This is a genomic window from Azospirillum sp. HJ39, from assembly GCF_041507355.1.
Taxonomy (GTDB): Bacteria; Pseudomonadota; Alphaproteobacteria; order Azospirillales; family Azospirillaceae; genus Azospirillum; species Azospirillum thiophilum.
The window spans coordinates 1-57,450 of the sequence record NZ_CP167902.1 but is presented as its reverse complement, the minus strand read 5'-3'; the positions used below and the strand labels follow the sequence as shown (position 1 = coordinate 57,450).

Annotated in this window: 47 protein-coding genes and 5 pseudogenes (1 of these 52 only partly in view); 24 read left to right on the top strand and 28 right to left on the bottom strand. The window is 63.3% G+C overall.

All coding sequences use genetic code 11. From position 1 onward, the window contains the following. The 10 genes from ABMY26_RS00260 to ABMY26_RS00215 form a co-directional block, all read right to left on the bottom strand. Positions 1-311: the 5' portion of a MucR family transcriptional regulator gene (locus ABMY26_RS00260; RefSeq protein WP_372393990.1), read on the bottom strand. Its footprint begins 124 nt before the window's first position; 311 of the gene's 435 nt are visible here — the first part of the coding sequence; its start codon is at positions 309-311; its stop codon lies beyond the left edge, outside the window. A 508-nt stretch (positions 312-819) separates the two neighbouring features. Then, positions 820-1,410, bottom strand: a complete 591-nt coding sequence (locus ABMY26_RS00255) for a hypothetical protein (protein ID WP_372393964.1) — start codon at positions 1,408-1,410, stop codon at positions 820-822. A gap of 265 nt (positions 1,411-1,675) precedes the next feature. After that, positions 1,676-2,176, bottom strand: a complete 501-nt coding sequence (locus ABMY26_RS00250) for a hypothetical protein (protein WP_372393962.1) — start codon at positions 2,174-2,176, stop codon at positions 1,676-1,678. A gap of 93 nt (positions 2,177-2,269) precedes the next feature. Next, complete coding sequence (locus tag ABMY26_RS00245) at positions 2,270-2,782, bottom strand: hypothetical protein (protein ID WP_372393960.1); 513 nt, start codon at positions 2,780-2,782, stop codon at positions 2,270-2,272. Positions 2,783-2,788: 6 nt separating this feature from the next. After that, positions 2,789-3,775 (bottom strand): hypothetical protein, encoded by a 987-nt coding sequence (locus tag ABMY26_RS00240; protein ID WP_372393958.1) that lies wholly within the window; start codon positions 3,773-3,775, stop codon positions 2,789-2,791. An 88-nt stretch (positions 3,776-3,863) separates the two neighbouring features. Next, on the bottom strand, positions 3,864-4,238 hold the full coding sequence (locus ABMY26_RS00235; RefSeq protein WP_372393956.1) for a capsid cement protein: 375 nt from the start codon (positions 4,236-4,238) through the stop codon (positions 3,864-3,866). 1 nt (position 4,239) lies between these two features. Further along, the gene (locus ABMY26_RS00230; RefSeq protein ID WP_372393954.1) at positions 4,240-5,676 is read right to left on the bottom strand and encodes a hypothetical protein; all 1,437 of its coding nucleotides are present in this window, start codon (positions 5,674-5,676) and stop codon (positions 4,240-4,242) included. A 459-nt stretch (positions 5,677-6,135) separates the two neighbouring features. Then, on the bottom strand, positions 6,136-7,908 hold the full coding sequence (locus ABMY26_RS00225) for an XkdF-like putative serine protease domain-containing protein (RefSeq protein ID WP_372393952.1): 1,773 nt from the start codon (positions 7,906-7,908) through the stop codon (positions 6,136-6,138). A gap of 18 nt (positions 7,909-7,926) precedes the next feature. Next, complete coding sequence (locus ABMY26_RS00220; RefSeq protein ID WP_372393950.1) at positions 7,927-8,454, bottom strand: DnaT-like ssDNA-binding protein; 528 nt, start codon at positions 8,452-8,454, stop codon at positions 7,927-7,929. Between the two features lie 14 nt (positions 8,455-8,468). After that, positions 8,469-9,584, bottom strand: a complete 1,116-nt coding sequence (locus tag ABMY26_RS00215) for a hypothetical protein (RefSeq protein WP_372393948.1) — start codon at positions 9,582-9,584, stop codon at positions 8,469-8,471. A gap of 91 nt (positions 9,585-9,675) precedes the next feature. Between ABMY26_RS00215 and ABMY26_RS00210 the strand changes: the two genes are divergently transcribed. Continuing rightward, entirely contained in the window at positions 9,676-9,870 is a 195-nt protein-coding gene (locus ABMY26_RS00210; RefSeq protein ID WP_372393946.1) for a hypothetical protein, read from the top strand. Positions 9,871-9,879: 9 nt separating this feature from the next. Here ABMY26_RS00210 and ABMY26_RS00205 read toward each other — a convergent pair whose 3' ends face one another. The 5 genes from ABMY26_RS00205 to ABMY26_RS00185 all read right to left on the bottom strand — a co-directional run bounded on the left by ABMY26_RS00205 (position 9,880) and on the right by ABMY26_RS00185 (position 16,977). After that, entirely contained in the window at positions 9,880-10,983 is a 1,104-nt protein-coding gene (locus ABMY26_RS00205; protein WP_372393944.1) for a hypothetical protein, read from the bottom strand. Positions 10,984-11,501: 518 nt separating this feature from the next. Then, positions 11,502-13,607: a hypothetical protein gene (locus tag ABMY26_RS00200; protein WP_372393942.1), complete on the bottom strand. Its 2,106-nt coding sequence runs from the start codon at positions 13,605-13,607 to the stop codon at positions 11,502-11,504. Positions 13,608-13,650: 43 nt separating this feature from the next. Next, positions 13,651-15,252: a hypothetical protein gene (locus ABMY26_RS00195; RefSeq protein ID WP_372393940.1), complete on the bottom strand. Its 1,602-nt coding sequence runs from the start codon at positions 15,250-15,252 to the stop codon at positions 13,651-13,653. Continuing rightward, entirely contained in the window at positions 15,134-15,943 is an 810-nt protein-coding gene (locus tag ABMY26_RS00190) for a hypothetical protein (RefSeq protein WP_372393938.1), read from the bottom strand. Before ABMY26_RS00190 ends, ABMY26_RS00195 begins: the two co-directional genes overlap by 119 nt. Positions 15,944-16,107: 164 nt before the next feature. Next, positions 16,108-16,977: a methyltransferase domain-containing protein gene (locus ABMY26_RS00185; protein ID WP_372393936.1), complete on the bottom strand. Its 870-nt coding sequence runs from the start codon at positions 16,975-16,977 to the stop codon at positions 16,108-16,110. A 46-nt stretch (positions 16,978-17,023) separates the two neighbouring features. On the opposite strand from ABMY26_RS00185, the gene ABMY26_RS00180 reads away from it, so the two are divergent. After that, on the top strand, positions 17,024-17,662 hold the full coding sequence (locus ABMY26_RS00180; RefSeq protein WP_372393934.1) for a hypothetical protein: 639 nt from the start codon (positions 17,024-17,026) through the stop codon (positions 17,660-17,662). Positions 17,663-17,687: 25 nt separating this feature from the next. On the opposite strand, the gene ABMY26_RS00175 is transcribed toward ABMY26_RS00180, so the two are convergent. The 5 genes from ABMY26_RS00175 to ABMY26_RS00155 form a co-directional block, all read right to left on the bottom strand. Then, on the bottom strand, positions 17,688-18,854 hold the full coding sequence (locus tag ABMY26_RS00175) for a DNA cytosine methyltransferase (protein WP_372393932.1): 1,167 nt from the start codon (positions 18,852-18,854) through the stop codon (positions 17,688-17,690). After that, the gene (locus ABMY26_RS00170) at positions 18,838-19,539 is read right to left on the bottom strand and encodes a hypothetical protein (RefSeq protein WP_372393930.1); all 702 of its coding nucleotides are present in this window, start codon (positions 19,537-19,539) and stop codon (positions 18,838-18,840) included. The genes ABMY26_RS00175 and ABMY26_RS00170 overlap by 17 nt, the downstream gene beginning before the upstream one ends. A 489-nt stretch (positions 19,540-20,028) precedes the next feature. Beyond that, positions 20,029-20,226 carry a hypothetical protein gene (locus ABMY26_RS00165; protein WP_372393928.1) on the bottom strand — a complete coding sequence of 66 codons (198 nt, stop codon included), beginning with the start codon at positions 20,224-20,226 and terminating at the stop codon, positions 20,029-20,031. A 159-nt stretch (positions 20,227-20,385) separates the two neighbouring features. Further along, on the bottom strand, positions 20,386-22,161 hold the full coding sequence (locus ABMY26_RS00160; protein ID WP_372393926.1) for a hypothetical protein: 1,776 nt from the start codon (positions 22,159-22,161) through the stop codon (positions 20,386-20,388). Between the two features lie 365 nt (positions 22,162-22,526). Then, complete coding sequence (locus ABMY26_RS00155) at positions 22,527-22,880, bottom strand: hypothetical protein (protein WP_372393924.1); 354 nt, start codon at positions 22,878-22,880, stop codon at positions 22,527-22,529. A gap of 384 nt (positions 22,881-23,264) precedes the next feature. On the opposite strand from ABMY26_RS00155, the gene ABMY26_RS00150 reads away from it, so the two are divergent. From ABMY26_RS00150 to ABMY26_RS00110, 9 genes are all read left to right on the top strand, one after another. Then, positions 23,265-23,549 carry a hypothetical protein gene (locus tag ABMY26_RS00150; protein ID WP_372393922.1) on the top strand — a complete coding sequence of 95 codons (285 nt, stop codon included), beginning with the start codon at positions 23,265-23,267 and terminating at the stop codon, positions 23,547-23,549. A gap of 2 nt (positions 23,550-23,551) precedes the next feature. Next, complete coding sequence (locus tag ABMY26_RS00145) at positions 23,552-23,944, top strand: hypothetical protein (RefSeq protein WP_372393920.1); 393 nt, start codon at positions 23,552-23,554, stop codon at positions 23,942-23,944. Positions 23,945-24,073: 129 nt separating this feature from the next. Further along, positions 24,074-24,388 carry a hypothetical protein gene (locus ABMY26_RS00140; protein ID WP_372393918.1) on the top strand — a complete coding sequence of 105 codons (315 nt, stop codon included), beginning with the start codon at positions 24,074-24,076 and terminating at the stop codon, positions 24,386-24,388. 83 nt (positions 24,389-24,471) lie between these two features. Continuing rightward, a complete protein-coding gene (locus tag ABMY26_RS00135) occupies positions 24,472-24,900 on the top strand; it encodes a hypothetical protein (RefSeq protein ID WP_372393916.1) in 429 nt (142 codons plus the stop codon). Between the two features lie 2 nt (positions 24,901-24,902). After that, positions 24,903-25,367 carry a hypothetical protein gene (locus ABMY26_RS00130; RefSeq protein WP_372393914.1) on the top strand — a complete coding sequence of 155 codons (465 nt, stop codon included), beginning with the start codon at positions 24,903-24,905 and terminating at the stop codon, positions 25,365-25,367. Beyond that, positions 25,367-25,600 carry a hypothetical protein gene (locus tag ABMY26_RS00125; RefSeq protein ID WP_372393912.1) on the top strand — a complete coding sequence of 78 codons (234 nt, stop codon included), beginning with the start codon at positions 25,367-25,369 and terminating at the stop codon, positions 25,598-25,600. The genes ABMY26_RS00130 and ABMY26_RS00125 overlap by 1 nt, the downstream gene beginning before the upstream one ends. Next, positions 25,597-25,908, top strand: coding sequence for a hypothetical protein (locus ABMY26_RS00120; protein WP_372393910.1), 312 nt, complete (start codon positions 25,597-25,599; stop codon positions 25,906-25,908). The genes ABMY26_RS00125 and ABMY26_RS00120 overlap by 4 nt, the downstream gene beginning before the upstream one ends. After that, entirely contained in the window at positions 25,905-26,342 is a 438-nt protein-coding gene (locus ABMY26_RS00115; protein ID WP_372393908.1) for a DUF6283 family protein, read from the top strand. Before ABMY26_RS00120 ends, ABMY26_RS00115 begins: the two co-directional genes overlap by 4 nt. A gap of 10 nt (positions 26,343-26,352) precedes the next feature. Further along, on the top strand, positions 26,353-27,573 hold the full coding sequence (locus ABMY26_RS00110) for a hypothetical protein (RefSeq protein ID WP_372393906.1): 1,221 nt from the start codon (positions 26,353-26,355) through the stop codon (positions 27,571-27,573). On the opposite strand, the gene ABMY26_RS00105 is transcribed toward ABMY26_RS00110, so the two are convergent. Further along, positions 27,521-28,309, bottom strand: a complete 789-nt coding sequence (locus ABMY26_RS00105; protein ID WP_372393904.1) for a hypothetical protein — start codon at positions 28,307-28,309, stop codon at positions 27,521-27,523. The two genes, ABMY26_RS00110 and ABMY26_RS00105, sit on opposite strands and share 53 nt — an antisense overlap. A 219-nt stretch (positions 28,310-28,528) precedes the next feature. Between ABMY26_RS00105 and ABMY26_RS00100 the strand changes: the two genes are divergently transcribed. From ABMY26_RS00100 to ABMY26_RS00065, 8 genes and pseudogenes are all read left to right on the top strand, one after another. Beyond that, on the top strand, positions 28,529-29,608 hold the full coding sequence (locus ABMY26_RS00100; RefSeq protein WP_372393902.1) for a DUF5131 family protein: 1,080 nt from the start codon (positions 28,529-28,531) through the stop codon (positions 29,606-29,608). Between the two features lie 42 nt (positions 29,609-29,650). After that, entirely contained in the window at positions 29,651-29,932 is a 282-nt protein-coding gene (locus tag ABMY26_RS00095) for a hypothetical protein (protein WP_372393901.1), read from the top strand. 29 nt (positions 29,933-29,961) lie between these two features. Further along, positions 29,962-30,813 carry a hypothetical protein gene (locus tag ABMY26_RS00090; protein WP_372393899.1) on the top strand — a complete coding sequence of 284 codons (852 nt, stop codon included), beginning with the start codon at positions 29,962-29,964 and terminating at the stop codon, positions 30,811-30,813. Further along, the gene (locus ABMY26_RS00085; protein ID WP_372393897.1) at positions 30,803-31,123 is read left to right on the top strand and encodes a hypothetical protein; all 321 of its coding nucleotides are present in this window, start codon (positions 30,803-30,805) and stop codon (positions 31,121-31,123) included. The genes ABMY26_RS00090 and ABMY26_RS00085 overlap by 11 nt, the downstream gene beginning before the upstream one ends. Continuing rightward, entirely contained in the window at positions 31,120-32,328 is a 1,209-nt protein-coding gene (locus ABMY26_RS00080) for a phosphoadenosine phosphosulfate reductase family protein (protein ID WP_372393895.1), read from the top strand. Before ABMY26_RS00085 ends, ABMY26_RS00080 begins: the two co-directional genes overlap by 4 nt. A 3-nt stretch (positions 32,329-32,331) precedes the next feature. Beyond that, on the top strand, positions 32,332-32,577 hold the full coding sequence (locus ABMY26_RS00075) for a hypothetical protein (protein WP_372393893.1): 246 nt from the start codon (positions 32,332-32,334) through the stop codon (positions 32,575-32,577). A gap of 79 nt (positions 32,578-32,656) precedes the next feature. Beyond that, the gene (locus ABMY26_RS00070; RefSeq protein ID WP_372393891.1) at positions 32,657-32,869 is read left to right on the top strand and encodes a hypothetical protein; all 213 of its coding nucleotides are present in this window, start codon (positions 32,657-32,659) and stop codon (positions 32,867-32,869) included. A gap of 123 nt (positions 32,870-32,992) precedes the next feature. After that, positions 32,993-34,084, top strand: a pseudogene (locus ABMY26_RS00065) (IS1595 family transposase). A gap of 210 nt (positions 34,085-34,294) precedes the next feature. Here ABMY26_RS00065 and ABMY26_RS00060 read toward each other — a convergent pair. From ABMY26_RS00060 to gmd, 3 genes and pseudogenes are all read right to left on the bottom strand, one after another. Next, entirely contained in the window at positions 34,295-37,783 is a 3,489-nt protein-coding gene (locus ABMY26_RS00060) for a DUF4214 domain-containing protein (RefSeq protein ID WP_372393890.1), read from the bottom strand. A gap of 11 nt (positions 37,784-37,794) precedes the next feature. Next, complete coding sequence (locus ABMY26_RS00055; protein WP_372393889.1) at positions 37,795-39,963, bottom strand: hypothetical protein; 2,169 nt, start codon at positions 39,961-39,963, stop codon at positions 37,795-37,797. Between the two features lie 317 nt (positions 39,964-40,280). After that, positions 40,281-41,394, bottom strand: a pseudogene (gmd, locus tag ABMY26_RS00050) (GDP-mannose 4,6-dehydratase). Between the two features lie 372 nt (positions 41,395-41,766). On the opposite strand from gmd, the gene ABMY26_RS00045 reads away from it, so the two are divergent. Further along, positions 41,767-42,120 (top strand): hypothetical protein, encoded by a 354-nt coding sequence (locus ABMY26_RS00045; RefSeq protein WP_372393888.1) that lies wholly within the window; start codon positions 41,767-41,769, stop codon positions 42,118-42,120. 260 nt (positions 42,121-42,380) lie between these two features. Here ABMY26_RS00045 and ABMY26_RS00040 read toward each other — a convergent pair. From ABMY26_RS00040 to ABMY26_RS00025, 4 genes and pseudogenes are all read right to left on the bottom strand, one after another. Further along, a pseudogene (locus tag ABMY26_RS00040) lies at positions 42,381-44,054 on the bottom strand (IS1182 family transposase). A gap of 347 nt (positions 44,055-44,401) precedes the next feature. Then, positions 44,402-50,137 (bottom strand): DUF4214 domain-containing protein, encoded by a 5,736-nt coding sequence (locus ABMY26_RS00035; RefSeq protein WP_372393886.1) that lies wholly within the window; start codon positions 50,135-50,137, stop codon positions 44,402-44,404. 419 nt (positions 50,138-50,556) lie between these two features. Continuing rightward, a complete protein-coding gene (locus tag ABMY26_RS00030; protein ID WP_372393885.1) occupies positions 50,557-51,594 on the bottom strand; it encodes an IS110 family transposase in 1,038 nt (345 codons plus the stop codon). 113 nt (positions 51,595-51,707) lie between these two features. Continuing rightward, a pseudogene (locus ABMY26_RS00025) lies at positions 51,708-52,514 on the bottom strand (IS5 family transposase). Positions 52,515-52,862: 348 nt separating this feature from the next. Here ABMY26_RS00025 and ABMY26_RS00020 point away from each other — a divergent pair. The 4 genes and pseudogenes from ABMY26_RS00020 to ABMY26_RS00005 all read left to right on the top strand — a co-directional run. After that, a complete protein-coding gene (locus ABMY26_RS00020) occupies positions 52,863-55,334 on the top strand; it encodes a glycosyltransferase family 4 protein (RefSeq protein ID WP_372393883.1) in 2,472 nt (823 codons plus the stop codon). Positions 55,335-55,657: 323 nt separating this feature from the next. After that, positions 55,658-55,816 (top strand): hypothetical protein, encoded by a 159-nt coding sequence (locus ABMY26_RS00015; RefSeq protein ID WP_372393881.1) that lies wholly within the window; start codon positions 55,658-55,660, stop codon positions 55,814-55,816. Positions 55,817-56,020: 204 nt separating this feature from the next. After that, positions 56,021-57,241, top strand: coding sequence for an IS256 family transposase (locus ABMY26_RS00010; protein WP_372393879.1), 1,221 nt, complete (start codon positions 56,021-56,023; stop codon positions 57,239-57,241). A gap of 38 nt (positions 57,242-57,279) precedes the next feature. Further along, a pseudogene (locus ABMY26_RS00005) lies at positions 57,280-57,448 on the top strand (ISL3 family transposase); the annotation flags it as partial. Between the last annotated feature and the right edge of the window lie 2 nt (positions 57,449-57,450).

Sequence of the window (57,450 nt, the reverse complement as noted above, 5' to 3'; positions counted from 1 at the left end):
CCCCACTTCGCGCGGTATTCCTCAGGCGACAGGTTGTAAACGGTCCTCAGATGCCGTTTCAGCATCTTCATTTTCTTGCCGTCCTCCAGGCAGACCAGATAGTCGGGCATGACTGACTTGCGGATCGGAACGGCGGGCACTAACGTATCTGGAATGGCCTCCCGCTTCTTGCCGGCATCGCGCAGTGCCTTGTGGACCGTGTCGATGAGATTGGGAAGCTGGTCGATCGGGACCTGGTTTCTGCCGACATAGGCTGCGACGACCTTCGCGGTCATGTCCGTCAGCACAACAATGCTGATCGGCGTTTGCATCTCCACTTCGGGACTCCTATAGAATTGCTTACCTCCATTCACCGTAAGCGCAGTGAATTTCTACATGCAAGAGCGTCGCTAACTATCAGGTCGGAAATTCCCAAGTTTTTGGCGGATTTCATGAGCGTGATTCCAAATATTGCGTCATCACGCCGATAAATGGTCTATCGCGTCCGGGCAGGAATATGGCGGCGACTACCGAGACGTGACGGCAGCTTTCTTGGCTTGCTGGATGTCGTCTCGGCGACCACGGCCAGCGCAGGCTGCCGTGCCGGAGCTTCCATGGTGCCATAGACGCGACGGGTCACTTCAGCAACGGACAGGCCGGCTCCATGGACGTAGGGGGCGGCGGTGGGGTGACGGAAACGGCTGGCCGAGACGGTCGGGCCGGGAGATGGCGCCGGAACCGGAGCGGCGGGAGTCATAGCTTGCCGCTGCCGTGTAGAAGAAGGATGTGAGGTCGATCATATCCAGAAACTCGAAACGGAAGGGGAGGACGCCACCGGCCTCAGGCGCAGCGGCATTCGTGGGTAGCGTCAGCGGGGTCAGTGGTTACCGCCGGCCGACCGGGCGTACTGGTCGGGACGACGGTGACCGTGCGCTTCGGCGTCGTGATGCGATCGCCGGATTTGGGCGTGACGCCCGCCGGCAAGGTGCCGGCCAGGATCAGCACCTTGACGTCGGTGGCGCGGACGTCGCTCTGAGCCACGGAGTAGGTGGCGTAGCCGGTCTCCAGCCCTTTGCAGAGGTGCGAAGCCGATCGGGAAAGGTCGACGGCGCCACCATCGTTTGCTTGGAAGGAGAGGACAGGGGACAGTGCCACCCCTCCTGCCCTCCCGGCGGTCACCGGCGCCGGCGCGATGACGGTGTACGGGGTCGGGTCGGCCCCGATCCGCAAGGTGTCCCCGATCAGCAGCGACGCGCCGAAAGCGTCTGGGATGCCGGTCAGGTCGATGCTGGTGGCGCCTGAGGCGAAGGCGTCATCGACGGTCGCTGTGCCGCTGACCTCCTGCTGCAGGAGGAGGTCGTAGGCGGCTCCGGCGGCTGGGACCGCCCTGGCGACGGTCCGGGCGATGGTCCGGAAGAGGCGCGTCGTCATCGCCCCACCCGAGTCACCAGCCCATTCGCGGCAGTCAGGGCGCCGTCGGCAATCTGCCAGAGGCGCCGGCCAATCTCGTGGCGGGATGTCCGCTCTGGAGGCTTCATGCGCCGTCGCATACGGCCGACACGCCGCTCCGACCACCAAGTGTCGGTCTGCTCGGCGCGGGTTACGCCGCGCCCGGTGGGGGTGATGATAGTGCCAACGACACCCGCAGCGATGACGCCGGCTGCCAGGATGCCGAAGAGTTTGTGGCGGCCCCTCATCATGCCCCCTGCGGCACCAGGGCCGCCCTCTTGAAGATGTTCTGAAGGACGGCCGGGTCGAACTTCTTCGGATCGACATACGGGATTAGAGCCTTCAGGATCTGATCCTGCTCTTCGAGCTGGTGCTGCATTTGCCCAATGAGGCCCTCCATCGTGCTGAGCTTTTTCTCGGCGGCGGTCAGCTTCTTTTCCAGTTCCTGCTCCCGCTCGGTCGTGCCCTGCCGGAACATCAGGATGACGGAGCCGACCGGCTTGACCAGGAAACGGAGCGAGTAGATCAGCCAAGCGGTGGTGGCGAAGAAGCTCAGAACGGTCACGATCATGACGACCGGGCCGCCGCTGTACAGGACCTGGAGCAGAGCGGCGGCGGCGGTGGAGAAGCTGTCGATGTTCGGAGGGATCGGGTTGGGGGAAAGAGGCTGCTGTGCGTCGGCGGCGACGGCGATGAGGGCTATCGCGCCGACCAGCAACCCCATTGTCAGGCGTGCGGCATTGCGCATGGCCGGGTCTCCTTCTGGTTTGCACGGACTGGCCATGCCGGCCGGGCAGAGCCGCAGCCGCCGGACTGGACCGGACGGCTGCGACTGCGACGGTCAGGCCGTTCGCATGGCCGGTTCGGCGGGCGTCATCACCGGTGCGCTGGTGGTGACTTGCGACAGCCGCTGCTCGGGCTGCTGCTGGGGTTCGCGGTCCTGCTCGATGGATTGAGAGCCCCCATCCTGCTCGCCCTGGTCGGACGCGGTGCTGGAGACATGCCCAGCCAGGATCTCGGCGACGCGGGCGCGAAGTGTCTCCTCCTTGCTTGCCGGCCCCGGCTCCTTGCCGGTGACCGTGCCGATCCAAGCCATTAGCTCCCGCTTGGTGGCCGTCTCCAAGTTGATCGCCGGCAGGGACGACATGCCGGCCAGCTCGTCCGGAGGCGCTGGTTCCTGCTGCGTGACAAGAGCCACCGCCGTTTCGCCAACTGGTGTGGCGGGGGCTCCGGTGATTTCGCCGTATCGAACCATCAGGTCGTAACGGCGGCCCGGCTCGTTGTCGGGGACGGAATCACCGATCTCGATGAACCCATCCCCCCAACGTAGCCGCTTCGCTGCGGTATAAGGCATACTGGATCAGTCGCCGACCACATCGGAGAAGAAGACGCCGACATCCGGGCAGACCAGCTTGATGTCGTAGGCGGCGCGGGCCTCGATGTAGTCGGAGTGGTTGCGGCCCTCACGGCCGCGCTCGATCACCCCACCCCAGTCGGCCGTGGCGCCGGGGAGCAGGCCGGTCCAGGCGAAAGTGTAGCCGCCGGACGGCTCCTCCATCGCCGGCTCACTGGCTGCGTAGGACAGCAGCATGCACTTGCTGTCCACGATGAAGGTCAGGTTGTCGGTGCCGCCTTCCTTCGCCGTGTTGTAGATGGCCGACGGGGTCAGGATGCGCTCCACCTCGAACAGCTCGGCCAGCAGCGCGTCGGTGATGATGCCCTTCTGGGTGTACTGGATCTTGCCGACGATCTGCGGGTGTTCCTTCAGGATGCGCTTGGTCGCGCGGCCCAGCGTCAGCACATTCGGCTCGTAACCGGTCTGCTCCGCAACCCGGTCCTTGTATTTCGAGATCACGCCGATCGGGTCGGAGCCGGACTGGTCGAACCGCAGAAACTGGCCGGCGCTTGGGGCGGAAGCGACGCCGGCCAAGTCGGTGCCCCAGACGCCGGTCTTGAGATATGTGGTCGCGGCGATGCGGTCCCGCTTGATGAGGTGCTGGCCGACCAGCAGCCGCATACTGGCCTTGTCAGGGTTGAAGGGCTTGTCGGCGTTGGCGCGGGTGCGGTCGTCGATCATGGTGCCGAGGCCGTACTCGGTGCAGATGTAGCTCGCCGTCCCGACGTCGAAGCCGACGATGGGAACGGCGCCGCCCAGCGGGCGGGCCTTGACCTGATCGCGGAAGAAGGCACCCTTCGGCCAGACCGGATAGAGGTCGGTCTGCTTCATCACCGGGACGGTGGGGAACAGCTTGTTGGCGAAGAATTTATCCTGGGACTGGACGTAGCCGACCGACATGTTGGTCAGCAGCGTATCGACGTGCATGTCGCGCGGAGTGGGATTCGGCATGTTTGCCCGCTCTCCTTATGGCGGTGGCAAAAAAGAAGCCCGCCGGGAAGGGCGGGCTGCTGGGTCTGGGAAGCAGCTGGCTCGGCGGTTACGGAGACGGGACGAGCGCGCCGGCGTCGATGATCTTGACCTGGATGATCTCGCCGCTGGCACCGGCCTCCATCGCCTTGGCGACGATGCGCTTGCCGGCGGCGGCAACGATGAGCTGGGCATTGGCATTGACCGCGAGCCGGTCTCCGGCGGCGACGTTGCCGCCGAGCTTGGCCTTCGGACGACCGGCCAGAGCCACGGTGCACTGCTCGCCCTGCTTCGGCTTGTCCTCCAGGATGCCGACGATGTCGTCACCGTCACCGGCCGCGACGATGGTGCCGGACCCGTTGAACTTGACGGCGTGGAACTGCTTGCCGGACAGGTCGGCGCCGGCCGGGAATGCTTCGAGATCGCTGATCTGGGTGGCGGCCATTTTACTTCATCTCCTCCAGGTAGGCCTTCTGAAGCTGGACGTCGGAGTCGAGAACCTTCTCGATCGCGTCGGCCTTGGTGAGTGAGGCGTCCACCTTCATCAGGTCGGCGGCCTTGGAGTCGATCGTTGCCAACGTGGTGTACGCCCCGGCCTTGCTGACCATGCTGGTGCCGATCTCGCCACCCAGCACTTTCTTGCCGATGGCCTCGTTGCCGGCCTTCAGGACTTCCTCCAGCGTCTTGCGCACGGGCTCGTCCAGGCCTTCCATGGCCTTCAGGACGCCGGCCATGTTCTCGGGCGACGTCGGCAGGTGCGGGAAATCGGTGCCGGCCTTGGCGACGCGGGCGGTGTGCTCGCGGGCTTCCTTCTCGGCCTTGGCGATGGCGGTGGCCTCGTCCACCGTCTTCTGCATGGCCTCGAACTGCGCCTTCAGGAGGGGGCTTTCCGCCAGCGCCTTGGCGATGGGATCCTCCTGGGTGGCAGCGCCACCCTTGGCGATGGCGTCGGTCACCAGCTTGGCGGCGCCATCCGGCAGGGCCTTGAGGATGTCGTCGACGGTGGCGGCCTTGGCGAGCGTGTCGGAGAGGGGCGGGGTGTTGTTGCCGCTCACGGCGGAATCTCCCTTGTTGACGGGGGTGGTGGGGGGCGTCTGTGCGCCGGCGCTGCTGGCCGGGCCGGACTTGATCAGCGCGTCGGTTCCGGCATTGGCCGCGGCAATGAGCGCGGCCATGCGCCGGCCGACGATGGTCCGGAATTCGTCGAGCGACGCCTCGATCATCTGGATCTTCGAGGCGTCGTCTTGGGTGGACCGCAGGATGGACGTGAAGGAGGCCGTCAGGGCGTCGTTCATCCGCCACATCTCGTTCCAGGCCAGCTCCGCGGGCAGAACCTGGCTGAACGTCTTGGCATCGTCGTCGTCCGCCTTCGCCAGGGCGGCGTTGCCGGCTTCGATCGCGTCGGTGGCCTTCTTGACCTCGGCGCCGCCGATGTCCTTGGCGTCGGCGACCGCCTTCATCACGCCCGCGACGAGGCCGGGTGCCGGATTGGCGATGCCCTTGAACAGGTCATCCATGATCTCCTTCGCCGACTTGGCGAGGGGATCGGTGGCGGGCGCCGCCGTCGGGATGGCCAGCGGTGCGGCCTTGGTCACCGTGTTCTTGGTCTTGTCGGCTTCGATCGAGCAGGCGCCGGCCTTGGTGCAGGCGGCCGGATCCTTGCAGGCGGTGCAGGGTGTGAAGTCGTTCTTGGCGACGGTGCCAGGCGGCGCCGTGCCGGAGGCGGTGGACATCGAGGGAACCTCGCTGCTGGTGGAAGAGGATGGCGTGCCGTCAGCCGACTTGAAGAGCGCCACCTTGGCGCCCTGGTTCATTCCTTGCCGGCAGACGGCGACTTCCGTGATCTGCATGTTGGAGAGGTCGGCGACGGATTTGTCCGACATCGGCGGGCCTCATTGGGCAGGGAAGGGAGCACGAAAAGACCGCTCAGGCGGGGTGCCCGGCGGCCAATTCTGCATCATTTTCGATGGTAGATACGATTGTTGCGGGAGAAAGACTCTGTTATTCAACCTAACTGATACTTGCATCCGAACAATCTAGCCGGAGGGTGATCTGATGTTTCGTGCTTTGTTGATGGCTTGCGCTGTCGTGCTGTTTTCAGCAAGTGCACATGCTCAAGCTACGGAACCGATGGTATGGCCGAGAGGATTCAGGGCAGTCGTTCTAGACATGACGACGTTGCTAAAAAGCGGGTTCAAGATAGTTGATACTATACCAAATGCAGGCCGCTTTAATGGGATGACATTTGTTCTTGTGAACGACTACGTGGTTGCGTTGTGTGTCTCTCCGGTTGATATAGTACCGATGAAGGCTGAGTGTGCAATCAATCCAACTCAGTAATGTTAGGTCAGATATCGGCGGCCGGCGTCCGGCGTCCTGGTGCCATTGCCGCCGATGCTGAAGCTGACGTAGTCGCCGGCCTTCACCGCCTCCCAGACCTTGTCGGAAGTGATGTAGTAGCCGCCCCACCAGCCGACGCAGTGCAGGTCCAGCACCGCCGGGATGCCCATGGCTTGCAGGGAGGCCAACATCGCCTGCTGCTTCTCGACGGTGAAAATGCAGGACTCGACAAGGCTGCCGACGCCGATCAGGACATGCGTGTCGGACGCCACCCGGGCGTTGAGCACATGGCCGTAGGCCGCCTTCTCCAACTCTGCCGGCGCGACGCGGTCGCCTTCCCGGTCGGTGATCGGCTGGCCGTCGATCTCGACGATGCTGAACCAGCCGAAGACGAGCCGCTGGTCGTTGTCGACCTTGCAGATCTTGGCGTCGAGGGTGAATGCCGGGCTGGCGCCGCACTTCGTGACGCCGTCGGCCGGCGCCGGATCGTCCGGCTTTCCGTGGACCGACCACCACACCTTGCCGCTGGGCTTCGTCCACCGGTCCGCCTTGGCCTGCTTGGTGACGACGGACCAGTCGACCACGGCGAGATCGTCCGGCCGGCCGGAACCGAAGTCGATGATGACGCTGTTCCGGATCACCGCGGCGACCGGGCCGGAGGCCGGCCCCTTGTCGGTGAAGCGGTCATCATCGAAGTCGACGATGTCGCCGACGGCAGGCACCTGAGGGGTGGCTTTGCCAATATCTTCGGTGGCCGTGTCTGGTTCGGTCAACACCTCCACCTTCGCCGCGTCGAGGCCCCGGTACATACCGCTGATGCCCGGCGTCAGCCACTCGACGGCCAGCGCCACCTTGCCGGCGTTGTCCCCCTCCTGCACCACCCAGGAAGCGATCACCTCCCCAATAGCGTCGCCAACGCGCTCCAGGAACCAGTTGTCGGCGCTGTGCTCCGGCTTGATCCGAACCTTCGTGCCGGGCGCCACCGGCATGTCCGCCTTCAGCACGTTGGTGACCGGCGTCAGGTCGGCGAACCGCACCGCCTTCTCATCCTCGCCGCGCAGCCACGCCGCAGCCAGGTCGTGGTGACCATCGGCGATGTGCAGCCGGCCGGGTTCCAGCGCGACGACGATGGGCTCGTGTCCGCCGCCGCCGTTCTCCACCTTGGCCTGGACCTTGGCGGTGTCGACGCGGTTCTGCATCGCCAGCAGGTCGGACAGCTTCACCGTCTGGAGCGGCCAGCGCTCGGGATCGGTCAACAGGCCCAGGAAGCGCGGGACCTGATCCGGCCGCAGCCGGGCGAACACCGTCTGGTCGTAGGGGAAGGGCGGATAGCTGGTCCTGTCGTCGATTGGCTGGAGGGTGCGCGCCGGCGCGGCGGCGCCTTCAGCCTTGCCGAACGGCTCTGCGACCGGGGTGAAGCGCACCGGGATCGTCTCCTGCCCCGTGGTGCGGGCGGCAGCCAGCCGCTTTTTGCCGCGGATCAGCACCCTCTTGCCGTCCGGGTCGACCGCGACGTCGATGGGCGGTGGCGTCTCTCCAGCGGCATATTTCGCGACCGCGTCCAGTAACCCCGGATCGTCGGCCGGGACATCCGCTTCCAGGTCGGCGAGTTCAGAGAGCAGCACCGGCTTCCCGGTGCGGAACTTGCCATCTCCGTGGCGGAAGTGCGCCTTGGCCACCAGCGCGGCGCCGAAGGTCAGCGGGGCAGGGGATGTTGACGTGGCAGCCGGAGAGGCCCCCGACCTCTTCAGCACGTCGAGGAAGGAATCGGCCATCTGGTAGCGGCTCCGGGTTCAGAAGACGTCGGGAGGAAGGGGCACCGGCCGTCCGAAGATAGGCGCTGTCACCAAGTCGCCGCCGGACTGGAGCAGGGGGCGCAGCAGCGACAGGACTTCGGTGAATTCGGTGCCTGCACCCTGGCCAGGTTCGAACTCCACATCCACCGGGCCAGCCTTCACGCTTCGGATGCCGGTGGCGGTATCTTCCAGCAGCGGGCCGGACAGCGCCTTCAGTGTCAGCATGCAGGCCGCTTCCTGGTACCGCCACGGGATCTCGGTGTCACCGATGGCCGGTCCGTTCAGTTCCGTGCAGCCGGAGCGGGGAAAGGCAAGGCGCCCGCGGGCAGCCCCCCGCCAGCGCAGGCCGGCGAGATAGCGGGTCGCAGCGCGGATTGCGGCCTCCTTCGACGGGATCGTGGCACCCACCCAGTCCGCCACCCCTTCGGTCATCGTGTTGTCGGCGGCGAAGGCGTCGACTTCCGCCACCGTCACAGCGGCGTTGGCCCCAGCGGGGAGGGAGCCATCCTCAACGATCAGGGCCATGGTCTGGCCTCTCGTCAGGCGTTGACGGTGGAGAGGGGCGGTCCCGCCTCACCAGCGACGGCGAAGCCGGTCACCGCCGGGCCGGCGGCGATCACCGCGTCTTCCAGCGTCCCGTCACGCACCACCGCGGCCGGCCGGATCACCGTCCAGAAGTTGGCGGGCGGAACGTCCATCAGCTTACCGGCGCCGTCGGTCAGCGTCGCAGCGGCGCATTCGATGGTCGACATCAGCGTGGATGCAGACGCCAGCATGTCGCCCACCTCCTTGCTGACGGGCGTTGCCATCAGCCGCAGATGGAAGGCGATGGCCTCGGTCATCTCCGTGGTCGACACGTCGTCCGCCGGCGCAGGGACATCGTCGCCGAACATGGACTTGGCGACGGCGTGCAGCATCTCGCGGGCATCGAAGGCCGCCTCCAGGCTGACCGTCACCTTCTGCGGCTTGGCCGGCGGGTTGACCGCGAAGATCCGCGAGGCGCCGCAGCGCGTGGCCCAGTCGACCAGCTTGCGGAAGTCCGCGACGCTGAAGGCGTCGGCGTTGTCGACCAGCAGCGCGTCGAAGGACATCTGCTCGTGCGCTGTCGTGTGGTCCACGTTGTAGCCGCCGAAGATCGTGATCGACCGGTTATTCTCCAGGCCGAGCAGCCGGCCCATCCGGTAGCTGTCGGACTGGCCTCCCAGTACTACAATGCTCCGCCCTTCGGCGAGTTGCGCGCGGGCCAGGGCTGCGATGGTTTTGGTGGCGCCCGCCGCGTCGTTGGTTAGCAGTGCCGTGACGCGCGACATGTCGCAGCGGTACTCTTCCTTCACCGGCGCCGGCGCGGGTTCCCGCACCGGTTCTACCGTAGCGGCGCCGTTGGCGGCGAACTCGATCCGGGCGCCGTCTCGGAATTCCATGGCGGCCAGCGGGGCGAGGTGATCGGTGATAGGGTGGCGACTCAGCCAGTCGAAGCTCTGGACCTCCAGGTCGGGCCGGATGACCTCCACGATGCCGTTGGCGATGATGGGATGACCGGAGCGGAACCGGACATCCAGGGCGGTGAACGCAGGATCCTTGACGACGGCACCGGAGCGGACATCGGTGATAACGAGCGTGTCCGATTGCCCGCCGGTGGCGGTGATGTTGAACATGGTGGTGCCTCATGTCGGTAAGGGGAGGAGGCGAATCCGCGCCGGCCGATTGGACTCAGTCGGCCACTGCGGTCGTGCTACGGTGCGGGCTATGGACGAGACGCAACCCGCCCCGATTACCGACCAAGATGCGCACGAGCGGCTGATATCGATTGCCGATGAACTCGGTCTCGAAGCGGACCGTTGCGAGACGGTGGCGGCCCGCACGGCGATGCGTGCGGCGGCGGAGACGATCTACACCATCACCGCGGGGCTGCTGCTGACCGCGATGCGGAAGGGGAAATAGTGCTGGATCCTACTGTGGCCGGGACGGCAACGGCTCGTCCAGCATGTCGAGCCACTTGTTTCCGGTGCCGCCGATCCTGACCTGCCGCCAGCACCGGCACCCGATGACGTTCTCCGCCGTGCCGGCCGGGTCGCGCGGGTAGCGCATCGGGCCGAGCGGCGTATCGAAGGGCTCCCCCAGCACCCGGCCGTCCGGGTTCATGCTGTGGATTTCCCGGTGCGCCGGCCTGGTGCGGCTATCGTCCGTGTCGATCCAGAAGGACCGGACATTGCCGGCCTCCAACGCACCGGTGGCAACGGCGTTCAGCAGTGCCGCCTCCTGCCCGACCGACGCGGCCCGAAGCGCCTCCGTCCGCGCCACCATCTCCGCCCGGTATTGGAGGAAGGCGTTCGCATAGGCGTTGCCGACCTTTTCCTGCACCGCGTCGGGGAGTGCGGTACCGGCGTTGATGGCGCGCAGCACCGCGGGGTCATACCGGCGGTCCCGCAGTTCGCGCCCCAGGAAACGGCGTAGCGTCGCTGGATCAGTAGAGGACAGCTCCGTGCGGGCGTTCTCGACATGGCCGGCCTGGATGGCGGTCAGCCCGAGGATGCCACCTTCCCGCAGACCGTCGGCGCCGATGCGGCCGCAGAGGTCCAGCGCCACCTGACGCGGGTTCCGACCAGCTTCCATGCCACGGGTCAGGGCGACGCGGATGCCCTCCACCGTGTTGTCGTCAATCTCCCGGATAAGGGACAGGTCATAGTCCCGCAGCGCTCTCTCCGCCGGCAGGTTGCGGACACCGAAGGCCACCGCGATCCGGTTCTCCGCCGCGGCGGGGAGGGCGTCCTCCGCGATGGCATCGGCGATGACCTGGGCGAGGCCGCCATGGGTCTCCTTCCCGCCAGCGACGAACGCTTCCGCCACAGCAACCCGAAAACGGTTCAGCCATGCCGGGTCGCGCAGCCCGAGCACCTCAATCACTCCATCAATATCACCGGCCTCCAGCAGCGCGGCGATGCGCTCCGGATCGGCGCCAGCGCGGAGACCTTCGACTGACCGCAGGAACGCCTCCCGCATGCCGGGGCCCAGCCGGGCGGCGATCCGGTCAAGGTAATCGTGGGGCAGAGGCATGGAGGGTTCTCGACTATCGCGGCAGGTACCGGGCGATCCGGCCTTCGAACCGGAGCATCCGCCAGAGGGGCAGGGCCTTGTCGGCCGCTTGCCAATGCCAGGACCGGCCGGCGAATCGGTTTGCTTGATTCCGTCGTCATGGCGTTGCTCTGCCGAAATGGCCGTGCGGACTTCATTCCGGGTAGCGGGTATGGAATCCGCTCAAAAACACATAAGGATGCTTATGGAAATTACTTGAACCATATTTTCCAAGGCTTTGACTAAGATCCCGCTCCGGCACCCCATTCCTAAAACTATATCTTGTGGGTAGGTCGCTGAGAGGATCCGAGTCGGCCCCATCCTGCGGTGGGAACATCTACCCGCCGGAATCCGCTTGACAGGTGGCGGACGATGCTGAGGCCTCCGCTTGAATTCGGGGAGCGCAGGCGTTATTATTCTCGACAGGGCGTTGGCGAAAATTGTTGCGATGCCGGGTAGCCTTCGGGTCCGCTGGGGTGCTTCGCTCCCAGGCCAACGCCCTAAACCTTCCTTGCCGCTCGGATCAGACGACCCCTGTTGGGGAAGTCATAGACCTGCTTCGCGCGCATGCGGTGGAAGGACGACAGGTAGACCTCCTTCTGATCCCCCGTCACCTTCACGGCCGCGTATCGCCAGACACCGTTGATGTGCGCCACCACGACATGATTGTCGCGGTCGGTCCGGACCTCGCCGTGATCGAGAAGGTCTTGAAGAAGCGCGAAGTCTTCGCTGGTCCAGTTGTGCTTCTTGTGGGAGTCCCGAGTGTCCGAGGAGAGGAAGATCCGCGTCGTCTTTGCCCCCAGATGAGCCTGGATGTCGGCCGGGAGCTTGGCGACCACGACCAAACCGGACGCATCGGATTCGAGGAAGTCCTTCACGCTGTTGCCGTTCCTACCGTCATTTTCCGGGCCGAACGTAAACCGACCGCGGGCATCGTGGTAGGGGTTATGCTTGGTCAGCGCCTGGTGAAAAGGGCCGGGCCCAGCCGCGGGCGCGCCTCCTTCGAGGTCGACGCCGATCGGGATCGGCCCGCCGGCCAGCACCGCCAGCGCCTCCCGATAAGCGGGATCGTCCGGCAGCACCCGACCGAGAGCCTCGATGTCTTCGGGTGCAGCCTTGGCGAACTGCCCTGGCTTGGAAGAGCGCTTGGCCGGCGGCTTGGTCCCGCTTGTCTGCTGCGCTGTTTCCGGCGCCGCGTTGGTCAGCCCATCGCCTTCGTCGTCTCCACCAGCTCGGCCCGACTTTGCTGGCGGCGGCCTCCCCGCTGGCGGTCCCGGCTGCTGGTCGGGATGCTCAGTCTCCGCCGTGCGCGGCTTGAGCGGCAGGTTCGCCTTGGTGCGGAGCGCATCCTCCAGGGTATCGTCCATCTGCATGCCGGCGCTGGTCATCGCCGTCAGGAAGGCCGACAGAACCTGCAGATTCTCCTTCGAAAGGTCGTCATGCTTGGCCTCTGGCATCACTTCACGGGGTAGGCCGTTCACCGCCCAGATGCGCGGCAGGACGATCCGGTTCACAGCGTCCCTGAAGCTGCCCAGGATCGCCGTTCCGGCCTCCTTGAAGAGGTCCGTCTTGTCGACGCTGAGTGAGAGCGCGCCCTTATTATTGTGGCCGAGCAAAATGAAGTCGGCCAGCGCGACGGCGGCGATCTCCTGTTTCTTGCGGGCGATGATCGGGGTGAAGTCGCCCGTGCGCCGGCCGTCGGCGACGGTATAGCCGACGGTGTAGGCGTCGACTTTCCGGCCCTCCTTGTCGATGATCGTCGGAAGGACGATGTAGCCGGCCCGGTCCTCGGAAATACTCCTCGCCAGCGCTTCCCAGACCGCCAGTTTGGCCGGGTCGTTATATGCATCCACCGGAATTCCCAGCGTCACGATACCGGAGGCGCGGACCGCAATGGACGCCTCCGAATGCTCGAACACGCGGAGCTGCTCGTAGGGCCGGACAGCAGCCTCGAGGATCGACTTGCCCTCCGGGTTCCCGCTGTTCGGCGCTGTCCGGAGCAGTACCAAGCGGTCCATTGGGATCGGGATTTCCCTTCCCCGCATCGGATCCAGCTGGTAGAGGCCGAGCAGGTCATCCGTCTCATCGTCGAACCACCAGCGCTGGATTGTGTCCTGCCGGCGGAGCGCGATCTTCTTCAACCCGATTCGGCCGTCGTTGAAGATGCTGCCCTTGATCGGGTCCGTGTCCTTGGCTGTGCCGGACCGCTTCTTGTAGACCATTTCGAAGGGGGCGAAGCCGTAGGGCAGCATCGACGCTGCGTCGGCGATGAAGTCGTTCCAGGTGTGCTCCATGTCCTGGAAGAGCACCCCTTCGGCGAAGTCGCGGGCGTCCTTGTGCTCCTGGGTGTCGTCCGTGGCTTCGACCCGCCAGTTGACCGACCGAAGTAGAGTGGTCAGGGCGAAAAGCATCGCCGCGACGGTTGGGTCCTTGGTCATCCGGCGGTACTGCCGGACGGCTTGCAGGCCCTGGAGCCGCGTATCCTCGTCGTCGTAGACGTAACCGCCCCAGTGCCGCAGGCCGCCACGCCCGACTTCGGTCAGTAGCCCAGCCTGGCCGCCGGCCTTCTCGATCGCGACAGGAGTGGAAGCGGGTTGATCGGTCATCGGCGGAACTCTGGCTGTCGAGGTTGTGGGATGGCGCCGCGGCCTAACTGACGGACGGACGGCCTCCCCAGATCGGCGTGATTGATGGCAGGACGAACGCGGTGACCGGTTCCGGCGCGAAGGACAGGATCAGCGCTTCGGCGTAGTCGGGCGACGGGATGCCGCGGCGGGCCAGCGACTCCTTGGACTCGACGGCGATGCGCCCCTTCTCGTTGCGCACCATCTTCGGCACGGGCAACTGGCCGTTCAGGTCCTTGGAATCCGGCAGAACGATGACGTCTTCCAAAGGGTGTTCAACCCCGGTCGGATGCCCTTCCAGGAACTGCACCAGTTCGTAGGACCGCTGGAGAGCGCAGCGAACCATCCACCACAGCTCCGCCTTCAGATTGGCGAACATTTCCTTTGATGTCCGTTTGTCCGGCCACTCTGCATCGGTTGGCGGATCGCCCACGTTGATCGCGTAGACCTTGAGACCGCCGGTGCTAGCGTGGGCGAGCGTGCTGGTGACGGTATTGCCGACGCCGATGGCATCATAGTTCAGCACGCCACCGCCGGCATTGCGCGTCAGGTCGAGCGCCTCGTGCGTGGTGGTGATGTTGTCCGGCGTGTTCCACGCCTTCGGGATCAGCACCACCGGCCCCTTGCGTATGACCAGCACGGTCTTGCCCCTTCCGCCACCGCCGACGTCCATGCCGGCCGCGCAGGTAGCGGAAGGCTTGAGGCGGTCACCCAGCAGCTTTCCGAGTTTGACCGCCGCGTTCACCCACGGACCAGGGATAAAGACACCTTCCGCCGAGGCGCCGTAATCGATCTCGTATTCCTGAGCCCAGGTCACCGGGTCGGTGGTTGCCTTCTTCCGGCTGATCCATTCCGGTGTCTTGCGGGGATCATCCTCCAAACGGAAAGCAAAGACCTTGACGTCGTCGTTCTGCCGCTTCCGATAGAACAGGTTGCCCATGCCGTTGGCCGACGAAACCCAGCCGCGGCAGTCGGCGTTGCCGATGATGGCGGCCTCGACCTTTTCCGCACGCTCGATGTGCGCGCCCTCGTCGACGATGTAGATCGAGCTGCGGCCGCCGCGCCCCATGTTCTTGCCGCCCTGCCCGCTGATCATGCTGGCGTTGGCCGGGTTGATGAGGCGCATGTAGAGGCTGTGCCGGCGTTCGTCGAACCCGGCCGGCAACATCCACAGCGGCAGCCGCCTCAGGATCAGCCGGGCCTTCTCGAAGATCGAGTCTGGATCGCCAGCCTTGTCGACCGCGTCTTCCACGCGGCTGCCGAACGTCGCCTTGAAGGCGTCCTGGAAGAGCCAGCGATGCAGGCAGAAGGCGACCGTCAGGTAGGAGGCGCCGGCGTCGCGGCACTTTTCCACCAGCCATTCATCGCCGTTCTCGACGCGATCGTGAAGCCATCGAAGGAATTCCTCCTGCTTCGGAAACAGATCGAACGGCATGAAGGGCGACTTGCCCTTGCCGATCTCGCGGGGGTCGTAAGTCCAGCACCAGTCATTAACGAAATCGACGACGTTATGCTTGAGGTGAGCCAGGGTTAGAGCCTGGAGCCGCTTGTCCCCCGCCGTCCGCTGCGCCAGTTCTAATCGCCTCATCATAGAGGCGTGCAAGCTCAGCCGGGGAGAGCTTGTCATAGCCGGATTCCCTGACATCGACGCTGTGCTCCGCATCCACCTTGATCGAGCTGCCATCCGGCGAGCTATGGCCCTGGTTCTCGGTGGTCTGGCCCAGCGCAAGCCGGCCGATCCGCTGGGAGCGCTCCAGCGTGCCGGCGAGGCTCAGCAGTTCCTTCGGCGCCAGCGGGCTTGGATCGACCGCTGTGCCCGTAGCAACGTCCGGCACCTTCTTTCGGGACCGGCTGATCGTGACGGCGACTTCCGCCTGCAACGCCTTGGCCAGCGTCAGGCAGGTCGTGTCGAATTTCGCCCGCTCTCCGGCGATGACGTGCATGCGGAAGTCCGGCACGCTGCCCGGTTCTGTTTCCGACGCCGGCTCGACCGTCACCCCTTGCGCCTTGAGGTCGTCCTTCAGTTCCCGCGCCGTGGCTTCGACGCCCGCTGCGTTCGGCAGCATCTTCGCCTTCCGAACCTCGGCGGCCTCCGCCAGCCGCTCCTGGTAGATCGCCCGCTCAGCTGCCCAGCCCTCGTTGTTGATCCACCGGGAGATGGTTTCGCGGGTCGGGCCGAACTGCTTCGCCAGTTGCACGGTGTTGGGATAGACCAGCGTGCCGTCGTCCTGAAGGATACCCTCGACGTAGGCCTTCTTTACGGCCGCTTTCGGTGCCTTCGGAGGCTTTGGGACTTCCTTCCTTCTTGCCAGCGGCATGTGTGATCCTCCCGAATGTCACGCGAGGTCGAGGATGTGACGCCTTCCCGACCCCTTCGGCCACAATTCAATCATTTCAACATTCTAGCTTGTGCGGCGCGGCGTGACCGGCCTTGCGGACGTGATGTTTTGGGTTCCAGGTGTGATGGTTCCCGACAACTTGCCTACCCTTCGATCAGCCACCCGGCGAATTCGCCAAAGCGGAACCACTCCACAGCATCACGGCCGATCACGTCCTGTGAGATTGGGCGCTGCACACCGCAGAGGCTGAGCTCCTTGGCGACGATCTCCGCTGGGTCCACGCCGGCCGATACCTTCCCTGCCAGCGTCAGGCGCCACAGGACCGTCGCTGGGTATCCGGCCTCGGCCTCACACTTGTCGAAGACGATCAGCGCGCCGCCCGGCTTGATCCGCTCTCTCAGCCTGTCGACGAATGCGGCCCGCCGGGAGACCGGCAGGAACATGAGCAGGAGGAAACAGACACCGAGGTCGAAGCGCTCATAGTCGTAGGCCAGCGCGTCGGTCTGGATGACCTCTCCCGGCCCATCGTAACGGGCGATCATCTCGGCAGCGGATTCGATGGCCACCAGCCGGGCTCGGCGGTCCTTGAGGGTTTCCGCCAGGGCGCGCCCGACATTCCCCGTCGACGCGCCGATATCGTAGACCAGTCCGCCGGTCGGGATGTAGTGCCTGGCGATATGGGCGATTGCGCCGGTCGCCAGATCGTACCAGGGGAGCTGTTCCCGGACATGGCGGTCGAAGGCTGCGGCGATCCCTGCTTTCTGGAATGTCCAATTGCGGGGAATTTCCAAGCCGGGAATTTCGGATTTCCCGGTTCCCGGATTTTCAGAACTGGGGTTCTCAGAACTGAGGTTCATGGCACGATCCAATTTCCGTTGGGGGAAGTTGATCGCGCGTGCTTGCTCACGCAGGATTTTTACGGGCTCGGCAAAGCCCGAAATTGCGGCTGTCCATGCCTCTGGGAATTTCCAGCCGCGGGCGCTGCATTGCCCTGTACAGCGCATCATACGCATCTAATAGTAGCATCATCGCGCAACGCACAACGATGAGGATGCTACAATGATCGACCTGTCGAAACTCACCACCAAGGAACTGGTTGCGCTCTTCAATCAGCTGTCCAGCGGGACCATCACCCGCTTCGAGAGCCACACCGTCGGGGTTGACCGGGTCACCCGGCTGATTTCCATGATGCAAGCAGATGAAGCGACCGTCCTGAAGGCGATGAAGGCGGCCGGACTGGAATTCCCTCCTGGCTGCGATCTCAGCGAGGCCGAGACAACCGACGTGACCGATTTCCCGGCCGGACCGGAAGCCACGTTGGCTCCGTCCGATGCGGTCACCACGCCGCCGGCTGTTGCCATCCCCCATGTGGAGGAGGCTCAGTCCGGCGCGCTCCCCGAAACGGGTGAAGCATCAAGCGTCGTGGCGGAGACCGGTGACGAGGCGCAAGAGACGAATGTCAGCACGGCTCCGAAGGAGGAACTGAACGAGAACGACAGGCGGGTTCTTGGCTACCTGAAGGCCATCGGACCCTGCAAGGTCGGTGCGGTTCGCGACCGGTGGAAGATCGAGGACTGCGGTTTCGCCAAGCTGGCTCCGACCCAGCAGAAGGGGATGATCCGCCGGAGTGTCCGGAAGCTGGAAGGCGCGGCGATGATCAGCAAGGAGGGGATGATCTTCACCGTCCGCGCCTCCTGATCAACGCCCGCCACCCCTGGGGCGCTCACGCGCCCCGGGGCAGCCTTTTGAGGACACCGTCCCGCACCGCCGCGGCGATGTGCATCATCATCACCGGCGGAACCGCCCTGCCGAGCCGCTCCCATTGCTGCTGGTAGGTCCCGGTCAGAACGAAGTCATCCGGGAAGCCGCATATCCGCCGAAGTTCAGCGATGCTGAATTTCCTTTTTTCATACGGGTGGACCACTGAAGCCGCTGATGGATTCCCGCCGGTCTGCACGATGGTTGGGCATGGCCGATCCGGGTCCACTTTGACCAAGCTGAACCTCTCCTCGTGTTGTTGCCCCGGCTTCAGTTCATCCCATTTTTTCCCAATGTCGAACCGGGAAATGTCCGCTGCGGCTTCCACCTTGAAGTGGTTGCTGTTCACACTATTCACCCCCACCGTTATCGTGGGGGCTGGGCGGTTGGTGACATCGCCGATGCTTCTGTCACCGCTCGTATCGTGGACCACCCTCGCAATCCATGGGATGGCCTCCCGGATCGAGTAGCGATACGGAAGGGGCTTCGGGAATGCCGGGGGGAGAGTGAGGTCTTCTCGAACGCCGACGAATATCAGCCGCTGTCGGGCTTGCGGGACACCGAGCCATTGGGCATCGAGCAGCTTTGCCTCAACGCGGTAGCCGCGTTTCAGCGTCTTAAGGATTTCCAGAAAGTATCCCTTGGCCGTTCCCTTCACCAAGCCGGAGACGTTTTCCGCGACGAAGGTTTTCGGTTTCAGTCCCTGGATCAGCCGGGCATATTCGAAGAACAGGTCATCGGTGCGCTGCTCGGTGTCACTGTACTTCTTGACCCTCCCCCAACCCGCCTCCCGTTTTCCAGAGGTCGAGAAGGATGCGCAGGGCGGAGATCCGTCGAAGAGGTCCAGTTCACCCGGCTTCATACCGATGGCATCGAGGATATCGGATGCCTTGACCTGCCGGATGTCCCGCGGGTCCACGGTCGTATAGGGGGCGGCATTCGCCCGGTAGGTATCCCGCGCCGCCTCGATGAATTCCGATGCCCAGAGTACCTGGAAGCCGGCCATGCGGTAGCCGAGGGACGAGCCGCCGCAGCCACTGAAGGTCGACGCGACGGAGAAGCCGTTCCAGGGGAGCGCGGCAATCTCCGTCATGCTGGGCACGCGGTAGGGAGGCTTAGTCGCCGACATCATCGGCGCCTCCCTGCTGAGGACCTCCCCCACCTGCATTCGGCTTGCCAGACCAGCGATAGCCGCATTTCGGGCAGCAGTACTGGGTTTCGATGTCCTCCCCGAAGGATGGGAAATCGTCCGGCGGTGTGGGTTCCGGCGGTGCGCTCGGGGGCTGCTGCGGGGCCGCGTCCGATGGCGGCCCTTGATCAGCACCATTCCGGTCCTCGCATCCATCATCCTGCGGTGGTTCATCGAACCCAGAGAGATCAACGTCCCCACCGATCTCCGCCAGTAACGCCATGAGGGAGGTATCGGTCACCGACACCTCGGCGAGCAGGCGCTGAAGCGCCTCCGTGTCGACTTCGGCCAGTTCGGTCAGGGGATCGAGCGTGGCAAGGACCAGCGCCTCTTCATCCTCACTGAGGTCAACGACGATGACTGGCAGCATCTCTTGACCGTCCCGCCGGGCGAGGTCCAGGCGGGCGCGGCCATCCACGAGTCGGTTCGTCCGCTCGTTGTAAATCAGCGGCTTGACCAAACCGACATGGTCGAGAACAGCCCGAAGCGCATTCCGCTGCTTTTCGGGATGGGTTCGCCAAGCTCTTGGATTGTCGAGAATTTCCGCCACCGGCATGACCCGGTAAGCGACGATGCGGATCTTCCAAGGCCCCGGATTGGCCGGGGTTAACGTACTATTGTGTGACATTTCTTCACAGCTCTGCAACTATCCGCCGGTCGCTCTGCAGGCGATGGCGGTATGGCCGGATCAACCGGCTCTGGTCAGGCTGTGCGTGCTTGCGTCACGCGGCGAAAAGGGCCGGCAAGCCCCCAGTAGCCCCCGCCTCCATACAGAGGTGAGAGTGAGCGCGGCGGTTCGGTACCGCGTCGAAATTCATGATCGGTTGAAGCTGGGGCCGGCCCGATCCGCACTGTCGCCGCATCAGGGCAGCGCCTGGATGTCGGGTCTGGATCTTGGCAGGCCTGCCGCCCCCTGCTTCGTACCTTCCGGTGTCATACCCTCCTCGGTGCCGACACGTATGCGACGCTCCGTCGGAGATGTCTGCTTGCTGTGTTGCCCGGGATACCGCCGGGCCGGTGGTGGATATGGTCGGCGGGCGCCACCCGCGCGCTCTACTTCATTGGACCTCCTTCCCCATTCTCCAGGGTTGGAACATTTGCGGAACTGCGGCCGGTTTCAGTAGCGTGGCGGCAGCCCGCCTATCAGGTTCGACCGCACGCAATAGAGCGCATGGACGCCGTGACAAACCCTCTCGATGTGGGTCTTCACCGAGCGGAAGCCACAGTCCCGCCAATAGCCTTCGATCTGCTCTGCCAAGAATTTCGCGCCTTCAGGCGACAGCCGCTCAGGCTGGCCGGGATATTCATCCGCCATGGGTGCGATCCTGAATTTGGTAAATGGGATTCTGCGGCGGCGCCATAGGCGTGCCTGCCGCTGGTCAGCACCGGAACGAGCCAGCGCTGGAAAGTTGGATTCCGGAGGTGTTCGATTTTGCGTAGACAGACTTCGCCTCCGCGGATTCACCTTCGCCTCTCAGTGGAAGACGGTCAATCCAAAATCATCACGGTTTTCCAATTTGGTAATGTCAGATTTTTCGGGCAACGTTTCAGAATTCATGGCCGCCAGAACTGCCTTCTTCCGAGCGGCATCAGCGGTCATGGTGCGGAGATATTCCGTCGCGATAGTGATGGACACCTCGATCAGCTCTGGGATCGTAGCTGCGCGAGCCGACCAATGCCGGAATTCGGCCGCCTTGCCAGGAGCGGGGTTTTTCCGGGGAGCCATTCGGTCGGCGATCCAGAATTTAAGGTCGGGAGCATAGCGGGCGACAACTTTGAAGCGGCGGGAGCCGACGAGGAATGAAAGCTCCACCGCCCCTTCCACCCGGATCTTTAAGCCATAACGGCGACGCTGGAATTCGAGAGACGGTGCGTCGAGGTGGGCACGAAGCATCGCCAGCCCCTGCGACAGGACACCTTCTGCCTCTTTCGGTGTCAGCCAGCGCTGCCCACCCGGCATGCGGAAGTGTCGGGACACGGCGAACGCGTCCAGCGGCATCTGGGCGCCGGCAACACACCAAACCGCCATGGCTGCCGGTGACGCCGCACCGCCCAGGGCATCGAGGAAGGAGAAGACCCAGCGCCGCTGCTCTTCGACCTCGGTGCCAACCACCTTTTCGGCGGCGCCGGCCGATCCCCGAATCTTGCTGTAGTCCGTCCCGCGGCCGAGATTGAACTGGGCGTCGGCGAAGCGCTCGGCGAAGACATCACCCGCAGCATACTGGCCGGGATCGATCCGATGGGCGTTGCGGAGCAGCTGCAACGGGGTGCGGACTTCGATCTTCGGCATGCCGCGCTCCCCGCGGGCGTCGAGGAGATCGTGGCGCACGGTCCCGCTGTTGCCGGTCCTCCAGAAGCTGGTGACCAGCTTGCCGCCGCTCAGCGGATCGGCCTTGTCCTTGAGGTAATCGACCGGTTCCATGGTCTCGGCTCCGAGGATGATGGAGCGGTGGTGGTCGCCGTCAGCCTTCAGGGCGGCGCGGCGGTCGGCGTTGCGTCGGGCGAGCATGGCACGGGTTTCCTGGGTGGTTTCGATGATGCTGGGCCAGTCGCCGGCCACGTCGAGGCGGAAGTACCGGGAATGCAGACCGGCATCACCGGCGTCGGCGTGATCGGGACCGGCCAGTTCATAGACCGGGGGAAATCCGAGATCGGCGCGGCGTACGGCCATCCGGCCGGCATCGGTGATGCGGATCTCGTTCAAGCCTTCTAGAGGAAGCCTCGGGCCCAGCGTCCAGGCGCCATCCCGTTCCGTTGCGGTGTCGGCGCGAGCAAGGATGTCGGCCGACACATAGAAAGGCCCGACCGGCTGCGCCGCCTGGGCACCGCCATCATCATCCCAGCGGTCGGAACCGGCCGGGACCAGGGTGGAGGGGGCAATGGCGCGGGTCAGTTCCTTCAGGCCACCGAGAGCGTAGGCGGCACCGTCCCGGCAGACCGCGGCGGCTGTTCGGGCGGTGGCGGCATCCACCCGGGCGGCGGTGCGGGGAGCATGGGCCCATGGCAAATCGCGCGTCGCCCACAGCGACAGTCCGGCGGCCACACCGTCGAGATGCTGCGCTCGCACTTCGTGTTCCCGTGCCTGGCGTCGGAGGCGGTCCTGCATCTGGCGCCAGAAGGTCATACACCACTCCACGGCGTCCGGTTCTACCGGCACCAGAGGCGGCAGAGCAACTGCAATACCGGCCGCCGACTTTTCGCCCGTATCGACCTTGTCCTGAACCGCGACCACCGCGACCAAATCCGACATGGTCAGGTCCCGGCCAGCTTCGGGAGGTGGAGGTATCGCCCCTCGGTGATCCAGAGCGGGTTGGGCGATGGCTGAGATGATGATGCGCAGGGCGTTCCGTATGTGGAGGATGTGGAGTACGCCCGGCTTCGCCCGGCCTCAGTCCCCTCCGCAGGATTCAGAATCGAATCGGAGTTAGAAATTTGTCTCTGCTTCGTTGGCGCCATCATCAGAAATATCCCGCATATCGTGGTTACTACTGATTGCGGATACTATATCGCTGATGTGGTTAGCTAAAGGCGAAGCGCCGCCTTCGAGCTGTCTGTTTCCACATTTTGTCAAACAAAATTTCACCTGCGATCGAAAAACAATCGTCGCACTGCCGCTCAGCCACTTGGCTCCTCCTTCGGTTCCAGGGCCGGCAGCGGATACGGTCGTGGCGGGTAGTAGATGTGAACCCCCTGTTCCAGCGCCTCGCCCTGCGGCAGGTAGAACTGCGCGCCGGCCTGCTCGAAGACTTTCACAATTGAAATCATATTCGCGACCGACAGGTGGTCGGGCAGTTTGTCCCCCATCTTCTCAGCGCGCGCGACCGTAGCCCGGCTCATACCGGCCCGGCGCCCCAACTCGTCCTGGGTCTCGATGCGCGCCCAGGTTCTGAGCGTCTTGATCTGGCTTCCTGTCAACATCACAGGACTGTGTCTGATCGTCCGTGCGACGGCAACGTCATCTTCATTCATGCGGCACCATGCTGTTTTTATGATTGACCATGTAGCAAATATGCGTCAATCTGCCAACTACAAACGGCAAGGCGAAATTGGAACCTCCGAATCGCGGCGCCGTAAAGTCGCTAAACTGAAACCTTTCCTTGTCCACCTAAGTTTCGCGGCCCCGCCGCGTCCACCTGCTCGGCGCCGGAGCTTTCGGCGCAGGGCGTTTCCTCCCGAACCTCGCCGCCGGGCTTCACGGTCCGGCGGCACCTTTCCCCCCATCAACCCCGCTCCCGGCCGTGAAGGCTGGGGTGGGGTCGAGGCGTCGAGAGGCCCGGCAGCGCATCCCCCCTCAACCGAGCGTGACCTTCCCCCGGTCAGCCGTGCCTCTGTCCCAAACAAAAGGGAAATCCCATGACCCCGGTTCTCGTCTGCACCAATATGCGCGGCGTCGTCTTTGGGTACACCGAAGACGCCACAGCCCGCCCGATCACTCTCAACAACGCCCGCATGTGCCTCTCTTGGACGGAGGAAGTCGGTGGCGTATTCGGCCTCGCGGACATCGGCCCGACGGGGCGCTGTCGGATCAGCGCGCAGGCGCCCTCTGTCACGCTGGAGGGAATTACCGCCGTTTTCAAATGCACCGACGCCGCGGTCGAGGCCTGGAAGGCGGCAAACGTCGAGGGCAGGAAGGGATAGCCATGGCAGATCTTATCGGCGCATCGGCTGAGGGGATGCAGAGCTTCGGCCACCCCCACAACTACAACATCCACGGCATTGGACATTTCTCTCGCTGTGGTTACGGCCACGGCTTTGGGTACGGCCGCACCAGCGAATTCGGTTACGGCCGCGGCGGCTTCATCGGCAGCACCGACCACAGCGGAGGTTACGGCGACGGAGGCTTCGGTTGCGGCGACGGAGGCTTCGGTGGAGGCAGGAATGGCGAAGGCTATGGCTATGGCGACAGAGGCTTCGGAGGCGGAGGCCTCGACGACCTCGGCTTCGGCGCCGGCTACTCCGCAGGATACGGCTACGGCAATGGTTTCAGCTTCGGCGACGGTTTCAGTTCCGGCAAAGGCAAAGGTGACGACTGACCAGTTTCGCGCCTAGCGCGCACCCTACCACCTGCCGCTAACGTCATCACGGCCCCCCGTGAACTGCCGCCGGAGTTTTGCCCCCCAAGGCTCCGGCGGGTCTTTCCCAGAAATGAAAGGATACGACCGATGATCGCCATTCTCCATCCGTCGATCCCCGCCGAATGCGTGTTCGCGAACGTCGCCACCGGTAAGTGGCACGCGAAGCACCCCCGCACATTCGCCGTGCTGACGGACGGCCCCATCGGTTGGCTCAATCAGCCCCTGCGACGCGAGTTCGATAGCTGGACCGATGCCGAGTCCGAATGCCTTCGGCTGCTAGCCAAACAGCCTGCGCTCGAATGTCCGTCGTGCGGTTCCGACGACATCGAGCGCGTCCAGGGTGGCATGTGTGAGTGCTGCACCTGCGGCCACGATTTCGACCCCGAGCACCCCGATAAATAACCAGCCAGCCCGGAGCGCATCCGGGCGCTTCCCCAAGGGCGTATTAGCGCCTTTCGGTAAGCTGAAGTCCTTCGAGGATCAAGATGACCACTGACCTGCTGCGTCTTCTGGACGCCGCCGCGGAAGGCGGAGGGGAACTGATGGCCACCCTCACGATCACTGGCAGCGACGCCAAGTGCCCGGTCTGCGGCAACCGGATCGACTGCTGGGACGGCCTCAGCATCGGTCGCACGCTGGCCTGCGAGCACTGCCCGGCCATGCTGACCGTGAGCGGATCGGAGGGCGAGCCGCGATCGGCTGACCGGATCCCCGTGTTCATGGCGACCGTCAAGGTGACGGCGCGCGAACTGCTGGCGCTGAAACTGCGCGCGGTCCGTCCCGTGGCGCCGGCCGACGTTAATGAGCGGCAGACGCTGAAACGGCTGGTGTCGAAAGGTCTGGTCGAAGAGTTCGGCACCATCGGCTTCATGACCAAGGGCGACGTTGCCCTTCAGCTTCCGCGAGAGGCATAGCCATGCCCAAGGAGTTTCGTCACATCGACTGCGACGCTGATCGCCGACGCGCGGCGCTGGATCCTTATCGGACCGGCGGAGTGACGGCGATGGCGACGAAAGAATTTCGGCACACCGGGTGCGGCGGCGAGTTCGATTATGGCGAGCCGTGCTCAGAGTGCGACGAGGAATGCAAATGCGCCTTCGTCGCTGCCCCATGCACGTTCTGCGAGGAGACTAGCCCGAACGAAGCGAAGGCGGAGATGGCGAACAAGGAATACCGGCACATTGGCTGCGGCGGCGTTCGCGATCCGCACGAGTCATGCTCGGAGTGCGGCCGTGAATGCACCTGCATTGAGCAAGGCCGCGAGGGGCCGTGCCGTCTCTGCGAAGAAACGGAGATCAACGTGGATTCGCAGGTGGTCGAACCCGAAACCGAACTCGATCGCTTCCGCAAGTTCTTCAAAGCCAACGGAGTGATGTTTTGATGGACGTCACCAGTACCATTCCACGCGATCACCGTGGTCGCATCATCAGTACTCGATGCCCGGACCCCAACTGCGGCGGCACGCTTGTGCCCGATGGCGACCCGGGTCACTGGCGCTGCAACGGCCTGACCCACGATGACGACGACCGGGCGCCGCTGGTCGCATGCGGGATCACCCACAACGACGGTAAACCCTTCGACCCCACGCCCTACCGTGAGGACCCATGCTCATGATGAGCTTCCCCATCCTCTACCCGCCCGGACAGCGCCAGCCGGTCAACGCGCCGACGTCGATCCCCTGGGTTCTTGTTGAGCGCCATGTCGACCAAGCGCAGCAGAACCACTACGCCAGCCTGGAAGCGCTCGCGCAGCGCGGCGGCATCTGCCCGGCGGAGTTGGTCGCCATCCTGGAGGACCGCGAATACCGGCCCATAGCGCTCGATGCGGCGGTTCGGCAGATCGCCGCCCTCATCGACGCCTTCAACGCTGGCGAGCGGCACGCCCGCATGCAGGCCGCGGAGCTGGAAGGGCTCGTAATATGACGGGCCGGGCTGGCCACGCCGTGGAGATTCGCCGCCGGCATGCCGATCATGACCATGATGTCGTCACCGTTGAATCCCCGGCCGGTGTCTCCGCATACCGGCGGGAGCCCTGCCCGCACTGCCCGTGGCGCCGTGACCAGCCGACCGGCCGCTTCCCGGCTGAAGCCTTCCGCCATTCCGCCGAGACCGCCCACGACATGTCGACGCACATGTTCGGCTGCCACATGTCGGGACCGAACAAGCCCCAGCATTGCGCCGGCTTCCTCTTGCGTGGCGCAGCGCACAACCTCGCCGTCCGGCTTGACCTGATGAAGGGGAAGATCACCCCGGACGAGGTCCACAGCCCGGTCCCGCTCTACGACTCCTATCGCGAGATGGCCGAAGCCAACGGCGTTCCGCCCGACGACCCGGCCCTCGCACCCTGCCGCGATTGAGATGCAAGCCATGACCGACCTGCTGACCAGCACCAAAAGCCACCGCCAACTTCCTCGCCCGTCGCTGCCCTGGTGCCGTACCAGCGAGACGCCGACAATTTCATGGCTGCGGTCTCGGACCGTGCGGCAGAAGGCGATGATCTCGACCGCCCTGGTGCTGGGTGTCGGGCTGACCACAACAGTCGCCGCGGCGATCGGGCTGGATCAGCAAGCCGCAGCCGGTTTCTATCTCGCGGCGGTCACGCTGCTGACCGGGCAGTGCTTCCCGTCCGCCGATGGCATGCCGGACGTGGCGGAGATGCGGGACAAGCAACAGCCGTCCCCGCCGCCACAGCGGCTGCTAACCCGTGCCGTTGGCTGTCGGCTCGCGCTCCCGGACGATGCAGGAGACGTGCTGATCGACCACACCGGCCGCATCATTCTGGCGCATGACCTCCCCCACCATCTCGGCTACCCGGATCCCGATTTCGACCTCGCGGCCTATGCGGTGCGGAACCTCGGCATGATCCACATTGCCGGCCCGGCCGTGCATCTTGCGCCGCGCCTCGTCACCCAGCGGTCCGTCGAGGTGGCGGGCTTTCTGCTGACCCTTCGCAACAACGGCGGACCGGTTCAGGTCTCGGCATTCGACGCTGGGGCGTGGCAGATCATTCCCTGCAGGTCGGCCGCCGAAGCTGGGCAGACGCTGACGCGGCTCTGCCATCGTCCGGACGGTCCGGGCTTCGCAGCACAGCCCGATGTGCTCGGCACGCTGACCGGCACCATGCGCGACGCGTTCCTGGCGTGGCGGGATGCTGGTGGTGAACTCACCGAAGGTTCCGCCGGCCGACTGCGCGCCACCGGCGCCTGGGATCGCACGGTGGCGCTGCGCAGGGTGGACGGCGACGGCCTAGGATTCGCCTTCCTCCACATCGGCGACGGCATCACGGCGTTCGGCGACGCCTGGAGGCGGCGCATGATCGGTAAGGTCGATGACGGCCGGCCGGATCCGGCCTATGCAGCTCACGTCTCGGATCTCTACCGACGCAGCCTCGATGCCGATATGCCGGCCATAAACCGGGTCGAGGCGCTCCTGTCGGTCGAGCGCCAGCCGAACCCGGTCCGCCTCCGGTACCGGCAATTGCTGCTGCCGTGGACGATCCATGACGGTCGCCGCCGGCGCTCGATCCTGACCAGCATCACGGAGCGGCTGCAACACCTCGAACAGGCACCACGTCATGCCGCTGCATGAAGTCCCCGAGGTCGTGCAGGAACTCGCCATCGCGCATCTGCATGCGGAAGAGGTGCATGCGGTGGGTGATGCCGTATCGACGCCATTCGATCCCCGGCTCGACCTGGGTGACGCCGTAGGCACGCGAAAGCCCCGGCGCGAGGTGGTCGTCGACCAGGCTGATCCACTCACGGACATCCCACATTGCCAGGCCCAGCGCCTTGACGAGGCGCGACGCAACCGCCGAGAGCCCGGCTCCCCGAAAGTCCGGATGATGCCAGCCGGCCGCCTGGAAGGAGATCGTCCCGGTCACCTCGGCAGCCGACGGGCTGTCGCAGAACAGCAATTCATCGGGCGCTTCACCACCGACCGCCGGATCGTAGAGCAGTCGCAGGCTGGTCAACGCCTGCCGGAGGGTGCCGGTGCCAAGATCGATGCGGCGGCACGCTCGAGTCAGCACGACGCGGCCGGCGGCGTCGACACCGCGGAGCCAGAACGTGCTGTCCGGCCGCAAGTTATGGAAACGGGGGTCGACTACCGGGAACATCTCTTCCCAGGAATCTCGGTTGGCCTGGTTCACGGCCAGCAGTTCCATGAAGTCGCGGCTGATCGACAGCCGCACACCGCGGTCGCGCGCCAGCCGGTCGGCCAGCAGGAAGAAGCGCGCCAACTGGTCGTGCGGGCCATTGGCGATGTCGATCTGTTCGGGAAGACGCGGATAAGCAGCGGCATTCGCTGCGGCGGTGCCGAGCGGCATGGATTGACCTCAATGGATAGGTGTCAAATGATTGAGGCAGTATAGGTGATTCTCCTATTTATCCAATGATCGCTATGGACGAATTCCAAATTCTCTCAAAAGATTTTTCGCCATTATTTATCATTTTGGGCGACGAGGCACGTAATAGGTTCTCGGTCTTCACAATAAAATGGTGCTCTCTTCATCACGCATACAACACCTTTCGACGTGGTGACCACGATGGCCGAAACCGATATCTCCTGGACGTCGCGGCTGCATGGCAGCACATGGCTTTCCGGCTTTACTTTCAATCCGTGGGTCGGCTGCGAAAAGGTCGGTCCCGGCTGCGTCTACTGCTATGCCGAGGCGACAAACGACGGACGCTTCCACCGCGGTCTCTGGGGGCCGCATGCCAAGCGCCAGCTGACCAGCCCGGCTACTTGGGCGGCCCCGCTGAAATGGAATCGCCTTGCGGAGCAAGACCGGGCCTTCCGGTTCGTCTTCTGCGCCAGCTGGGCAGACGTCTGGGACAAGAAGGCGCCGGACGGTGCGCGCGAGCGTCTGTTCGAACTGATCCGCGCAACGCCATGGCTGATCTGGCTACTGCTATCCAAGCGCATCGGCAACGCGCCGGGCATGCTCCCGCCCTTCTGGGAAGAGATCAAGGACCGGGTGGTCATCATGGCGACCATGGTCAACCAGCCGGAGATCGGCCGGGACATGTCCAAGCTGCTGGCCATCGACGCCGGCGCCTGGGGCGTGTCGATCGAGCCGATGCAGGGGCCGATCACGCTCCCGCAGCAGTTCCTGGATCTCGGCCGGCGCGGCTGGGCGATCACCGGCGGGCAAAGCATCGGGCGGGACGAGCCACTTCATCCGAATTGGGTCCGCGACATCCGAGACCAGTGCGCGACCGGCGGCGTGAACGGACCGGTCGCCTTCCACCACAAGCAGTGGGGACGATGGCTCCCCGTAGCCCCGGCCTATCCCGATGAAGACATGGCCTGGAAGCGGGCCTATGTCCGCCAGACACACGGCGCCGACGCGGATCCGGAGGAGTGGGTCGTCGAGCCGTCGGACATCGTCGATATCACCCTCCCGCAGCACCGGCTCGCCTGCATGGACCGGACTGGCGCCTTCTCGGTGCATTCGGAAATCGGCGGTGATGTCCAGCCCGCTCCTGGCACCGGCCCCTGGTGGTTCGAAGACCGCGGGACGCGAGGCGCTCGCGGGCGTGTCATCGACGGCCGGACGCATGACGAACACCCCTGGCTGCCGGCGATGGAGCGTGAACGGCTCCCCGGTCGCCTCCTGATCTAATCGATTTGACGCGCGAGCGCCTATCCATCTGCTGAGGGAATCATGACCGACATCAAACGCTTGCAGGAACTGGCTGCACCATTCGACCCAGGCGTTCCCGAATTCCGCACCGCCGGCGAGCGCGGAGCCTTTTACGCAGGCCTACTGAAAGCTCGCTTCGATTTTATGGGGGCATTCCTCGCGACGTGGCTCGGGCAGAGCCCCGGCGCTTCCTTGGAAGAAAAGCCCGCCATCATCATCAATGCTGTGGCTGACGGCTTTGACGCCGTCAACCGACTGCTGCCGGCAGGGCTGCAGGACGTCACCGACGCGGGCCATTCCTGAGACCCGTCTCCAGAACCAGGACCCCCGACATGACCATCACCGCCTTCGGCCCCTGCGCTTGGCAACCGATTTCCACCGCACCTCCCGACGAATCCACCATCGTCCGCTGGCACCGCATCTGGAAATGCGAGGTTTCCGTCCAGCGGAACAATGGGCGCGTCCCCGGCTACCCGGAGTGGATCACCGCCACCAAGGACCAGACGTGGCCGGAAGATGCCTTTCTGCCCTACTGGCGCCGCCCCTTGGCCGCGCCGCCCGCAGCCGAGACGGCGGCCACTCTCACCGGTTACGTGCTCGTGCCGGCTGAGCCGACCGCCGGCACCGCGACCGCGCTTAAGGCTGCCCTCAAGGCCGCGGCGGACTACAGCCCGAACGGCGTGCCGGAGGTGAAGCAACGCGCCAACATGGTGACCCAGGCGATCCGGGCATACATCCGGTGCGCCTCGGAAAATGCCGAGGCGGCGGCGAAGCTCTCAGGCCTGCTGGAGGACATAGCCGGTGAAATGGTCCGTGCTCATGACGTGCTGGGCCTGTTCGTCCGCGAGCACTCCGATCCCGGCACGGACGCGATGGCGAGCCTATGGTGCATGGGGCGACTGCTGCGCAAGGCTCGTGAGGCTGGGCTGCTGCTGAAAGATACAGCGGGGCGCTCGACCGCCGCGCCTGAGCGCGAGCGATTCCTCGAACTGGTGCTGAACATCGCCTGCAAATGGGGCGTCGCTGCTCCTTGCTGGGACGGCGCCGTGGCTGTCGGCCTGCGCGACTGGATCCACGCCGGCTGCAACGGCCCACTGCCTGAAGCGGTGCATGAAACGCTGACCGTGATCGATCCGGAGCTTGCCACCGCCCTCGCTTCGAAGGATCCCCGCCATGCCGATTGACGAATCCTGCCCCTGCCCCACTTGCAAAGGCACCGGCCACGTTGGTCCGATCCATCTCAACTACGGCAACGGTCGCGGCGAGTGGAAGGTCAAGGTTCCGTGCCACCGGTGCGGCGGGAGCGGCATTGCCACCCCCGAAACGCTCGACTGGATGGCTCGCGGGAAAGTTCTCCGTGAGGCCCGGCTCGCCAGCGGCGAAACGATGGGCGACGCGGCCACACGGCTGGGAATGATCGCCTCCGCCATCTCCGCAATGGAAGAAGGAAAGCGCGAACCGTCGCGCCTGGAACAGAAGGTCGCTGCGCAATGACCCGTGCCCAACCCACCCTCTTCGAAGACATGCGCACCACCCTGCCCGAGGCCATCGACCTAACGGTCCAGAGCCTTCTGGCCTATGGGCCCCAGCACGAGCACTGGGCCATCGCCTACAGCGGCGGCAAGGACTCCACCGCGACGCTGACCCTCATCATGCACCTGATCGAGACCGGCCGAGTGCCGGCGCCGAAGTCGCTGACAGTCTGCTATGCCGACACCAGGATGGAACTGATCCCGCTGGCCTTCGCCGCCACCAGGATCATGGAGCAGCTCCGTGCGCGCGGCATCGACGTCCGGATCGCCATGGCGCCGATGGACCTTCGCATGATCGTCTACATGCTCGGCCGGGGCGTGCCGCCACCCTCGAACTCCTTCCGCTGGTGTACGAGGCAGATCAAGGTCGAGCCGATGCAGGCGGTGCTGGCCGAGCTGCTGGAGAAAGTGCCTGGCACCATCCTGATGCTGACCGGTGTCCGGATGGGCGAGTCAGCTGTACGCGACGCCCGCATCGCCGTCAGCTGCGGCAAGGACGGTGCAGAGTGCGGCCAGGGCTGGTACCAGGAGGTGCTGCCCGACGCCGCCGGCATCCGCGGCCGCATCGCCACGCTCGCGCCGATCCTGCATTGGCGGGTGTGTCAGGTCTGGGACTGGTTGATGTTCGAGGCACCGGCGCTGGGCTGGGCAACGGCCGACGTCGCGGACGCCTATGGCGGAGACGAGGCCGAAGAGGTGAACGCCAGGACCGGCTGCATCGGCTGCCCGCTGGCCAGCCGCGACTTGGCGCTGGAGACGGTATTGCGTTCCCCGCGCTGGTCCTATCTCCGACCACTGGCCGACCTGAAGCCGCTCGTTTATCGCGAGCTGCGAAAGCCGAAGTGGCGGCTCCGCAAGACCGGGATGGACGAGGCTGGCAACATCGCCGCCGGCAAGAACAAGCAGCGCATGGGGCCGATCACGCTGGACGGTCGGCGGATGGCGCTGGAGCGGGTGCTCGACATCCAGGGCCGGTGCAACGAGGCCGCCGCCCACCTGGGGCGCCCGACGGTCGACCTGCTGAACACCGACGAGGAGGCGCGCATCCGGGAACTGATCGCCGCCGAGACATGGCCCCATGGCTGGGACGGCGATGAGCCGACCGGTGATGTGCCGCTCGATCTGATCTATCGGGATGGTCTGGTGCAGCCCCTGCTGGTGAGGTGAGCCATGGCGGAACCGGTCTACCCTGCAGTCGCTGCCGAAGCCGCGCGCCTGATCCGCCAAGCCATGAAGCGCATGGTGAACGACCAGCCCGAAACCAAACCTATGTCGCCAGAGCGTCTGCGATGGACGGAAACGACGTCGATGCTATGGACGGCGGCGGCATTGCTCAACCCACAGGGCCTGCATGATGAAGACGCCAAAGACATTGCTGCCCGCATTGCTGAACTGGAGACATCGAGTGACCAGTAACAACCGCCTTCATCCCCTTCTCGGCCGCTCCATGGCCATCCTTTACTGGCTGTCGGAAGACCGTCCACAAGATGTCGGCTTGCTGTCGATCCTGACCCGCTTTCCCGCCGCCACGATCCGCCAGCACCTTGTCCGTTTGGAAAGTGGCTGCTTGGTCACCCGCCGCGCAGGCCGACCGCAGACCTTTCTCCGGAAGCGCTATGGCTCCGTCGTGCTGGAGAAGGACGTCGGCGCCATGTTGAACAAGGAGGCCGCCGCCGATCCGATGATCAGCGGGTGGCGGCGTGCCTGAACGCGTTGAAGAGCACGCGATAGGTGTTCGCCAAACAACGCCGCAATTATCAACCAAACACAGTAAGACGTAGCTCTTCCAGCGTTTACGTGCGACTCTCAGCCATCAAGCACGGGGGGGACGATGGGATCGATGCTCGAAGAGCTGACGGCCATTCGGACCGTGGCGGAGATGACCGAAGCATTCCACGACGAGGCGCGGTGCCGCCGGTTGGTTGAGCCGATGGTGTGGCCGAACGGACGGCTCTGTCCGGCCTACGGCTCGCGGCGTTCGATCACCCTGGCCGGGCGCGACATAGGACGACGGTCGCGGCCGGGGCTTTATCAGTGCTGCAATCCGGACTGCCGCTACCAGTTCACTGTGACGACGCGAACTCCGTTGCATGGAACGAAGCTGCCGTTGCGGACCTGGCTCATGGGGCTGTGGTTCATCCTGCAATCGGACAAGGGCATCTCGTCCATCCGTCTGGCCGAAGCGCTCGGCGTCAGCCAGCCGACGGCATGGCGGATGGGCCACGTCCTGCGGCTTCTGGTGTTGCGCGATCATCCGCTGGGCGGGACGGTGGAGATCGATGAATTTCATTTCGGCGCCAAGCCGCGCCGTGACCCCAACCCTCCCAAGCTGGGGCGCGGACGCAAGGGCCAGCCCCGCACGACGAAGACGCCAGCACTCGCGGTCGTCCAGCGGCCCAGCGGTCGGGAGCCGGGGACACCGGCGGGCGAGACCCGTGCCGCCGTGGTCGCCGATCTGTCGCTCGACGAGGCCGAGCGGGTGCTGAAAGCCGCTGTCGATCCCGCCGCGCACTTGATGAGCGACGAATGAAAGGCGTTCGTCGCCATCGGGAGCGCATTCGCTGCGCACGATACCGTCCGCCATTCCCAGCGCGAGTATGTTCGCGGCAGCGTGCATGCCAACTCGGCCGAGGGCTTCAACGATCGTGTACGGCGCACGATCGCCGGCGTCTTCCATCACATCAGCCCCGACCATGCTGACCTGTATTTTGGCGAGATCGGCTTCCGCTGGTCCCAGCGCGCGGTGGCAGGTCAGGCCCAGCGCCGAACCCGGAAGGGGCGGACAGTGATCCAAACCCTTTGGTCCCGTGTTCCCCCAGCGCTCCAGCTTCCGGCGGTCTTCCGTTATGCTGTTGGGCGCCAACTCCGGCGGACCAAGGATGGCGGGATCAGCATCCGCTCGGCCGTAGCTGTCTTTGGTTGATAATGGCGGCGTTGTTTACCTAACACCTATCGCGCTCTCCTCAAGATCACCCGCAACGACGAACTGCTGCCCTGGAACTGGGCCAGGGCCGCCGACGTCACCGGAAACGCTAAAGCCGCGTAGCTCGGCGGACGCTTACCTTCGGCGGGCCGCCCCCCACGAAGCTCCATACCAGACAATGCGACATGAGCTGGGATGCTCGTGCCGGCTTCACGCGGAAGCCGGCAGAGAAGCTTGTAATGCCGACGCCCCCAGCAAGGATGCAGCTCTTTCCGGTTCCCTGAGCAAAGTGACGATCACCAGGTACATGCGGGATTGGGCGAAGAGGCCGGTACAGCCGGTGCATTCCGGCGACTTGACCAGATGCTGCGCCACCCGTAGCCAACCGACTCCTGGTTCGTTGCGCATGATCTCCGCATGGCTGTTCAGGCCTTCAAGATCAGCTGGGCGACCGAGAATGGCCAGATAGCAGGCGTTGACATAGGACTCTGGATTGGCGGCATTGGTGCTGGCCTGATAGAGCCGGCGAGCGACGGCAAGAGCGACGGCATCGACAAGCTCGACGAAGGTCATGTTCGGCTCGCCGCCTGTGGTAGGAACAAGCCGTCCAAGGGTTTGAAAGATCACGCTTTCCCGCGGCATCCCAAGCGACAGCCGATAGGCCATGGTGTGGCGGTTGACGGGTTCGGCCCATTTGCCGCTCAGGGTTTCGGTCACGCAGGCAACAAAGTCCCCCTCGCCCATATTGAGCAGTGCAGTGACACGCTGGGTCAGGGGCGGCCGCGAGATGAGGCGATCGGCCAACATCGGGCGGATTTCATCGATGCCTTGGGCAGTGAAGATCCGCGAGCATTCGTCCGACGCGAGCGTGGTGCGCAAAAGCTCGCGCCAGCGGCCGGCGACGCCGGAAACCGACAAGTTTGTCTTTTCATCGGAGGAAGGGGGGCGCCCGCGGAGCAGGAGGAAACAGGCATCGACGAACCCCTCCCCGTCGAGCATGCGCAGGGCATCTCGGCAGCGCCCCAGAAGCCGCGTGCCCAGGAGCCGGAGGATGATCGCCGGCTCATCCGGATCAAGGATCCGGCCGCGGAATTCGGTGGAGGCCAACATTGCGGCGATCATCCTCTCGCGGGACACCCCGAAGGCGAGCTGGGTGCTGGCGAGGTTGGCTTCGTCGGTGCTCGCTGTTCGGCCCAAGAGCGTCTTATAGAGCAGGGCGCAGAGCTGTCCGTTTGGAACCTCCAGCAGCTGCTTGACACTTTCCAACAGCGATTCGGGCGAGGCGCCATGAGGTGGATTGGCATTGGCCACTGCCGCCGCCATAGCGCCGTAGAAGGACATCGCCTCCTGCGAGCGCATCAGGTTTTCGATGATGCGGAACGGAGAGCCTTGCCGATAGTCCTGCATGCTGTGGGCGAAGCCCGCCTCGTCGCTGCGGCGAAACAGGATATTGGCGTAGCAGCGGCGGATGAATGCCTCCGGATTGTCCGTCCGGGACGCAGCCATCAGCCCGGTCAGAACCGCCTTGGCCGCTGTGAGGCGCAGGGTATCCAGCGCGTCCGGGGGCAGACCAGCCCAAAGGGTTCCGATGAAGGCGAGCAGAGCCTCCCGGCTTGCCCCTATGTCGAGCAGGTTGCGGGTGAACGCGATCTGCTCGTCCGTCAACTTTCTGCCGGTCAGAGTTTCAAAGAATTGTGCGGCGCTCACCGTCTCAGGCAGGGCAAGGGCATCGGCGAGACGCTGTTCGCTATCGGAATGGGCTGGCGATAGGTTGCGCAAGAGCGGCGGGGGAACGGACGATAGAAGGAGGACATCGTTGCATACGACCGGCGCACGCCCCCAGTCCGGGTTGGCCAGAACGACGGACGCCGCGCAATACTGCACGATCCAGCGGTCCCAGTTCGACTCCAGCCCGACCGGGCAGGTGAACAGCCACTTCACCAGAGTCTGCCGGCGCGTGCTGGAGAAGGAGCCGACGAGTAGACAGAGATCGTGCCAAACCGCCAGGTCCATGCCGTCTCCGACCAGGAAGCGGGCCAGGGCGGTGGCGAAATCGCCAGGGGGCAAGGCGTCGAGGCCGTTCAGCCTGTCGATTGCTTCGGGCAGGCGGTCAAGTTCCGGCATTGCCGCGCTCTGAGACGCGGGGGCGGCCGGGACTTGCTTGTGATGGCCATGATCGACAGCCCCCGCCTGTCCAGACACCAAAACCATACAGGTCAGCAGTGTGCGGAGTCCGGTCTCCCGATCGCACGAACCCATGCCGACGCTGTGGTGAACAAGGTCCGCCACCAGCAGCGGGCGCGTCGCGGCATTGGAATCGATCAGCCGGCGCAGGCGATCCGGATTGTACCAGCTCTCGATGTCGAGCTTCAGGTTCGCCGAGGCCTTTGCAAAGGCATTGGCGTTACCAAACAGCAGGTCGCGGCAGAGGCGCAGGGACTTGGACCGAAGTCCGCCCGCAGCGACCGTCCCGAATCCCAGGTCGTCGATCGGCTGGGCCCGGGACGCACGGCTCTCGATCCAGCCATTCAGGTCGCGGCCGAATTGCGGCCAAGTCTTGAGCGTGAGCTTGGCCAAGTCCGCCTTTGCGGTGCGATGGACGTTCCGGTCCAGCAGAGAAAGCACCGCGGCCTTGAGGGCTTGCTCGTCGGAAGGAGGAACGCGGATCTGCCCGAGGGGAGGAACGTCCGCCAGCGACGGATAGTCGGACCGCACGATGGTCGGAACACCGGCCTGGAGACTTTCCAGCGGACCCAGACCGAATCCTTCGCCGTCGCTGACATAGACGGTGCCCCAAGCGGCGGCCAGGGTATCGCGGATGTCTCTGTCGCCCGGCGCCTGGAACCAGCGGAACTGTGCCGGATTCTGCCCTGATTCTTCCATGGCTTCGAACAGCTCGTCGGAAGCGTCGCCATCGGCATCGCCCAGGAACATCAGACTGACGTCGATGCCGGCGTCCCAAAGTGCGCGGAAAGTCTGTAGGACGAGCAGATGCCCCTTGCAGTCCATCACTGTCCCGACCACGACAAAGAGCGGTGTGCCGGACAGGTCGCGCGCCTGCTGCGCAGGTGGCGCCGAGCCGAAGGTGTCCGTGCCCAGGGTGATCACGCGAATGTTGTGCGTGTCGTTTCGTCCGAGGACGGTGACCATCTGATCCCGGGTGAAGGAGGAAATCGTGGCAATATTCTCGACGCTCAGGCAGAAACGGAAATACTCCATTGCGAAAGGCAGATGGTGTTTAAAATAATTTGGCTGACCAATTGGAATGATATCATAAATAAGAAAAAATATCCGTTCGCGCATCTTCTTGAGGAGATAGTCGTAAAATTCGGCTCGGACGGGATTGAAGAAGACCTCGATGTTGACGACAGCGCGGGCGGCGAGGAGGGCATCGCGATCGACCCTGCAGAGGGGATGGGAGGTCACCTTTGCGATCTTGGCGCTCACCTCCTCGAAGTCGTCGGCTGAGAAGAGTTCGTCGGCCAGCAGGTCGAGCAACGCATGATCATGCACGATCACCGCGCCATCCGGAGCCACAGTGAAGGGCACCAGGCGCCCGCGGTCGGTCGCCGTCGCGATCATCTGGGCCAGCGTTCTTTGGATTCCGGTCCGGTGGAAGCTGCTGGTCGTCTCGGTCAGGTCGAGCCAGATCTGGCCATGGAACAGAAGGCCGATCTGATTGGCGTCAAGAGCCGTCATGGTTATTGCACTCACGCCAAGTGAGAGAGAAGGGAGTCGATGTAGACGGATGTCCTGCGTTTGTCGGCATAGGCCCGGCGCCGCACGGACCGGTCGCCGACGGGGCCGGATTCGATCACGCGCTTCAGCGCCAGGGCGACGTCCAGAGAACTCAGCATGTCGCTCACGCGCAGCACGGCGTCTTCCGGCGCGTCGGCCGAGCTGGCGAGCTCGTCATTCGCAACGGCCGGGATGCCGGCGGCGAGGCAATCGACCAGAGCGCCGGCGAAGCGCCCGAAGGCAACCTTGCTGAGCTGCAGCCCGACATCCGCCGCGATCAGGTATTGGTGCACCATGTCCGGCGTCGGCGCCTCATGGTGGCAGACGACCGCTCCGGACAAGTGCAGGCGTTCCGTCATGGTCTGGATCTTCTCTAGGACCTGCGGAGCGCAGGGGGCGGCGATGTGCCACTGGACGGGGATCCCCCAGTGCCGGAGCATGTGCATGGCCCACAGGCTTTCCTCCAGCGCAGTCAGGTCTGAGGGAGGAGAGAAGCTGGTGATCAAGCTGCAGCCGGGAGGAATGCCGAGCCGTCCGCGCGCCATCGCAATGAAGGCTGGCGTCAGTTCCTCGTCCTCGAGCCATTGGGACGGCAGGACCGGCAGGGGGGAGACTGGGCGGCGCAGTTCGGCAGAAAGGCGCTGCGAGAGGTTCGCGCCATGTGCCAGGATCCGGGGCACACCATCGGCGATCGGCTCCAGGAAACTGCGGGTGACCGGCATGGAATGGTGTTCCCACGCGTCGATTACCGGGCAGTTGACCTTCCGGCCGCAGATGCGGTCGATGAGGCTGGTCAAGGTCGGCTTGCCCAGCCGGCCGCGCCAATAGTCCAGCATGTATCCGTCCCGCAGGAGCAAGCTGGGGCGCACCGCCATGACGAAATCGACCACCGTGTCTGGTGCCGTGCCGGGGCTCATCACGCAGAGCACCTTGTTGTGCTGACCGAGCACCCGATAGGCGGAAAAGGGCCGGACGCGGGTGGTCGGGCGCAGCAGCCCCCGGGATTCGCCGTCGGGGGTGTAGACGGTCAGAACCATGGAGGCGGGCAGGCTCCGCTCGATCTGGACGACCAGAGAGTCGATGGACGGGTCGCTGCCGAGATAGGTGGCCAGATCGAACTCCAGCGGGCCGTTGCCATCCTCGGAAGGGGGGGGGCGGTTCAGGATTCCTTCAACTGCTTCCAACAGGGCGTCCAGAGACAGCTCCGTCTGATCGGAGGTTGCTGCGGCAAGCAGAGCGGGGCGGGAAGGATCAAGCACATCGCGCAGGCAGGACGCCAGGGCGGCGGCGTCATCCAGGTCGGCGACCTGCGCGTGGGGGCCGAGGATTTGCGCCTCCGCCCATGGTTCCGGAGGTCCCTGCAGGATGACATGCCGGCCGCGGGCTGCCGCTTCGGCTGCGGCAATGATATGATCCGACGTCGCGGCAGGCACGACGACGGCCACGGCCTGGTCCAGCAGCCATGCCCACTCTTCGGGAGCCGGGCTGTCGATCTGATGAACGGTGACATGGACGGGGAAGGCCGGCACCGCTGCTTCACGCGTTTCCGGCAGCGGTGAATCCTGTCCGACGATGACGGCGACGAGAGGAGCACCGTGTCTGGACTCGATCTGTCCGAGCGTGGAGATGAAGCGGTCGCCGCAGACGCCCGCTGCGTTCAGTCCTGCGAACAGCACAAAGCGACCGCTTCCCAACCCCGGCAGTGGTCGGGTCTGTGCCGACGTCATCGCCTTCACCGTTCTCCGTGCCGCCATCGGCACCGGGTGGACCGGAGGCATGGCGGGGCCATGGATGCGGCGCAACCGCTTCTCCAGCGCACCGGCATCCGGTTGACCGGTGATCAGAGCGTCGTAACGCCGCAAAGCGAGCATGCGGCCCAACATCTCATTGTAGCCGCCAGCCACTGTGGTGGCCGTTTCAAGCTCCAGGGCGGTTGGATCGATGTACGCGATCAACGCGGCCGCCTGAGCAAAAAAGCTCCAGATCGCACCGGGTGAGTCGTCGAACGGGCATAGGTCGACGACAAAAAACGGCTTATCCGGTATAGGGCCATCCTCGACCTTATGGATGGGAATGCCCCATATCTCGCCATTGCCTGCGTGATCTCCATCGGAGATGATAACGCTGTCGTAAATATTCATTAAGTTTTCTGCAAAAAAATATGCTGATAGACTATTTGAATTCGGTGGTGATTCGAAAAGATTTATTGATCTTATTTTGAGGTAGCAGAGCATCTATCAGCCTTTTCTACAAAATAGAAAAACTCGAAAGGGAGCTAAATTAAGGCGAGGAGGAGCTGTGCGAGATAGGCTCCGTCCTTACCGGACACTCCGAAGATCAGTGCGGTCTTCGGCTTGCCTCTGGTGCTGGTTGGATGGTCATGAATGGCACCTTGTCGGTCGCTGGTCCGTTTGGATAAGGGGCTCCCTGGGATGGGGAGCCCGCCCGAACGCGAGGATCAGCGATGGTCGTCGCCGCTGGCCAGCAGGCGCATGTAGGAGAGGACCATTTCGCAGACCAGATCGCAGAAGGCGGGGTGTGGGTCCAGCCCAGCTTCTGGCGCGCCTTCTGGGGTCGCCCAGCAGCAGGTCGACCTCGGTCGGGCGGAAACAGCGGGGGTCGATGCGGACCACCACCTTGCCAGTCTTCTGGCAGATGCCTTCCTCGTCCACCCCCTTGCCGCGCCACTCGATGCCGCGGCGGATGTGGCCGAAGGCCAGCTCGACGAACTCGCGCACGCTGTGAGTCTCGCTGGTGGCCAGCACGTAATCGTCGGCCTCATCCTGCTGCAGGATGCGCCACATCCCCTCGACATAGTCCCGCGCATGGCCCCAGTCGCGCTTGGCGTCCAGGTTGCCGAGATACAGGCAGTCCTGCTGGCCATGCTCGATGGCGGCAACAGCGCGGGTGATCTTGCGGGTGACAAAGGTCTCGCCGCGGGTCGGGCCTTCATGTTTGAACAGAATGCCGTTGCTGGCATGCATGCCGTAGGCTTCGCGGTAGTTCACCGTGATCCAATAGGCGTACAGCTTGGCGGCGGCATAGGGGCTGCGCGGGTAGAAGGGCGTGGCCTCGCGCTGGGGCGTTTCCTGGACCTTGCCGTACAGTTCCGAGGTGGAGGCCTGATAGAAGCGCACGGTCTTCTCCAGCCTCAGGATGCGGATCGCTTCCAAGAGGCGTAGCGTGCCGATGCTGGCGTTGGCTGTGTATTCAGGCGTCTCGAAGCTCACATGGACGTGGCTCTGGGCCGCCAGATTGTAGATCTCGGTCGGCTGGATCTGCTGGACTAGGCGGATCAGGTTGGTGCTGTCGGTCAGGTCGCCGTAATGCATGAAGAAGCGCACGTCCTCCTCATGCGGGTCGCGGTAGAGATGCTCCATGCGGCCCGTATTGAACGACGACGAGCGCCGCTTGATCCCGTGGACGATATAGCCCTTTCCCAGCAGAACCTGGGCAAGATACGCGCCATCCTGGCCGGTGGTGCCGGTGATCAAAGCGATCTTTGACACGGTATCGGATCCTACATTGTGGGCCGTCTTTGGGTGAGCGGTAAGCGGAGGCTGCAGCTTCATAATACAGAGCTACCCAATTGAGCCACTGCCATGCAACGCGAAGAATCGATGCAGGGCATCCGGAAAGAATGCCGGTGACTGGGATCCTGCTGCTCTCGGGATGGTCCCTGCGGCACCAATCACCCGCCTGAAGCGTGGAGCGGTGCCTGCTCCTGCGGAGGTTTCGGGCATTCCGGAACGGCTGCACATGGGTTCATGATAGGGGTGGTTCCTCTATAGAGGATAGGCCTATTCGCATAGCATGCAATTTGTCTCTTGTCAGCCATCCCCATACATCAGCGAAGGGTTACATCTTAGAGCATCGCGCCTGAAATCTGAATCGACGGTTACGCTTGGGCCGCTGACGTGATTCACCGTTGTTGAAGGTTGATCATGGGGCGCAGCTATTCGTCGGACGTTCGGGTTCGGATTTACGACGAGGTCGAGAAAGGCGGTTCGCGTCGGGCGGCGGCGCGCCGGTTCGATGTGAGCGCGAGCACGGGCGTGCGGCTTGCTCAGCGCATGGCGGCAACGGGCTCGCTGGCCCCGGCCCAGCAGGGGCGCCCACCGGGCGGTGGCAAGCTGGCCCCGCATGCCGAACTTCTGATCGGCTGGGTGGAGAAGCAAGGCGACACCACCATGCCCGAACTAGCGGCCAAGCTGAAAGCCGAGCGCGGGGTCACGGTCCACCCCGCCTCGCTGTCCCGCTTCCTGCTCGCCCGCGGCTTCACGAGGAAAGCGCGATAGGTGTTAGCTAGCGTTTCGTGCGTTTAATCCGAAACGCACGAAACGCCAGCTTTCTGTTTGGCGATCAGATTCACGCATTCAAATCGATGCCGATTTTACGCGATCCGGTATAAACAACGGGAAGCGTGAATTGAACCGGAACGATGGCTTGTTTGCTGGATTCCCGCGCAACAGTCCGGGAAACCGACCGATACTGTTGGTGAATCATTTGAAACGAATTGAACAAGGAATCGTACGAGAATTAGGACAGGGTCGGTCGGTCAAGCGGCCAGTCTGGCAAAGCGGGAGCGGCGGGTTGGGGCGAGTGGCCGCCCTCGCAGCCACGCGGCGATCCGGTCGAGGTTGAGGGCGGCCGCGATGGCCACGTGCTGAAGATGGGCCTTGGCGATGCCCCTGTACCGGGCGCGGCGCAGCCCGAAGCCGCGCACCGCTTGGGACAAGGTGCCTTCCACGCCCTGGCGCAAGGCGTAGAGTGGCTGTTCGCTGCCTGTTTCCTTCCGCGCTCGGGCTGCCGCCAACGCCTCGTGCTCGTCACGCGGCCGTAGCCTGAGAGTGCGTCCCCACTTTTCACCGGTCGCTCGGGTGCACTGCGCGCGCGCCTCGCAGGCCCGACAGTCGGCAGGACTGAACCGGACCTTGACGTAGGGGATCCCCGAGTTGTCCGTGTAGTCGCGCCAACTCTGGCTTTGCTTGTCGCGCGGGCAGAGGACACTGCTCGCTTCCCAGTCGATCCGGAAATCGGCGGCGCGGAAGCCGCCGCCCTGGCGCTGCTGCCAACTCAGGTTCTTCCGGGGTGGGCCGACGAGGTCGATCGCGAACACCTCCCGGGCTGTCACGAGGTGGGCCGCGCTGACATAGGCCGAATCCACCAGATGGAGGGCGGGCGCAATCCCCTTGGCCGCCAAGGCCACATGGATCGGCTCGGTCCGCATGGCTTCGTGAACGTTGGCCGCCGTGGTATCGGCATGCACGATCAAGCGCGGCGCGTCGTCATCGCAAGTTTCGCTGAGATGGACCATGTAACCGGTCCACTCCATGCCGTTCTTGCTGCGGTAACGGGCGTCGGTGTCGTAGGGGGGGTCCAGCCGGTCCTCGCCGCCTCGCCCGCTCACAGGCCGCAATCGTGCACGGCCGGCCCCCGATGGATCGCCGGGATCCGGCGTCTTCTCGAAATGGCGGCGCCAGACCGTCCGGAACGCCTCGATGGCCGGCATGGCCGCCACCCCCGGTGGCGCTTCCGGGCCGTTCAGCGCGGCGAGAAGCCGAAAGCCGTCATCGCCGATCCCATCAGCGAGGGCCTCCCGCTCGGCCGGCGTCTTTGGCAACCGGAAGTCCTCGATCCGCCGGCTGTAGCGTTCATACCAAACCGCAGGCGCCAGGGCACGCAGCCATGCCGGCGCCACGGTGGCGGTGGCATTCAGCGCCGCGCGCAACGTCTCGCCCACGAGTTCCAACCGGTTCAACTCCCGAACCGCGGCGAGCACATGGGTCGAGTCCGTCCGTTGTCGCCCGCGGGCCTTGAGCAGGCCCCGCGACCGGCCGGCATCGAGAACCCGTTCCAGGAGGCGTTCCTCGGCGCCTCCGATCAGCAGCCGGCCCCGGAACTCGGTCAAGACGCTGTGATCGAAGCCGGCATCGGTCAGATCCAGGCCGAGCAGGTATTTCCAGTCGATGCGGGCCCGCACCGCCTCGGCCGCCTAGCGGTCGCTCAGCCCCTCGCGGAACTGCAGGAGCGTCACCAGCGCCAGTCGCCAGGGGGGATAGGTCGGCCGGCCGCGTTTGGGATAGAGGTCATCGAAGTCCCTGTCCATGAAAGCCGGACCGAGATCATCGCGCAGTGTCAAATAAGGATTTCCCCTCGGAAAGGCGGCGCGGGCGACACGGGCGGTTTCTTCCGGGATCAAGGGGACAGACGGCTGGGAGTGCAGCGACATGGCGAAATCTCCGATCACTTCACCCGCCTCAACCGTTGCTCCCCGACTCCGTCCCACTGCCTGCGCCATCCAGTCTGTTACGCCTCGGTATGCGGCTGAACTTCAGGAAGTTCCATGGCAAATTCGTTTCAAATGATTTGCCAACAGTATCCCGACCTTTGGCGGCCAGTTCGGAAACTGTCCGGAAACACCCGCTCTCGGCGGGTTTCCGGACAACATGAATGCCGGACGGGATAGCGGACAGGACGGCCCACACCGGTGTTCTCAGCCCGTTCTACCTTCCCGTTGTTTGCCTTACACTTATCGCGCTCTCCTCAAAGCTGCCTGACCACGGCACTCAGCGGATGCTAACAATCGCCGAAGGCGCTGAACAGTTCCTCCGTCGGCAGCAAGGCCGCGGGATGGCTTGCTTGGTGTGCCCGGTCGTAGATGGCCCTCAGTTCCGGAATATAGCGTTCGAGTTCAGGCAGATGCTTCAGGCGCATAAGCAACCGCGCCGGCGAGAGATAGGCACTGTTGCCAACCTGGTCATTTTCGAACAGTTCGCGCCACATCATTTCCACAAGCCACAGCCGGTTGGAACGCCTACGGTCGACCTCGGCCACGGCGCAGCCTGCGCGTTCGGCCAGGTCCCAACAGCGCGGCAGATGCTCCAGGTCCAGCATCGCGCCATAGGCAGCCCACGAAACGTTCGAGTTCACGACGAGCGCGGGTTCACCGATCCAGTAAGCCGGTTCATCGGGCATGTAGTGCAGAACATAATAGGCCGTGGGAACACAGGAAACCATAGTAGAAAATATTCGACCACTGGTATCCTGGCAATAGGACTTCAGCGCATGATCGCGTCGATAGACATGCGAGTAGATCGCCGTAAAGAAGTTCTCGCATTTGGCCGCTATCCGCTTAACCGGTGCGATCTCGTCTGGGCAGGTCGGCTCCAAAACATTGTATCCGTCGAGGAATCCCTGCAGATCAGTGATACTGCCCGGATTGTTCTCGGAGCTGTAGCCATAATTCAAATAGATGAGACTGATGTCGGAATGCTGATCAAGAACATGGAGGATCTGATCGATCATACCGGCTCGGGTGAGGTCGTCATCGCCAAGGATCAGGATGTATTCACCCCGGGCACGCTGGACAGTAACGGCAAGATTCCCCAGCATTCCGACATTCTTCGGATTGCGGATATAGGTGAAATCCGGACGATCCAGGTATGGCTTCACAACCTCTGGCGTGTTGTCGGGTGACGTATTGTCGACCACCAGAATTTCGAGATCGGATCGCGGGGAGCCGATTTGCGAGAAGATGTTCCGCAGATTCAACTCCACCCAGCCGGCCCGCTTGTAGGTGCTGATGCAGATGGACAGCTTGGGCCGGCGCTTCAGATTGGGCAGGGTAGCGTAGATATCGCGCAGCACCCGCTTTTCCGGTGCGCAGGTCAGATCCATCAGCCTGTCGGATGCCAACTCGCCGGCAATGTCGCGAACATAGGCGTTCCAGGTCCGAACAGGCACCGACAGCGCCTCGCTAACCAGACAGTCTCTCCAGTGCTGCTCCTGGCACATCAGGATCGCTTCCCGAAGCACCGCCGGATCTTTGATGTCGACGTGCATGAGGCCCGGCCTGTAATCGCCCTCCTGGGCATGGTCGCCCAGAACGAGACAGGGAATACCCTGCCACAGGCTGTCGGCCACAGCCGGCGCCCGGGCGCCATCGTCTCCGAGCGAGATGACGAGATCCACATCCTCCCGGCACCGGCCGAACGCGGCACCTTCCGTCTCGGTATCGAAACGCAGAACGAAGCCGGGCTGTCTGTTCAACTTGTCCGTGAGCGCCTCGTCGGGCGTCGGACCGGACACGATAAATTCGACACCGCCGGGAAATTTCCGGACGACGTCCGTCACAGCTGCGGCCAGTGGGGCGACCGCAGCGAAATGCGCCGGTTCGATCACAGCATGGATCCGGAATGGCGCATGGACCGGACGTTTGGGAGCGCCATGTCGCAACCGCTCCGGAATCTCGTTGGGCGCAGCCAGCATTTTGAAACGATCCTCTGCGCAATTGAGCCTGCCACGCCAGGACAGCAGGAAGCGGAAGAAATCGTCGAAGATGCCGGTTGAGCCGCAGAACACCTTGTCGAAGCCGGTCAACTGCTCGAAAAGCGGCCTAACGCCGGGGCCATTCTCGGTCAGAAGGGCAGCGGTCCGCAGCCCATGCGCCTGGGCGAAAGCGGCGAGATCCTCAAGCGCTGTCCCGGAAAGCTGTCCGGGGACAAGCACCCAATCCGGCGCTTCCGTCCCCTTCGGGTCGATCCACTCCGACCAGATGTCTGTCCCACCCCCGAAGCCGAGCTTTGCAAGCTCCGCCGTTGCGGCTGGCCGCAGCCGTCCCGCCCCGTTGTCCCAAACGGCTGGGATGACCTCGACTCCACGCGCTGCAAAGGCATGGGCGACGCGCTGGGAGAACTGCGAATCCGCGCGACCGGATGCCTTGAGATCGAGACAGCAATAGAGCGACGTCAGGTGCCGGGACGTGTCAAGCGCGCAGCCGAGCAAGCCGCGCAGACGCCGAACTCCTTCCGGAGACGGTCCTTCCGCCGCCAGGAACGGGATGCGCCTTATCAGCGGAACTCTGTCGGCACGTTGGTGCTGGGTGAAGAAGCCGATCAGATCGTTCTCCGCGATGGTCGAGACGGGTACGACGAGATCGGCCAGAAGAAGGGCCTGCATGTACAGTTCGAATGCGGCCGCCTCCTCACCGGCGCAGGAGGGGCGCCGCAAAGGCTCGGCGTCGCGGAACAGGAAGGCCGTTCCGAGCCGGAGCCGGCGCGCCTCGAGGATGATTTCGGTTTCGAACAGATAAGGGATGCTGGGCGTCACCCGGACGGTTCCGGGAACGATCAGCCAATCGCAGTTCTCGGCGAACCGCTCATCGAGAATGACCGGCACGGAGCGATCGACTGGATGGGCCTCGATATGCCGCTGACCATTGGGTAGCTGCGCCAGACCAGCTAATTCACCCCGGGCGAGGAGCACGAACTTCTTGAACCGGGGACTCCAGCGGACGAAACGAACCACCTCTCCCTGGGCAAGCAGATGCCGGCCCAGTCCAAAGGCGAAATCGGACAGCACGATGCTTGGAGAATCGGACGCCTCAAGCAGGAAAAAGAGATTGCGTCCCTCTTCCGACCTGGACAGCACCACCGACATCGGCGTCGCCGGCCTGCCGGATTCCGAAAAAGGGGCCGGAGGGGCAATGCTCTGCAGCAGGGCAGGCAACTCATCGGCGCCGGGGAAGGGACCATGTCCGCTGTTCTGGCGCGCCACCCCTTCCGGCGACAGGACTAGGCTCCCGATCAGCGCCGTTCTTGACATGCCGCCGTTCAGCAAGGCTACATGATGCGTCAGTTCCTCCCGGTTAGGTGTGCGACCGAGAGCGCCCCAGAAGGCGCGATCGATGAACGTCTCCCCTTCAAGGCCGATAAGCGTCTCCAGATCATCCACCGGCCCATGAAGGGTCGCCTGGCGCGCCCGCCCCTCCGGCGAAAGGAAGAAGTGCCCAGCCAACTCGTTCCTCGGCGTGCCCTCCCTCAACAGGGTTGCGTGATGGGCGAGTCCCACCGGGTCGGGAGCGTAGCCAAGAAGTGTCCGATAGACCCATTGGATGAACGACTCATCCTGGAGCCGTGCGGTCCCATCCGTGGATGAGATCTCTTCGACGCGGGTTTGGCGGGCCTGCGCTTCCGGAGACAGGAACATGTTTCCGGCCAGTTCGGCTTTCGTCATGCCGGCGTTCAGAAGAGTCAAGTGGCCGACAAGGCCATCGGGATCGGGCGCACGCCCTAGAATGATCCGATACGCCCCCTCAACGAAGAGGCCACCTTCGAGTACCGACAGATCGTCAAATCCGGTAACTGGGCCGTAAACATCCTTCTGACGCTCCAGCCCTTCGGCGGACAGCAGCAGGAAGCCAACCAGTTCAGCCTTCGATCGGCCATTGCGCAGCCAAGCCGCATGTCGGGCCAGCCCGTCCGCATCGGGCATCCGGCCGAGCACGGCCCGATAGGCCGCATCGACGAAGACCTCTCCTTCGAGCGATGGCAGACCTTCCAATATGCCCATGGCGGCCCATACCTTGAGCTTTCTGGTCAGGATCCGGTCGATGGCCGCGAAGATCTGCCACTCTCCATAATCCGCATATAGCTTGATATGGGCGGCAATCCCCATCGCGATAAGTTCGGGAACCGGCATATCCTCGATGTAGGTGCCGGCACCAAGAAGCCGCGGGAATAGAAAAGAGCGTGTAAAGGCGACGGCCCGTTCGGTCGTCATTGCAAATCCAAGAATTCCTTCCAGCTCTTCGGCGCGATTTTCGTCATGATGGAAGACTATGAGAGAATCGCCCGCCATCGCGTTGACAAGGGCCTCCGCCTCCATGGGTAATGACCGAACGGATACAATCAGATTACGCGCAGCATAGTCTATGCCCGATTTAGAAATCCGTTCCTCGATCTGGAACTTGGCAGATTCTGGCGCTTCGATAATGACTTTTGCCTCCCCCGTGTCTTGGATGATCTTCTCCAGGATCTCTTCGAGATTGGAAGCCGGGTTGCCAAAACCGATCAGCCAGATGGAGGCCGGTGGAGAGCGCGTAGCAGCGGAGACTGTGAAATAGGGTATGATCGGCTGGCGGGGCAGGATGGAAATCCCATTCTCCAGCGACCCGGTCTGCCGGTTGAGAAGTTCCTGATCACGCAACAGAATCTTCGGTCCGTCGATACAGGCCAAGGCTTTGGCCAATGCACCGATTTTTCCGTGGAACCCGGTTACGATCACCGCCGCCGGCTTGTAGGGCAGGCCCTGCTTGACGAAGCCGTCGAGATCCCGTCCACGGACCAAATGAACATCGTAAAGCCCCGAACGTCCCAGTGCATCCGCAAGCCGCGTTTCATAGCACAGGAAATCCGGCGTCGCCCTGCACTCCAGGGAAAGGAGCAGAAGCGGGATTCTCTGGACCGGACGCAGAGACGGCGCTTCTAGGGCGGCTTGCGCCTGCTCGATGACCCCGACGGACACGAGCATGCGTTCGAACGTCCTCATGAAGGACGAATATGACCAGTCCTGCTGCAAGCGGTGAACGGACGGGGTGCTGGTCTCGAGCGCCTGCCGCAGGCTCATCACCGGATAGGGTGGAAGATACTTGTGAATATGCCGGAAGGTGTCGTTTGTTCCGGTCAGCAATGGCCGACCGGAGAGGATCGACTGATCGGTCGTTGCCGACAGTCCAGACTGACGCCTCGTATACAAAAAGCAGTTCAGGTCGCTTTCCATACACCAGTCGAACAATTCTTCCGGTGTCATGAAATCATACGTAAACCGAATCTTGATCCCCGGCTTGGCAATTCTCTGGCAAAGAGACGCAAGATAGAGAGGATAACTCACCCCGTGAATTCCATCACAGCTTTGTGTATAATCTCCTGGCGGAATATTCACTCTAACAATGGCTTGGTCGAACTCGCGGTTGACGGCCTCGACCAGAAAAGCGAATCCTTTTCCGGGTGTCCCGAAGCCGAAGGAACTGATGACCGGAACGGCGTTCCTGTCCACGGGGCGGCGCCCCTCACTCGGCAGCGGACGCGGAAATGGAAAGATCTTGCCTATCACCGGGATGGATGGGTCGAGCGCGATGTAACCATCGAAAACATCGACAGCAACGTGACGTAGCGGATTTCCAGGCTCGACTTCTAGCAGGATGGCAAACTTGGTGCCCGGCACCCTCCCGATGCTCTCGAGATCGATGTGGAGGGCCATCGTGCAGAAATGCCAATTGAACACCCAAAAGTCATATCCGATCTCGCCGGCGCCTTCCTCGGAACCGCTAGATCTAACTCTCCCCTCCGAGACGAGCGCCCCAATGTCTATGACATCAATCGTAAAATAGTCTAATGAATAATGGGGAGAATCTTTAATGCATTCAAAAACCATTCGGCCACTCTCATGAATACTGCACTTTTCTTTTGCTGTATTCACATAAGCGCCCCGCAGCGCCTTCTTTCGAGAATGATTATTATCTGAGAAATTCATCTGACATACCCCGAGATAATTTCTATTGGATGGCCCGATTCTGAGAATGTATGCTTAATACAATGGAATTCCAAGAAAGTCGATTTCCCAGGTTCGCTATCATGCGCAGCCGTGCCTATGCCTTAAGGCCAGCCGTCGGCAAAAGCCACCCCCGATATGGGCAAGTAAGAGCGCCTTCTGTAATCGGGCCGGTTCGGTCAAGCCCCTCCCACCATAATCTCGTCGCAGGGCTCATGCTTCTGTCCGTGGTCGGCGTGGAGCCGCCACATGATGCGATCAGAGGAACGGGCGAGCCGATCTAACAAGCGTGGTCCACGCAGCGCGTGCCCACCGGCGCTCTTGCGGCTTCACCCGATCCCTCGTCCCTGCGACGGGACCTCGTGTCCGGCCGGCGCTCAGCAGCGCCCCGGGCCGGCTCCTCACATAGCAACGGCCCGGGGCGCTGCGCTCCAGCGGAACGTCGTGCCGTCAATCCACATGCGGTGCAGCACAACCGCCAACTTGCGCGCCAGGGCCACCCGGGCTTTCTTCAGCCCCTGGCGGCTGGCCACCCGCAGCGCCCACGCTTTCAGAGCCGAGAAGCGTGTCGTACGCGTCAGCAGCACGGTTGCCGCTTCGAACAGCACCGTTCGGACCATCGCGTCACCGACTTTGCTGATTCGCCCGGTGCGATCCACTTCACCGGATTGGTACTTTTTCGGTGTCAGGCCGAAGTGGGCGCCGAGTGTCTTGGACTTTGGGAAGCGCGTGGGATCATCCACGGCCGAGGTGAACGTGATCGCCACGACCGGTCCGACACCGGGAACCGTCATCAGCCGCCTGCAGGTCTCGTCCGACCGCACCAGGCGCAGCAGCTCGCGGTGTAGTTTAGCGAACTCGATGCGCAGCGCCTCCCGCACCCGCAGCATCGGCTCGACCACGCGCTCCAGGGTCAATTGGCCGTGAACCAGCTCCCGCACACGGGCGGCGAAGCTGGTCTTGCCCACCGTTCCAATCTTCAGCCCGAAACCACGCAGGATGCCGCGCAGGCTACCTTCCACATCGAGCAGCTTGCTTTGCAACTGCTTGCGAGCTGTCAACAAGGTACGGACCTCCTGGGCCGGCAGCGCCTTGGCATGCACCGGCCGGAACCACCCCATGCGGATCAGTTGCGCAATGCCGCGGGCATCATTGCGGTCGGTTTTCACCGTCATGGCCGACAGCGCCGCCTTCACGTGGCGCGTTTCGATTAGGACGGCAGGAATGCCCGCCTTGGCGAGCCCGGCGTGCAGCCATTGCGACAGCGGACCGGCTTCCAGACCAACACGGGTCAAGCTCGCCTCAGCCGCCGTGAAGACCGCCACCAGCGCATCGGGATCACTGCTCACCTTGAGCTCGCGAACGATTCGGCCGCTGCCATCCACCACGCAGACACTGCACTGGTCCAGAGACACGTCAATTCCGGCATAGTAGTCCATGGTTCCCCTCGCTTCGGCGCTCGGGGCTGACCCGTTCAGCCCCCGCTTTCTCCATCAGCGTGAGAGGCAGCCGCTTGTTCCTCAGCGGCAGACCCCAGGCCCGATTACCGCATCTAACAGAACCATCTCTGGACGAACTTCCAGCAGATGAGGCTGGCGGCAATGTGGTGGAAGGCTGTGAAGATGTCGGCGCGCCGTTCGTAGCGGACGGTGATCCTGCGGAAGCGAGCGAACCATGCCAGGGTGCGCTCGACCACCCACCGGTGGCGGCCCACACGTTGACTGCTTTCGATGCCGCGACGGGCGATCCTGGGAATGATGGCGCGTTTGCGCAGGGCGCGCCGACAGTGGGCGAAATCGTACCCCTTGTCGGCGTGCAGTTTGGCGGGGCGACGGCGTGGTCGGCCTGCGCACTGGCGGATGGCCGGCACGGTATCGACCAGCGTCTCCAGGAACTTGCTGTCATGCCGTTTGGCGGCGGAGATGGTCAGGGCGAGTGGAATGCCGTTGGCATCGACGAGGATATGACGCTTGGAACCCGGCTTGCCGCGGTCGGTCGGGTTCGGCCCGGTCTCTTGGCCCCCCTTTTTGCCGGGACTGATGCACTGGCCACCGCAGCCCGTTCCCAGTTGATGGCGTTGGCGTAGCCGAGCCGGTCGAGCAGGGCTCGGTGGAGGCGCCCCCATACCCCTTTCTCCAGCCACTCGTGCAGGCGCCGCCAGCACGTCATCCCAGACCCGCAACCCATTTCCATGGGCAGGAGTTCCCACGGGATCCCGGTACGCAGCACGAACAGAATGCCGGTCAGCGCGGCGCGATCATCCAGAGGAGGTCGCCCACCCTTCGGCTTCGGCGGCTCAGGCGGGATCAGCGGTGCTGATGAACGCCCACAGGGCGTCCAATACAAGAGGGGCTGCCATACCCTCACAACACCCAAACGCCGGCTAAGAGAGCTGGAGCAGCTTCTCCAATACAATCTGCAAGCATCGGCCTTGGCCAAGCTGCCGATAGCGATATAATGCCGCTGAAAGCTCTTTCGGCAAGCGACCTTGGGGCTTTGGCGACGGCCAGAAAGCTCCAATGCGGGAAGGATAGTTGCGCAAGGAGACAACATCAATGTCATAAGCAGCAAAAGGAAGCTGGAGCACCCTTCTGGCGCATATTTCCATTCAGAATTTTCTCAATTTTGCTCTTTTCGCGCTCGTGCCGGATTGATAGGTTTAGTACCAATTCCGTAAGCCTTATGGGCAGCATACCCTTTGGATGCAATGACCAACATGTCTCTTATCCTCCTCCCCCCGAATTCTGAAAATACGCCGCTACGACTCGCCACAAAAGACATGGGAAAGGGGCCATATATCGATATCGGCACGTGGAATCCGAATTACTATTCGGTGAGCGCATCCTTCCACGAACAGAGATGGCACAGCAATTACAGCGACAAAAAAATAATATCTATTGATATTAGTGCATCGAGTAACGAAATTGATAACAATTATTATTATAAATCAACCACATCAAACACATTTGATGCTCGGTTGAAACCGGAAAGTCCAGAATTTTTTTCTAGCATTACTTGGGTTTTCTCTGGATTTTCCATCGATGATCGCAGACAATCACTTTCCCGCTTTGAAATGCAACGTTCAATCGAACAAGTTGGCGGGTGCATTGTTCCTGAGATCGATTCTTTGCCCGGTGATATCAATATCGTTGCGGCAGCACCGGGCGAACTAATCAGGCAGCAGCAAGCGCCGGCTTTTCTTTTCGAGAATGACGGTGTTGTCCAGGGTGTTCCTGTAAATTGGGTTGATAGCCTCAATGAAAAGCTGGCCGGCATTGCCTGCACATCCAGGCATAGTTTGAAGACCCTGATAGACCAAGGCCTCAGCATTCCTGCGGCGGTGGTCGGCACGGGTGTCGATCATTGGGAGCGGCAGGCGGCCAACCAGGAATTTCTCGCGCCCGGCAAATCCTTTCGCTTCCTGCACGTCTCAAACGGAAATCCTGATTCCGGCCTGGATATTCTGCTTGAATCCTTCGGATATGTTTTCAGTGCTGAAGACGATGTCTCCCTGCTCATCCTGCCGGGCGCCCCGCTTCCGCCGGCGATCATCGACCAACTCGACCAACTCCGGAAAACCAACCCGTACTACCCCGAGATCCTTATCCTCGAAGACGATCTGAGCGCCGACGAAGTGAAGGCGCTTTACCAGCAATGTGCCGTTTTGGTCGCTCCAGCCCGCCAAGCCGGGTTTGGAATGCCCGTCGCGCAGGCTATCCTGTCCGGGTTGCCGGTGATCGTGACCGCCTGGGGTGGTCACATCGATTATTGCGACGATGCGAATGCTTGGCTGGTTGACTTCCGCTACCGCCGCGCCGATGTCTCCGACCAATCTGCCCCCTCCGTCCAGGCCGAACCTGTTGCCGCCTCGCTGGACGGTTGCCTATGGAGCGCCTACCAGGCATCTCCATCGCTGCGGCGAAAAATGGCCTCCGTGGGACGGCAGCGCCTCCTTGAGCAGCACAGTTGGCAGGCCGTGACACGGCGTATCGCTGCTTTGAAAGACGCTGTGCAGTGTGTGACTTCCAACCACGCGCAGCCGATACGGATCGCATGGATCACGAGTTGGAATGAGAAATGCGGGATTGCAAATTACACTGAGCATCTTGTCGAGGAACTCCCTCAAGAAAAAAATTACATTTTCGCCCCGAAAAAGGAGACACAATTTCCTGATAAGAAAAACTGTCTTCGGAATTGGGAAATGGGGAAGCAAAAAAATAACTTTTCGCAGTTAATTAATGACATTGAATTTCTTTCAATAGGCGTAGTTATCATACAGTTTAATTACGGGTTTTTCAATCATTTTGAACTTAACGACTTAATTGAAATCTGTGCGGATCGTGGCGTTGTAGTTATCATCGATCTCCACTCTTCGACTGACCCCTATAATGCTATAGAAAATTTCTGTCTACGGGATTTCCTTGGTGGACTTCGCAAGTGCCACAGAATTCTTGGTCATGGTTTGGAGGATTTGGAGAGGCTCAAGATGCTGGGGCTTATGGATAACGTCCAGATATTCCCTCTGGGTGCCATGAACAGGACGATGCTTTCCGCACAGCACAGACACAATACTCCAGTGCTTATAGCATCCTTTGGATTCTGTTTTCCTAACAAAGGTCTGCTGGAACTCGTGGAAGCCGTTTGGATTCTGAAGCAACAAGGCAGGATCGTGCATCTGCGCATGCTAAACGCCGAACATCCTGTTTCCGTTTCTGGTGAAGAGGTAAGAAAAATCCGCGAGATGATTGTGCATCTCGATCTTGATGAGCAAATTGACTTCCGGACCGATTTTCTTTCAGACGAAACTTGTCTGGAACTGCTGGCGGAATCCGACCTCATCGTAAATCCCTATCAGAAGACGGGAGAGTCGGCGAGTTCGTCCGTCCGCTATGGACTTTCCGTCGGTCGTCCGGTTGCCGTGACACCCCTGCCCTTCTTCGACGATCTGGGTGATGCGGTATTCCGCCTGCCCGGCCTCACCCCGGCACTCCTGGCCAAGGGAATCGCAGAGGTTCTGGACCATATCGAGCAGGAAAGCGAAACGGCTACGCATGTCGAACAGGTCGCCCGCAACTGGGTCGAGATGCATGACTATGCCCGGAAGGGACAGCAACTCGTAAAAATGGCGGAAGCACTTGCCAAGGCATCGGCACTGGAGCGCTATCAAGCCACCAGCTGAAAGGTGACTTCAGAGCCGGGTGTCGGCACTTCGGAACGTGTCAACGCGAATGAGACAGCCGAGATTTGAGTTCAAGCTTGGGACACTTGCGTGATCGGAGGCGCCAGCAAACTGGTTGCCGCGTCCGTCCGCTTGCAGGATGCCGGCGGGCTCAGGTCGCACAAGGCCCTTCTGTCCCGCCCTGTGGGGCGGGTCCCTCGAGAAGAGCCTTGCCCGTCCCCTCGCTCGCCGGCGTGTTGGATAATAGCAGGCCGGGACGGCGGGATGGCGGTGGTGGACCAACCCGGCGCTGCCGGTCGCTATTCCGCCCCACTGAGTTCGGGGTGGACATCGTCGCCGAAGCCAGCGAGCGGGAGTTGGTGCGCCAGCACCACTATGCTGGCAGTTTCCCGGCCGCCCGGCTGTCGGTCGGACTCTACCGCAAGACCGGCGTCGCCCCAGCCGCGCTGGTCGGCGTCGGCGTCTTCAGCGTGCCGATGTAGCAGGCCGCAATCACGCGCTACACCGGGATGCCGCCGGCGGACGGCGTCGAGCTGGGTCGGTTCGTCTGCACCTCGGAGGTCGCCTACAACGGCGAGACGTGGTTCCTCCGGCGGGCGCTGCCAATCCTGCGCGCCGAGAAGTCCGTGGGACTGTCCCGAATTTTGTGCTCGGCGGGGTTATCCTGCAGCGAAAGGAGCCCCTGCATGGCACGACGCAAGGAGCCCGTTATCCCGAATGCCATCCTCGACCAGTTGCTGGCCGGTACTGATGCCAAGACGGCGTTCGATCCGAATGGCCTGCTCGACCATCTAAAGAAGGCGCTGACGGAGCGGGCGCTGAAGGCGGAGTTGGATCATCACTTGGCCGGTGACGAGAGCGGCAACCGTCGCAACGGCTACGGCCGCAAGACGGTGCTGACCAAGGGCGGGTCGATGGACCTGTCCATTCCACGCGACTGGACGGGAACGTTCGACCCGGCACTGATCGCCAAGTACCAGCGTCGCTTCCCCGGCTTCGATGAGAAGATCATCTCGATGTACGCGCGAGGCATGTCGACGCGGGAGATCACGGGGCACCTGCGGGAGCTCTATGGCATCGAGGTCTCGGCCGACCTGATCTCCACGGTGACGGACGCGGTGATCGAAGAGGTGACGACCTGGCAGAACCGGCCTTTGGAGGCGACCTACCCGTTGGTGTTCCTGGATGCCATCCGGGTCAAGATCCGGGATGAAGGCCTGGTGCGCAACAAGGCCATCCATGTCGCCATCGGCGTGCGGGCCGACGGCGCCAAGGAGGTGCTCGGCCTGTGGATCGAACAGAACGAGGGCGCCAAGTTCTGGCTGCGCGTCCTGAACGAGTTGAAGAACCGGGGCGTCGAGGACATCCTGCTGGCCGTGGTCGACGGGCTGAAGGGCTTTCCCGAGGCGATCGCCGCCGCCTATCCCGAGACGATCGTCCAGACCTGCATCGTCCATCTGCTGCGCCACAGCATGGAGTTCGCGTCCTGGAAGGACCGCAAGGACATCGCCACCGCGCTGAAGACCGTCGACGACGCCGTCGACAACAAGGCCGCCGAGGAGGCCCTGACCGCCTTCGAGGATGGGCCCTGGGGCGAAAAGTACGCGGCCATCGGCAAGGCGTGGCGGCGGGCGTGGCAGGAGGTCATTCCCTTCTTCGCCTTTCCCCGCGAGGTCCGGCGCATCCTCTACACCACCAACGCCATCGAAGCGTTGAACTCCAAGCTGCGTCGGGCGGTGCGCGCCAGGGGACATTTCCCCAATGACGAGGCCGCGTTGAAGCTCCTCTTTCTCGTCTTGAACCGAGCCGAGAAAGACTGGAAGATGCCGCCACGGGAGTGGACGGCCGCAAAGGCGCAGATGGCCGTCTTCTTCGGCGAGCGGTTTGCAAGGGCGATGAACGCCTGATACTCAATCCGACCCGCCGAGCACGAAATTCCGGATACTCCCAAGTTACGGAGCCGCCAACGCCTCGGCGGGCCGTGCGCCTGCTGACCACTGCCCTCTACGCGCTTTCCGTGGAGGACCGCCAGTTCGTCGTCTCCTTGCCGAGATCGCTCGCCCGCCATCGCCACTGCTGCCGGTTTGATCAACCGCTTCACGACGATGGTGAAGGG

Bases quoted from the DNA above. Each gene is read 5' to 3' on its own strand.
- ABMY26_RS00250 (WP_372393962.1), bottom strand. From the start codon at position 2,176: ATGCGCAATGCCGCACGCCTGACAATGGGGTTGCTGGTCGGCGCGATA.
- ABMY26_RS00225 (WP_372393952.1), bottom strand. From the start codon at position 7,908: ATGGCCGATTCCTTCCTCGACGTGCTGAAGAGGTCGGGGGCCTCTCCG.
- ABMY26_RS00095 (WP_372393901.1), top strand. From the start codon at position 29,651: ATGACCGACATCAAACGCTTGCAGGAACTGGCTGCACCATTCGACCCA.
- ABMY26_RS00190 (WP_372393938.1), bottom strand. From the start codon at position 15,943: ATGCCGCTGGCAAGAAGGAAGGAAGTCCCAAAGCCTCCGAAGGCACCG.
- ABMY26_RS00020 (WP_372393883.1), top strand. From the start codon at position 52,863: ATGACCAACATGTCTCTTATCCTCCTCCCCCCGAATTCTGAAAATACG.
- ABMY26_RS00155 (WP_372393924.1), bottom strand. From the start codon at position 22,880: ATGAATGAAGATGACGTTGCCGTCGCACGGACGATCAGACACAGTCCT.
- ABMY26_RS00115 (WP_372393908.1), top strand. From the start codon at position 25,905: ATGACGGGCCGGGCTGGCCACGCCGTGGAGATTCGCCGCCGGCATGCC.
- ABMY26_RS00120 (WP_372393910.1), top strand. From the start codon at position 25,597: ATGATGAGCTTCCCCATCCTCTACCCGCCCGGACAGCGCCAGCCGGTC.
- ABMY26_RS00140 (WP_372393918.1), top strand. From the start codon at position 24,074: ATGATCGCCATTCTCCATCCGTCGATCCCCGCCGAATGCGTGTTCGCG.
- ABMY26_RS00175 (WP_372393932.1), bottom strand. From the start codon at position 18,854: ATGATGTCGGCGACTAAGCCTCCCTACCGCGTGCCCAGCATGACGGAG.
- ABMY26_RS00060 (WP_372393890.1), bottom strand. From the start codon at position 37,783: ATGACGGCTCTTGACGCCAATCAGATCGGCCTTCTGTTCCATGGCCAG.
- ABMY26_RS00165 (WP_372393928.1), bottom strand. From the start codon at position 20,226: ATGGCGGATGAATATCCCGGCCAGCCTGAGCGGCTGTCGCCTGAAGGC.
- ABMY26_RS00160 (WP_372393926.1), bottom strand. From the start codon at position 22,161: ATGTCGGATTTGGTCGCGGTGGTCGCGGTTCAGGACAAGGTCGATACG.
- ABMY26_RS00075 (WP_372393893.1), top strand. From the start codon at position 32,332: ATGGCGGAACCGGTCTACCCTGCAGTCGCTGCCGAAGCCGCGCGCCTG.
- ABMY26_RS00185 (WP_372393936.1), bottom strand. From the start codon at position 16,977: ATGCGTATGATGCGCTGTACAGGGCAATGCAGCGCCCGCGGCTGGAAA.
- ABMY26_RS00245 (WP_372393960.1), bottom strand. From the start codon at position 2,782: ATGCCTTATACCGCAGCGAAGCGGCTACGTTGGGGGGATGGGTTCATC.
- ABMY26_RS00235 (WP_372393956.1), bottom strand. From the start codon at position 4,238: ATGGCCGCCACCCAGATCAGCGATCTCGAAGCATTCCCGGCCGGCGCC.
- ABMY26_RS00195 (WP_372393940.1), bottom strand. From the start codon at position 15,252: ATGACAAGCTCTCCCCGGCTGAGCTTGCACGCCTCTATGATGAGGCGA.
- ABMY26_RS00150 (WP_372393922.1), top strand. From the start codon at position 23,265: ATGACCCCGGTTCTCGTCTGCACCAATATGCGCGGCGTCGTCTTTGGG.
- ABMY26_RS00135 (WP_372393916.1), top strand. From the start codon at position 24,472: ATGACCACTGACCTGCTGCGTCTTCTGGACGCCGCCGCGGAAGGCGGA.
- ABMY26_RS00180 (WP_372393934.1), top strand. From the start codon at position 17,024: ATGATCGACCTGTCGAAACTCACCACCAAGGAACTGGTTGCGCTCTTC.
- ABMY26_RS00125 (WP_372393912.1), top strand. From the start codon at position 25,367: ATGGACGTCACCAGTACCATTCCACGCGATCACCGTGGTCGCATCATC.
- ABMY26_RS00080 (WP_372393895.1), top strand. From the start codon at position 31,120: ATGACCCGTGCCCAACCCACCCTCTTCGAAGACATGCGCACCACCCTG.
- ABMY26_RS00145 (WP_372393920.1), top strand. From the start codon at position 23,552: ATGGCAGATCTTATCGGCGCATCGGCTGAGGGGATGCAGAGCTTCGGC.
- ABMY26_RS00045 (WP_372393888.1), top strand. From the start codon at position 41,767: ATGGGGCGCAGCTATTCGTCGGACGTTCGGGTTCGGATTTACGACGAG.
- ABMY26_RS00205 (WP_372393944.1), bottom strand. From the start codon at position 10,983: ATGCCTCTGCCCCACGATTACCTTGACCGGATCGCCGCCCGGCTGGGC.
- ABMY26_RS00240 (WP_372393958.1), bottom strand. From the start codon at position 3,775: ATGCCGAATCCCACTCCGCGCGACATGCACGTCGATACGCTGCTGACC.
- ABMY26_RS00255 (WP_372393964.1), bottom strand. From the start codon at position 1,410: ATGACGACGCGCCTCTTCCGGACCATCGCCCGGACCGTCGCCAGGGCG.
- ABMY26_RS00035 (WP_372393886.1), bottom strand. From the start codon at position 50,137: ATGAATTTCTCAGATAATAATCATTCTCGAAAGAAGGCGCTGCGGGGC.
- ABMY26_RS00105 (WP_372393904.1), bottom strand. From the start codon at position 28,309: ATGCCGCTCGGCACCGCCGCAGCGAATGCCGCTGCTTATCCGCGTCTT.
- ABMY26_RS00030 (WP_372393885.1), bottom strand. From the start codon at position 51,594: ATGGACTACTATGCCGGAATTGACGTGTCTCTGGACCAGTGCAGTGTC.
- ABMY26_RS00110 (WP_372393906.1), top strand. From the start codon at position 26,353: ATGACCGACCTGCTGACCAGCACCAAAAGCCACCGCCAACTTCCTCGC.
- ABMY26_RS00085 (WP_372393897.1), top strand. From the start codon at position 30,803: ATGCCGATTGACGAATCCTGCCCCTGCCCCACTTGCAAAGGCACCGGC.
- ABMY26_RS00170 (WP_372393930.1), bottom strand. From the start codon at position 19,539: ATGTCACACAATAGTACGTTAACCCCGGCCAATCCGGGGCCTTGGAAG.
- ABMY26_RS00130 (WP_372393914.1), top strand. From the start codon at position 24,903: ATGCCCAAGGAGTTTCGTCACATCGACTGCGACGCTGATCGCCGACGC.
- ABMY26_RS00220 (WP_372393950.1), bottom strand. From the start codon at position 8,454: ATGGCCCTGATCGTTGAGGATGGCTCCCTCCCCGCTGGGGCCAACGCC.
- ABMY26_RS00090 (WP_372393899.1), top strand. From the start codon at position 29,962: ATGACCATCACCGCCTTCGGCCCCTGCGCTTGGCAACCGATTTCCACC.
- ABMY26_RS00215 (WP_372393948.1), bottom strand. From the start codon at position 9,584: ATGTTCAACATCACCGCCACCGGCGGGCAATCGGACACGCTCGTTATC.
- ABMY26_RS00200 (WP_372393942.1), bottom strand. From the start codon at position 13,607: ATGACCGATCAACCCGCTTCCACTCCTGTCGCGATCGAGAAGGCCGGC.
- ABMY26_RS00230 (WP_372393954.1), bottom strand. From the start codon at position 5,676: ATGTCGGACAAATCCGTCGCCGACCTCTCCAACATGCAGATCACGGAA.
- ABMY26_RS00055 (WP_372393889.1), bottom strand. From the start codon at position 39,963: ATGAATATTTACGACAGCGTTATCATCTCCGATGGAGATCACGCAGGC.
- ABMY26_RS00210 (WP_372393946.1), top strand. From the start codon at position 9,676: ATGGACGAGACGCAACCCGCCCCGATTACCGACCAAGATGCGCACGAG.
- ABMY26_RS00100 (WP_372393902.1), top strand. From the start codon at position 28,529: ATGGCCGAAACCGATATCTCCTGGACGTCGCGGCTGCATGGCAGCACA.
- ABMY26_RS00010 (WP_372393879.1), top strand. From the start codon at position 56,021: ATGGCACGACGCAAGGAGCCCGTTATCCCGAATGCCATCCTCGACCAG.